The sequence below is a fragment of the Thiocystis violascens DSM 198 genome, assembly GCF_000227745.2.
GTDB lineage: Bacteria > Pseudomonadota > Gammaproteobacteria > Chromatiales > Chromatiaceae > Chromatium > Chromatium violascens.
In genome coordinates this window covers 2,907,501-2,965,171 of the sequence record NC_018012.1, presented here as the reverse complement: position 1 = coordinate 2,965,171, position 57,671 = coordinate 2,907,501, and the positions used below count along the sequence as shown (strand labels likewise).

Here is a 57,671-nt window from a genome sequence, read left to right as displayed (position 1 = left end):
TCCGCCATGACTGATGAAGGGCAGCGTGATGCCGGTCAGCGGGATGAATTTGGTCACGCCGCCGAGGTTCAGGAAGGTCTGGGTAGCGAGCACGCTGACCAGTCCGACACACACCAGTTTCCCGAAGGACGATCGCGTCTGGTCCGCGATCCCCAGTCCGCGGCTGAAGAAGATCAGGAAGAAGACGATCACCAGCGCGCAGCCGACGAAACCAAGCTCCTCGCCGATCACCGAATAGATGAAGTCCGACTGCGCGATGGGCGTGTATTCCGGGTTGCCCCGACCGAAACCCTCGCCCCAGAGTCCGCCCGAATACATCCCGGACAGCCCCTGCAGGATCTGCCAACTGTTACCGGTCGGGTCGTCGAAAGGCGACCGCCAGGCCGCGATGCGGCTTTGTCCGTGCGAGAAAAACGCGAGGACCAGAGCGCCCAGCCCGGCGGCGCCCAAGGCGCCGAGGACCAGATAACCGATTCGTCCAGTACCGGCGAACAGCATGACGAGCAGGGTCACGCCGAGGATGATGAGCATCCCCAGGTCGCGCTGGAACAGGAGCAGTCCGGCGAGCACCGCCAGAAAGCCCGCGAGCGGCAGCAGATCGCGTAGCGGCGGGCGGGGAAAGCCCTTGCCCCAGTTGCTCAGCGGCTTGGCATGGCGATCGATGAAGCTCGCCAGAAAGAGCACTACGGTTACCTTGAGCAGTTCGGTTGGCGTGATGAGTCCGGCCCCATAGACGGCGCCCCGATAACGCTGTCCGATCAGCAGGAGCACCGCGACCAGGGCCAGCGAGAGTCCGCCCCAGATCCAGAGACCGGCGGCAAGCCGTTCATAGCGCCCGTGCATCAGGGCGACACAGGCGGTCAGCATCAGGAGAACGCCAAGCGGGAACAGCAAAAGCCCCGGCCCCGCGGGATCGGCGGTATCGAAGGCGCCCAGGCGGTATTGGGCCAGTAGGCCGAAGCCCGCAAGAAAGGCGAGGGTGGCGAGCAGGATCTGATCGCCCTGAAACCGGGCCGCCACCAGACTCAGATGCATGACGAGCAGACAGAGGGCGTAGACGAACAGCGGCAGGAGATCCAGCGGGTGGAGCGCACGCCCGGCGGCCAGGCCGGAACCCAGCACCATCAGAAATCCCAGCGTCATGCAGAGCAGACACAGCAGCAGCAGACGCCGCTCCGGCCAGCGGAGATCCCAGGCGTCCAACAGGGTCGAATCAGGGGCGAGAGGCTTCGGTTTCAACGTCATCCGCGGTCCGGGCAGTCATCGCCAAGCATCCCCCGCGACGGCGGGCGGGAAGACGTCGGCGTCATCTTGAGGTGGCGACGAACGTACCCGAAGAGTCGCCGTCTGTCGACGATCAGGGGCCAGCAATCGCCCTGAAGATTCTTTGTACTCTCGATCTGGCGACTCTTGGTTGATCGTACCCTCTCTTGCCAACAATCGCTCCTGTACGGTCAGCTAAGTCACCTTGATGCGCAGTTGTTCGCCGGTCTCCGGATCGCTGAGATGCACCGCGCAGGCGATGCAGGGGTCGAAGGAGTGGATGGTGCGCAGGATCTCGATCGGCTGCTTGACGTCGACCAACTGGTGGTTGTCCTGTAACGCGGCCTCGTAGGCGCCGGCCTGATCGCTCGGGTCGCGCGGCCCGGCGTTCCAGGTCGAGGGTACCACGGCCTGATAGTTGTCGATCTTGCCGTCCTTGATGACGATCCAGTGTCCCAGCGCGCCGCGCGGGGCCTCCATGTAGCCGGCGCCGCGTGCCTCGGCAGGCCAGGTGGAGGGATCCCAGAGGGTGTCGTTGAAGGTCCGGGTGTCGCCGGCCTTGATATTGGCGATCAGCGCGTCATACCAGCCCTGCATGGCGTCGACCATCACCTTGGTCTCCAGCGTGCGCGCGGCGGTGCGGCCCAAGGTCGAGAACAGTGCTTCCACCGGCAGATCGAGCGTCGACAGGGTCATCTCGACCAGTTCATTGGTCTGCGCGTGGCCGTTGGCGTAGAGCAGCAGAACGCGCGCCAGTGGGCCGACCTCGACCGCCTGACCCTTCCAGCGCGGCGCCTTGATCCAGGAATAGCCGTCGTTGATATCCAGTTGGGTATAGGGCGGTTTGACGCCGCCGCGGGCGTCGTATTCCAGCTTGGTCTCGCCGTCGTAGGGATGCAGTCCCCGCGCCTTGCCATCGGCATAGTCGTACCAGGAATGGGCGACGAACTCCTGGATCTGGCTCGCGTCGTGCAGATCGACCTCGTGGATCGTCGACAGATCCCGGTTCAGGATGACACCGCGCGGGAAGAGGAAGGTCGCGGGATCCATGAAGCCGCTGCCGGGCAGATCGCCATAACAGAGGAAATTGCCCAGCCCTTCGCCGCGAGTTCCCCAGTCCTTGTAGAAACCGGCGATCGCCAGGGTGTCCGGGACATAGACCTGATCCACGAAGGTCTGCATGGATTGGATGATGTTCTGGACCTCGGCGAAGCGCTTGGCATTGAGCGCCGAGTCCGACTCCAGGTCGATCGGGCAGGCGACGCCGCCGACGACGAAGTTCGGATGCGGATTCTTGCCGCCGAAGATGGCGTGCAACTTGGCGACGTCGCGCTGCCAGGCGAGCGCCTCCAGATAATGGGCAACCGCCATCAAATTGGCCTCGGGCGGCAGTTTGTAGGCCGGATGGCCCCAATAGCCGTTGGCGAAGATGCCGAGCTGGCCGGATTCGACGAAGGTCTTGATCCGTTTCTGGGTGTCGGCGAAATAGCCGGGCGAGGATTTGGGCCAGGAACTGATGGATTGCGCGAGCGCGGAGGTCGCCTTGGGATCGGCGCTCAGTGCGCTGACCACGTCCACCCAATCCAGCGCATGTAGATGATAGAAGTGCATCACATGATCGTGCACGTACTGGGCGCCGATCATCAGATTGCGGATCAACTGCGCGTTGGCCGGCAGCTCGATCTTGAGCGCGTCCTCGACGGAACGCACCGAGGCCATGCCATGGACCAGGGTGCAGACGCCGCAGATGCGCTGGGCGAAGGCCCAGGCATCGCGCGGGTCGCGACCCTTGAGGATGGTCTCGACCCCGCGCACCGAGGTGCCCGAGCTATAGGCTTGGGCGATGTTGGCGCCGTCCATCTGGGCCTCGATGCGCAGATGGCCCTCGATGCGGGTGATGGGGTCGACGACGAGTCGTTCACTCATGTTCGCGTGCCTCTTTCTCGACCAGATGGTCGGCAATCATTTCGGTCAGACCGACCACCGGTATCTCCATGTTGAATTCTTCCAGGCCCTCTTCGAGCTGGGTGCGACAGGTGGCGCACATGGTCACCATGCGCTCCGGCGCGACCTCCTCGATCTGCGCCTTCTTGCGCCGGAAGGCGGCCAGCTTGAGCGGCTCGGCGCGTTCGTTGGAGCTGACGCCGCCGCCCGCGCCGCAGCACCACTGGAATTTGCCGTGCTCCTTCAGCTCGACGAAGTTGTCGGCGACCAGATTCATGAGATTGCGCTGCTGCTGAATGACGCCGCTCTTGCGTGCCAGGTTGCAGGGATCGTGCATCGACAACCGATCGCTCTCCATGCCCTCGGTCTGGATGCGCCCGGCGGCGCGCAGTTCGTCCAGCACCTCGATGATGTGGAAAACCCGGAAGGGGTAGGGACGCCCGATCAGGTTCGGACCTTCCCAGCGGATCGCGGTGTAGGCGTGTCCGCACTCGGGACTGATGACATTCGCCACCTTGAGCGCGACGGCGGCGGCGACGACCCGCTCGACCAATTGGGCGGCGATGTCCTTGTTGCCGATCTGGATGCCGGCGTTGGTGGCCTCGAAGCACTGCGTCGACAGGGTCCAGGTTACCCCGGCATGGTCGAAGATCTTGGTGATGGCTTCCAGATATTCGGGGAAGTTGATGATCTCCATCGACGACAGCAGGACCAGATAGTCGACGCCGGGCTTGTCGACCGGAACTTCCAGACCCGTGCTGTCCTCGACATGCTTGATCTGGACCGCCAGCGTCTTCCATTGCAGGCCCATGGGGCTGCCGGTTTGAATGGCGCGCACCGAGGCGGCGATCAGTCCTTCCGGCGCATGCCCCGACTGGACCATGCCCTCGCGCGACTTGCGGATCATGTAGGCCAGGTCGTTACCGACCGGACACACCATGGAGCAGCGTCCGCACATGGAGCAGGAGTCGTAGAGCAACTCTTCCCACTCGGCGAGCATCTCGTCGGTCACTTTACGCTGGAGTCCGAGCAGGCCCTTGATCCTGCCCCAAAGCGTGAATTCGTTTTCCCAGACCAGACGCAGCGGTTCGAGTTTCAGGATCGGCGTGTACTTGGGGTCGCCGGTCTCCAGGTAGAACGGGCAGGACTGGGCGCAGATCCCGCAGTGCACGCAGCTTGAAAAGAAGGCCGCGACCGGCGCGTCGATCTCGGCGCGAAAGGCCGCGAGGCCCCGTTCGAGTGTCAGCTCGCTCATGACTGAACCCCTTTGCGGCCGAACGCGGCCCCGTTGTACCAGCGTGCGACGAACGTGGTGAAGATGTGCGTGAGTTTGGTGAAAGGCAGGATAATCAGGAAGATCTCCGCCATCAGGATGTGCATCCCAAGCGCCATCGGGTAGGGGTTGACGAGGCGGTGATAGGCCAGATAGCCGGTCAGCACGACCAGGAAAACGACCGTCCAGACCAGATAATCCTCGATGGTGCTGATGCGCTGTTTTACCGGATGGGTCAAGCGGTGCACCAAAGTCGCGACCAACGCGATCAGGGTGATGGCGGTGACCAGGTCGACGACCGGATTCGGCAGCGCCGGCCAGGCGATGCCGAACAGTCCCTTGATCAGCTCGGCATGGGGCACGAACAGCAGGAGCGCGATCAGGAAGCCGATGTGCCAGACCCAGCCCACGACCACGTTGAAAGAGGCGCGCTGAAAGGTGCCGGGGTCGGCGATGGTGCGGGTGAAGACCGTCCTCAAACCCGGCAGCCATTCGCCGGCACGGGGCTCGGCATAATTGGGTTTGCGTCCGAGCAGCAGGATCTCGGCGAGACGCGCGAACAGACCGATGGCGAAGATCGCCAGCGCGATGTCGAACATCGGCCCCTTGGTCCACAGCAGAAATTCCATCGAGCCGCTCATAGCTTCTCCTCCAACTCCTCGACCGTGACGGGTTGGCGATGCGCGACGACAGTCTTGGTCTCTTTTTTCGCCAGGAGAGTGGCCGCGCCACCGACGACCGCGCCGAGGGCGCCAGCCGCCAGAATGGCACCGGACGTGGCGGTGATCGGGACGGACAAAGGTTCATAGAAGCCGCCGGCATCCCAGAAACTCGGCTCGGAGCAGCCCAGGCAGGGATGGCCGGATTCGATCGGCCAACTGGTGCCCTCATTCCACTTCATCGTGGCGCAGGCGTTATAGGTACTCGGTCCCTTGCAGCCCAACCGATACAGACACCAACCCAACTTAGCGCCCTCGTCGTCGAAGCTCTCGGCGAACAGGCCCCGATCATAGAAGGGGCGGCGATAGCAGCGGTCGTGGATCGACTGGCCGAAGAAGGCCAGTGGTCGGCGATAGGCGTCCAGTTCGGGCAGACGCCCGAAGGTCAGATAATGGGCCAGCACGCCGGTGATCGCCATGGGAATGGGTGGGCAGCCGGAGACATTGATGATCGGCTTGTCCTTGACCAGATCCATCACCGACCTGGCGCCGGTCGGATTGGGATTGGCCTGCGGCAGCCCACCGAAAGCGGCACAGGTGCCGACCGCGATCACGGCGGCGGCATGCTCCACCGTCTCTATCAGGATGTCGTAATTGCTGTGTCCGGCGACGGTCGAGAAGCCAGGATTCGAGTCCGGCCCCGGAATGGAGCCGTCCACGATCACCAGATACTCGCCCTTGTTGGCCGCCATCGCCTGGAAACGGGCCTCCTCGGCGGCCTCGCCGGCGGCGGCCTGGAGCGTATGGTGATAGTCCAACGAGATGATGTTGAGGATCAGATCCTCCAGCGTCGGCGCATGACTGCGGGTCAGCGATTCGGTACAGCCGGTGCATTCCTGGAACGACAGCCAGATCACCGAGGGGCGTCGGGCGGCTTCGAGCGCGGCGGCGATCACCGGCACCATGCTCGGCGGCAGGGCCATCATGGAAGCGGTCGCCGCGCAGAATTTGAGAAAGCCACGGCGCGAAAGGCCATGGTCGCGCAGGCTTTCGCCCAGGGTTTTGTCGGGGGTCTTGCGGACGGGCATGGTCCCTCCTTCAGGGTCAGGACGATCAAGGCGGGTTGCTCTGGCCTTCGTCCATGCGGGCATCGAGCGTGGCGATCGCCTCCGCGAGGTCTTGCGGTTGCGGGCGCAGGATCTCCGGCACGGGAGCGATCTCGAGATGCAGCGTCAGGCGCTGCGAGTCGGCATTCTGGTAGTCCACCAGCCAGACGCCGGGGATCGCGGTTTCCTGGATCAGCGTCAGTCCCATCGCCGAGACGCTGGCCTGAACCTCGCCCGTTCCCAGCCAGGCCCGCAGTCGCTCCAGATCTCCCGGGCCGAACGGCATGGCATTGAGGTCGATGCGGGTTTCCTCGCCGGTCGCGAGCAGGCGTTCGAGGGCGTGGCGGATTTCGTGCAGGATGGGCAGGGTATGACCGTGATCTTGAGGCTTGCCAGCGCAAGACGCCTTCGATCCAAGGGTGACTGAAAACCGATCCACGCTTGACCTACACCGAATCACAGGAATAAGTCAAAGAACTTTAGCCTCTTTGCACCACCGTGAAGTTGACGTGGCGCAGGCTTTGTTTAGTAAGTTAAAAAATTAGCAAGCTCCAATGTCTCTCTAGCTTGCCACCTGTCGAGTTTGAGTTACCCTAATGGTTGAGATCGCTATTGCTGTGAACGTTATCGAGTATCGGGCGAGATAGACAGATAATCCGACGCGGGACATCGAAATCATGTCGTCGCGTGGTTCCGACTTCGAGGATCCCACCTGAATGGCTAAAATCACCAATGACCAGGAACTCCGTGCCGCACTCAATCGGCTGACGGGGGAGCAACAGCGCCTGCTCGGTTCCCGGTTTGCCGAGAATATCCTGCGCCTTAGCCGTGACGAGCGGATCCACCGCGCCATCGCAACGGGTCTACGGGACGATGTCACGCCGGGCGAACTGCAAGACGCCTTCAAGGCCGCGCGCGCCTATACCGTCAAAACCTACACCGATTGCGGCAAGGATACCGACTGGCTGGCTCAGGCCGATCACTTCGTTGCCGCCGCCGCCGCTGCCGCGCTGACCCCGGATGAGCTTATGACGGAGCGACAGAACCGCGCCTGGAAGGCGGCCGTCCAGGCGCGGATGGCGGTCAATTGCGCCATGATGGAAGATGACACGGCATCCGAGTCCGCCGAGGCGCATCGTCAGTACGCCCTCGCCAACGCCTTTCTGGACTAAGCGCGTCGATTGCCGGCGGAACAGCCAGCCACTCGCACCATTGCCGAGAGTTAAGAATCAGCAGGAATGACAGTAATATCTCGGCAGTCCGGCGATGCGGCAGGCTTGTTTGCAGCCTCCATTTGGAAAAAGACCTTCCAGGTGCTTGCGGGTGCAGGGGACATGCGCGGACAGTTCCGTGCCGATCGCCTTGACGATCACTCGCGGCGATGGAGGCATCTCATGAGCGTCGTAGTATTCTCGTAGGAAGTGAATGATTTTCCAGTGGCATTCGGAAAGGACGAGACCTTCGTCTTCCGCCAGTGCCTCGGCAACGCTCATGCTCCAGTCATCGAAATTGGCTAGCAGGCGTTGTTTATTGAACGCCAGATCCCGCCCCGCGATCTGCATGGTAGACATGGTTGGCTCCTCCACCCGAGGGTGGTTTACGATTGCTGGTGGTTTCATCGCCTTCCGGTGGCGGGTTTTCCCTGTTGGAAATTGGTTTCGATTCCGGTTGACGATTGATAATTATCAATCGTCCGCGATCCAAAGCATGCACGAAAATTTTCAGGATGCAACTCGGGAGTTGGCTTCGCGGATCAAGGCGGACTGATCCGAAAGGCACGCCTGCCGAAAATCGTCTACTCGCGAATCAATCCCAACGCCTGCTCGCGCAGCGGCAGGATCCCGCGCGATAGGGGCCGCGACTGCGGAGCCAAACCCATAAGCGCCAACTTAGCAAATGCCGATGACTGCTGTACACTCAACTCCGAGGTGTCGGGCGGTCGCAGCCGTATCGGCCGGCCGATTCACTCGAATACAGGCACAACCAAAGCTTTAAGCACACACTTCGCGCGTCCCGCATTTTTACTGGAGAATGAATCGATGCCATTGATGACTCGTTCCCTCGCCGAACTGATCGGAACCTTCTGGCTTGTCCTTGGAGGCTGCGGCAGCGCCGTTCTCGCCGCGGCATTTCCCGATGTCGGAATCGGCTTGCTTGGCGTCTCCTTTGCGTTCGGCCTCACGGTGCTGACCATGGCCTACGCGATCGGGCATATCTCGGGCTGCCACCTCAATCCCGCGGTCTCGCTGGGCCTGGCGGTTGGGGGACGTTTCAGTTTTGCGGATCTGCCTGTCTATATCATCGCGCAAGTACTCGGCGCCATCGCGGCGGCGGCCCTGATCTATTTCATCGCCAGCGACGTGGGCGCCTTCAACGACCAGATGGCGGCCTTCACGCTCGGCGCGAACAGTCTCGCCGTGAACGGTTACGCCGAATTATCGCCTGGCGGATATGGCATGGGGGCGGCCCTAGCGACTGAAGCGGTCTTGACCGCCATGTTCCTCTTCATCATCCTTGGCGCCACGGATAAGCGCGGCCATGGGGTGTCCGCCGGTCTGGCCATCGGACTGACCCTGACGCTGATCCATCTGATCTCGATTCCGGTCACCAACACCTCGGTGAATCCCGCGCGCAGCACCGGCCCCGCGCTGATCCTGGCCTTCCTGGGCGAGGGCAAGGCGATGGGGCAACTCTGGCTGTTCTGGGTCGCGCCGCTTGCCGGCGCGGCGCTTGGCGGTCTGATCTATCGTTTGTTCGAGCAAAAGGAAGGTTAAAGCGTGTCCAGCATGGCCCGTGCCGGCGCGGGCTCTGGCTCGCCACCGATCGCTTGTGCGTCGCCAGGGCTTCCATTCGCCCTGGAAAACCAGGCCAGGATGACTCGGCGACGCAGACTCCCGTTATCCCGACACCCCGACCTGCAATGCTCCGAGGCTAAGAATTGCCGCCCATGCGTCATGGGCGAAAACGCGCGATCCTCGCGCTGTTTCGCCGCCATCCGACGGTGTACCGAGGCGATTTCCGAGAAAGCCCTACCGAGTTGCGTTGTTTTCGATCCCTTCGATGGGTCTGTCAAAGCGTGGGCGGAAAATCTTCCGTCGCCGAAATTTAATCCGTTCATGGTTCGACAAGCTCACCACGAACGGATTAAATTTGGCATGGAGTTTCCTGCAAATCAACCATCCGTCCGACCACCGACCACCGACCACCGACCACCGACCACTTCTCGCGACCTGCGATTGACGACCCACGGAGAAAACCCCATGGACCAAGCGGTCCAACGCTGCAAAAACATCTATGCCATCGACCGTTGGGGCGAGGGGTATTTCGGCATCAATGCCGCCGGCCATCTGTGCGTCCGCCCCGATCCGCAAGGCTCGACCGAGATTGACCTTTCGGCGCTGGCCGGTCAGATCGCGTCGGAGGGGCTATCGCTACCGATTCTCGTGCGCTTCAGCGACATCCTGCGCCATCGCGTGCAGGCGCTCCAGCGGGCGTTCGTCGACGCCAGCGCGGCCTGCGGTTATAGCGGACGCTATCAGCCGGTCTATCCAATCAAGGTCAACCAGCAGGCGGGCGTGGTGCGCGAGATCCTGCACTCGGGTCACGCGGGACTGGAGGCCGGCAGCAAGCCCGAGCTGATGGCGGTGCTGGCGCTCTCGCCGCCAGGTGGACTGGTGGTCTGCAACGGCTATAAGGATCGCGAATATATCCGCCTCGCCCTGATCGGGCGGCGGCTCGGGCTGCGGGTCTACATCGTCATCGAGAAGCCTTCCGAGGTGCCGCTGATTCTGGAAGAGGCCGCGCGGCTCGATGTCGAACCGCTGCTGGGGGTGCGGATCCGGCTCGCGGCGGCGGCGGTCGGCAACTGGCAGAGCAGCGGCGGGGAAAAAGCTAAGTTCGGTCTGACGGCCAATCAGATCCTGGAACTGGTGCGCACGCTGGAGCACGCCGGTCGGCTGAACTGGCTTCAGCTCATGCACGCCCATCTAGGCTCGCAAATCCCGAGTCTCCAGGACATCCGCGCCGGCGTCGCCGAACTGGTCCGGTTCTATGCCGAGTTGCACCGTCTGGGCGCGCCCATCCGCGTGATCGACGTGGGCGGCGGGCTCGGGGTGGATTACGAGGGTACCCGTACCCGCCACTATTGTTCGGTGAACTACGGGTTCGATGGCTACGCGAGCGCCATCGTCAACACCATCGCCGCCGAATGCCGGCGCTGCGAACTGCCCGAGCCTGATCTGTTCAGCGAATCGGGGCGGGCGATGACGGCTCATCATGCGGTGCTGATCGCCAACGTCATCGATCGCGAAGAGGCAGGCGGGCGGGACGTCACGCCGCAAGATGCGGAAGGCGACCCGACCCTGGACGCTCTGGTCCGGCAACTGCAATCCGCGACCGGATCATCGCCCGAGGAGGTCTATGCCGAGGCGCGCGAACTGCTCGCGACCGCCCGCGAACGTTTCGCTCAGGACCAGCTCGATCTGACGGGCCGTGCGCGGGCGGAGGAGCTGTTCTTCGCCATCTGTCGGGCGCTGGCCGGGCGGTTGGATCCCGGCATCCGTCGTCATCGCGAACTGGCCGACGAGTTGAACGCCTTGCTGGCGGACAAGCTCTTCTGCAATTTTTCGCTCTTTCAGTCGCTGCCGGACATTTGGGCACTCGATCAGATCTTCCCGATCGTCCCGATCCAGCGACTCGACGAGATCCCCGAGGCGCGCGCGGTCGTGCATGATCTGACCTGCGACTCCGACGGCTGCATCGACCAGTACGTCGACGAGGGCGGGGTGGAGGCGAGCCTTCCGGTCCACGCCGGCGCGGGTCTGGACGGGCCTTATCTGCTCGGCTTTTTCATGGTCGGCGCCTATCAGGAAATCCTCGGCGACATCCACAACCTGTTCGGCGACACCGATGCCGTCAACGTGGAACTGGACGCCAGCGCCCCCGGCGGCTACCGTTTGCGGGAACCCGAACGCGGCGACTCGACCGACGAACTCCTGAGCTATGTCCATTTCGAGCCCCGCGCCCTGCTCGCGCACTATCGGCGCAAGCTCGACGCGGCAGGACTGGATCGACCGACCCGCGAGCAGCTTTTTGTCGAGCTGAAGGCGGGGTTGTATGGGTATACCTATCTGGAAGGCTGAAAAGGCAGGAGCTTTGCGATGTGTGTAGCGATCCCGATGGGAAAACGCGACGGCCAGCACGGGACGCGCTTCGGTCGCTTTCTGCGCGCGCGTCCGTCCCGGATCACCTTCCTGGCGGCGCTTGGGGTGTTGTCGGCCGGTCTGCTGTTCCTGGCGAGACAGCCGGAGGCCTGGCCGTTCGGCATCGTTCTGCTGTTCAATGCCGCCGCGCTGCCGATGTTCGGTGTCCTGCTGGAGCGGCTCCCGACCCGTTGTCGTGGCTCCGAGATCGGTTATCCGCGTTATGGGATGATCGGTCTGACGGCGCTTCTGGCCGCCCTGGCGTTCCTGACGGGAGATCCTGGCGCGGTCCTGGGCACGCTGCTCTTGGCCTTGACCTGGCAATTGGCGGCGCGTCCTTTGAACTGGCAGCTCGCCTGGTGTCGCGAGCCGCCGCCATCCGGTCTGCGCCACCTCCCGCGAATCCTGACCGCCGGCGCCCTTCTCCTACTCCTCCTCGCCGCTTCGACGCTCGCCGAGACGCCGCTCCTGCCGGCCCTGTCCGTCCTGCTGTTTGGCGTCCCGGTCGCACTCCTGGCCGCCCTACTCCTACGCTACCGCGCGGACTTTGCCGATGCATGAACTCTCGCTCTGCCAGTCGCTGCTCGATCAGGTCGAACAGATTGCCCGCGAGCATGGTGCAACCCGCGTCGATCGCATCCTGCTCAAGATCGGTCCCTTGTCCGGGGTCGAGGGGGCGTTACTCCAGCATGCCTATCCGCTGGCCGCGGCGGGCACCATCGCCGCACAGGCGGAACTCGTCATCGAGCCCTCCCAAATCCGCGTCCGCTGCCGCCAGTGCGAGGCCGAAACTGACGCCACGCCGAACCGGCTCCTCTGCGGCGCATGCGGCAGTTTCGAGACCCGACTGATCAGTGGGGATGAATTGCTGCTGGCCAATCTGGAGCTGACCATCCCCGATTCGGATGACTGATCCAGAGGAGACTTTCGAGCAGACTCCACCCTAGGTGGCACGACAAGTCGAACATCGTCAGCAACTCCGGACACGGTATCGCCCATGAAAACCTTTCTCCACGTCGGCTGCGGTCCCAAGCGGAAAGACCAGACCACGCGCGGCTTCAACAATGACGATTGGCTTGAACAGCGATTGGATATCGACGAACGGGTGTCGCCGGACATCGTCGGCACCATGACCGATCTCTCCGCGGTCGTCGATGCCTCGGTGGATGCGGTTTTCTCGTCGCATAACATCGAGCATCTCTATCCGCACGAGGTGCCGAGCGCGCTGTCCGAGTTCCGACGGGTGCTGAAGCAAGACGGCTTCGTCGTCATCACCTGCCCTGATCTGCAATCGGTCTGTGCCCTGATCGCGAACGACAAACTCACGGACGCCGCCTATGTGAGTCCGGCCGGCCCGATCGCGCCGCTCGATATCCTCTACGGTCATCGCCCCTCGCTGGCCCAGGGGAATTTGTATATGGCCCACCGTTGCGGCTTCACTCAGAAGGTGCTGACCGGCACGCTGCAAGCCGCCGGTTTTGTCTCGGTGGCCGCCATGCGGCGGGGCCATCCGGCCTATGATTTGTGGTCCGTGGCGACGTTGCGACCGATGGCCGAGGATGAACTGCGCGGCTTGGCGCTCGGGCATTTTCCGCAGTGACCGGGGACCGCATGAACCTCCTTTTCATCCATCAGAATTTCCCCGGCCAGTTCAAATTTCTTGCACCGGCGCTGGCGAGTCGCGGGCATCGCGTGGTCGCTATGACCATGCAAACGGTCGATGCCACTGTCTGGCAGGGGGTGACGCTGGTGCCCTATGCGGCCAACCGGGGTACCACGCCAAACGTCCACCCCTGGGTGAGCGATTTCGAGACCAAGACCATCCGGGGCGAGGCGTGCTTTCGGGCGGCGCTGCAATTGCGCGAGCAGGGCTTTACCCCCGATGCGATCGTTGCCCATCCGGGCTGGGGCGAGAGTCTGTTTCTGAAAGAGATCTGGCCACGGGCGAGGCTGGGGATCTACTGCGAGTTTTATTATCGCCCGGAAGGCGCCGATGTCGGCTTCGATCCCGAGTTTCCGCCTCGGGACGTGGGCGATGTCTGCCGGCTGCGGCTGAAGAACCTCAACAATCTGCTGCATTTCGAGGTGGCGGATGCCGGTCTGTCGCCGACGCACTGGCAGGCCAGCACCTTTCCGACACCCTTCCGCGACCGGATCGCGGTTGTGCATGACGGCATCGATACCGGGACGGTGGCGCCCAACCCGCAGGTCAGCCTGACCCTGAACGGCTCGCTGGTCTTGACGAGGGCTGACGAGGTCATCACCTTCGTCAACCGCAATCTGGAACCCTATCGGGGCTATCACATCTTCATGCGCGCGCTGCCGGAGATTCTGCGGCGTCGCCCCTTGGCGCGGGTGCTGATCGTCGGCGGCGACGCGGTGAGTTATGGCGCGCGACCCGAGGGCGGGGGCACCTGGAAAGACCGCTTCGTCCAAGAGGTCCGGCCGCGCATCCGCGACGACGATTGGGCGCGGGTTCATTTTCTCGGCCATGTGCCCTACCAACATTTCATTCCGCTGCTGCAACTCTCCCGGGTGCATGTTTATCTCACCTATCCGTTCGTGCTGAGCTGGAGTCTGCTGGAAGCCATGAGCGCGGGTTGCGCCATCGTCGCCAGCGACACCCAGCCCCTACGCGAGGCAATCGCGCATGACGAGACCGGTCGGCTGGTGGATTTTTTCGACGTATCGGGGCTGGCCGCTGCGGTGTGCGCGCTGCTGGACGATCCGCCCGCCCGTGTCCGGCTGGGAGAGAATGCCCGAAGGTTTGCCCAGCGTCACTACGATCTGAAGAGGGTTTGCCTGCCGGGGCAACTGGAATGGGTCGAGATGCTGATGGCTTGAGTACGGCGTTGAGGATGGTCGAATTCGCGCACCGGATGCGCGATCCGGGATACCATACACTGATAATTTCGCTGGGAGATTCCATCATGTGCAATACCTGCGGCTGCAACGTCACACCGGGAAACGAACATCTCGTGCGCGCCGACGGGAAGCACGCGCTCACCGAGGATGGCCGCGCGGCCGTCACCGTTCTCCAGGGTCTGCTGTCCGAGAACGATCATCAGGCCGCCCATAATCGGGAACACTTCGACCATCATGGGGTGCTGGCGCTCAATCTCATGTCCTCGCCCGGCGCGGGCAAGACCAGCCTGCTGGAGGCGACCATCGAGGCGCTCGGCGGCGAGTTTCGCATCGCCGTGATCGAGGGCGATCTGGAGACCGAGAACGACGCCGAACGCATCCGCGCCAAGGGCGTGCCGGCGATTCAGATCGCGACCGGCAGCGCCTGTCATCTGGACGCCCATCTGGTGCATACGGCGCTGCATCACCTGGATCTCGACGGCATCGACCTGCTGTTCATCGAGAACGTTGGCAATCTGGTTTGCCCCGCCAGTTTCGACCTGGGCCAGCATCGCAATATCGCCCTGCTGTCGGTGCCCGAGGGCGACGACAAGCCCGCCAAGTATCCGGTGATGTTTCGCACCGCCGATCTGGTGCTCTGCACCAAGGCCGATCTGCTATCGGTACTCCCCGAGTTCCAGCCCGAGCGGGCCGAGGGTTATCTGCGCCAATTGGCCAGCGCGGCACCGTTCGAGATCGTCTCCACCCGTCCCGGCGGCAACCTGGAGCCCTGGCTGCAATGGCTGCGCGACGAGCGGCAGGCCCAGCGCGCCCGGCTGACGCTGGATCACGCCGCTGGCGCCCAGGGCGGCGGGCATCATCACCATGACCATCATCAGGGTCATCAGCACGCGCACGATCACCAGCACGGCTGATCGCTGCACATCGCGCAACCCGGTTGCGCGCGATCCGCCAGGCCAGGCCAGGCAATGAAGAAAAGCAAGAGTCTTGAGATTTGAAGGTCGCGCCATCAAACCAGGAGCGCATCTGGGTGATCGTCCGACCGAACGAGAATAAAAAACCAACATTTGGAGGAAATCATGGCCGTGTCTACCAAGCCCCACCAAACCCTTTCCGTCCTGTCCTTGAGCGCCTTGCTCGCCTTGACGGCCCATGCGCCGGTGAGCCAGGCATTCGACTTCGGCAATATGATGAATCCCAGTCGCTGGATGAACGGCGATGACCGCGACGACGAGCCTTACGCGGATGGTCCCTATCCCTATGGCCCGCCTGGCGGCTATGGCTATGGACCGGGTGTCTATGGCGCCCCTTACGGCGCTCCGGGTTATTACGGCGGCGCTCCCGCCGTAGCGCCCGTGGCGCCCGCCGCCCCGATGGCGGGCAACGCCGATCAAGCCGAGATCGAGACGCTCAAGCGGCGCATCGAGGAACTGGAAGCGCGGCAGCCGCCCGGCCCGCCGCCGACCCAACAGACTCCAGCGACCGACTGGCCATCGGCGCCCGCCTTTCGCCCGATGAATCAGTATTAGGCTGCGTTTGCTCCGACGCTCTTGGTTTCACCGCCCGCCGGATCGTGCTCAACGGCACGATCCGCCGGACGCTGTTTAGAAACCGTCCAGCAATGATTGCCCGAATCGCTGAAACCGACAGCCAAGTCGCCCGCAAGCGGGCTCCTTCGGGGCGCGTAGGAGCCCGCTTGCGGGCGACGCCGATTCAGGGGGAAATTGTTGATGGACGGCTTCTTAGCCGACTCGCCGAGCGGCGAGAGACTCGCTGACCATCCGGGGGATGTCCTGCTCCAGGTCGTGTTCCGGAATGAATTCCAGCTCGCGCCGAAGCTTCTCCGAGGAGTACCAGGCATCGCCGGTGAGCTTGGATAAACCATTTAGATTCAATGGCATGGATCGGCCGCTGACGCGCTCGATCCGGCTGCCCAGTTCCGCCGCGAAGCGTAGCGCCCACAGCGGCACGGCCCAGGCGGGGATTGGGCGCCCCAGCGCCAGACAGATCCGCTCGTAGAGCCAGCGAGTCGAATACTGCCGACCATCGGTGACCAGATAGACCTGTCCATTGACGCGCGGATCGCGGGCCAGTACGAGCAGCGCCCGCACCGCATCCGCGACATGCACGGCGGAACGGCGATTGTCCACGCGCGGCCAGGGCGGAAAGCGGCGACGGGCGATGGCGTCGATCAAGCGCGCCACGTTGCCCTGACCCTTCAGCCCATAGACCATCGGCAGGCGTAGCACGCTGACCTGAATCGGTTGCGCTAACCCCAGAGCCAGAATGCTGCGCTCGGCGTCGAGTTTGGCGCGGCCGTAGAGCGTTTCCGGTTGTGGTTCGTCGTCCTCGTCGGCCGGACGCCCCCGCGCCCCTGCGGCATCGCCCATCGCCTTAACGCTGCTCGCATAGACCAGATGGCGCACTTGGGAGACCGCAACAACCCGTGTCAGATTGCGCGTACCGATGGCCGTGATCGGCCAGTGCGAGGGCGCTTCGTAGATGTCTGGCTCGCCGGGGGCTGGCGAGTAGCTTGCCAGATGAAAGACGGTGTCGATCCCGTCGAGCACCGCATTCAGCGACGCGGCATCGGTCAGATCGGCGCGGCGACAGTCGATCGGCGCGCCGGGCCAAAGCGCGCCGGCGCGACGGCAATCCCGCGTCAGGATCGCGACTCGCGCGCCTTCCCCGAGCAAGGCCGTCACGAGATGACGACCGAGCTTGCCGGTCGCGCCGGTCACCAGCACCGGAACGCCCCGAAGCGACTCTGCGTGCCCGCCAGTCATCGCGCCGTACCTCCTCCGCCCATCAGGATGCGTCCCATGCGGCGTGCCCCGAGCAGCGTCGCCACCGCCGCGAAATGCCCCCAGATCCCGATCAGCACCAGCAGACCGAAGAGACGCGGGTAGTCGTCGCGCTGGAATTTGCGAAAGAAACGGGCCATCCCGCGATGCTTGTGCCACTCGACCCGCAAGGGTCGCGCATGACTACAGGCGCCCTTGTGGTGAATCGCCTCCGCGTCGGGCACCAGATAGATCCCCCAGCCGGCGCGGGCGAAACGCACGAACCAGTCCAGATCCTCGCAGTGCAGAAAATAGCCGGTATCGAGCGGACCCACCGCCTTCAGCGCCGCTCGGCGCACCAGCATGAAGGAACCGGAGATGGCCGCCACGCGCGTCGGCTGGTCCGGCAGCGGCTGATCGGTCAGGTTCAGGCGTTTTCCGCGCGTCAGGGTCGGCCAGAGACGATCAAGCCGCAACACACGCACCAGACCGATCCAGGGGTCGGGAATCGCGCGCCGGCTGGCCACCTGCTCGGTGCCGTCGGGATCGCGGATGACACACCCGGCCATCCCCGCGTCCGGCGTCGCGTCCATGAAGTGGAGCATCCGCTCCAGGGTGTGAGGCTGGACGATGCAGTCCGGATTCAGGAACAGCAGATAGGGCGCCTGGGCCAGATGAAGCAGCCGGTTGTTGCCCGCCGCGAACCCGAGATTGGCTCCATGCTCGACCAGGGTCAGTCGCGGATCGTCGCCGAACCGGGCGCGCACTGCGCGAAGGCTGTCGTCGCTGGAGCCGTTGTCGCCGATCAGCACCTGAAGCCCGAGCGACGACTCCAGAACCGCCGCGACACAATCCGCGAGCAACGCGCCGGCGTTGTAGTTGACGATCAGGACGCTGACTGCCGGCTCGGCGGGGGCGAGCGCGTTGCTTGTGTCAGATTTGGGCATCGATCGCCTCCGCAATGGCCCGCCTCGCGGCGGCGAAACTGAAATGACGTTCCATGACCGATAGACCGCCAGTCGACAGTCGCTCCCAGAGCGCCTCGTCGGTGTAAAGACGCACGATGGCCGCGGCGAAGTCGGCGGGAGTCTCGGCGAGCAACACCGATTCGCCATCGACCAGAAACATGCCTTCCGCCGCCATGCCGGTTGCGACCACGGGAAGCCCGTGGGCCAGACTCTGGTTGATCTTACCCTTGACGCCGGCGCCATAGCGTAGCGGCGCGACCGAGAGCCGACATTGATCGAACCAGGGCTTCACGTCTGGCACATAACCATGGAGCGTGACCCCGGCGCCGGCTTGCGCGGCCAGTGCGCGGATCGCGGCTGGAGGATCGGCCCCGATGAGATGACAGTGCAGGCCGGGAAGACGCGCGCGTGCCAGCGGCAGGATGTCCCGAATCAGCCAGCGCACGGCATCCGCGTTCGGCGGATGGGCGAAGGCACCGATGAACAGTAGATCCTGGCGCTCCCGACAGGGGGTGGCGCTGCCATGGATACGATGGACATTGGAGACGCAATAGAGTCGCGCCCGCGGTCGCTCGGTTCGCAGAAGCTCAAGTTCCACCGGGCTGACCACGAGCGTCGCGTCCGCGGCATCGATCAGCCCGAGTTCCTGACGCTTGCGCCAGTCGGCCAGGGTTCGGGTGGAGCGGTGTCCGGCGAGTTCGGCGAGACGGGCCTCGCGCAGGTAATGCAGGTCGACGGTATCGAACAGGAGCCGCGCGTTCGGGCAATGGCGTCGGGCGATGGGAAGTACGGCCGCCGCCGTGTCCGCGCGGCTCGCGATGACCAGATCGTAGAGGTGCCCCTGGGTCTCCAGGTGATGGGCGAGCGAACGGACATAGGGGCGATAGAGACATTCGACACCGCGCGCCTGAAGCTGCGAGACATAGGGCTCGGGCGCCTCCAGATTGGCCGCCGCGAAGGTTATCTTGAATCCCAGTTCCTGGAGGACGACGAACAGATTGGACATCCGTAGCGAGCCGGACTCCCGGTCCGGAGTCAGCATGTAATTGTCCGCCACGAAGGCGCGTCGCCGGATCTGGCGCTCCTTGATGCGCGCGATGTCCGTGTCCGGCGATCCGGGGGCGAGCGGTTCCGGTTGCCGGCGTTGACGCCAGGTTCCGGCCAGGAAACGCCGTGCGATCTTAAACCCCGAGCCGCTCCGGTCGTGGCGGGCGGTGGCGGCGTCGTCTCCCTGAACGACCGTCGAGGTCGGCTGATAGTAGACCTGGAAGCCCGCGGCCCTGACGCGGATGGCGAGATCGAGATCCTCCCTGCCGTCGGGCGCGAGGCTGACGTCGAAGCCGCCGAGTTGGCGGAAGAGACCGGCCCTGATGGCAAGCGCCGCGCCGGAGCAATAATCGACGGCGCGCCGGTAGCTGTATTCAGGCTTGTCAGGGTCATCCCGATCGCCGTAGCTCCCGGCGGTCCCATCGTCGAAGAGGATCCCGCCGGCCTCCCGCTGGCGACCGTCCGGATAGAGCAGGCGGCTCCCGACCATGCCCGCGTCCGGGACATCCTGGAAGGTCTGGAGCAGGGCGTCGAGCCAGCCCGATTGGACCTGGGTGTCTGGATTCAGAAAGACGACGGTCGCGCCGCGCGCCAGTTCCGCGCCCCGGTTACGGGCGTTGGCGATTCCCGGAGCGGGCGGGTTTGGGTTCATGATCAGGCGCAGGCCCGGATACCGGGCGAGCCGCTCGGCGGCTTCGTCATCCGGGCGCGCGGTGACGACGATGACCTCGAAGGCGGCCCGCGCGCCCGCGCGCGCCAGGGCGGCGAGACAATGATGCGTGTGCGCGAAACAGGCGTGTGCCGGAATGACGATCGAGGCCAGGGGCGACTCGGTCACGGGTAGGGAGAGCGGCTGCAAGGGCGTCTGGCAGGTCAGGACGACGGGCGGATCCTTGACCGCCAGGGGCGTTGCGCGAACGCGCCGGGCCAGCTTGCGCAAAAGCACGCCAGCCCCCTCGGTGCGCAGGACATGGAGCATCCTCGCGGCAATCCGCATGATCATGGCGTGAACGCGGGATCGCCGTCTGGCAGGGGTGGGCACGAACTATCGGAGCGTGTCGGCATGGCGGCAGCTTATGGATTGGCCGAGCGCGCGTCGAGATGCGCCTTGAAATCGGGATACAGCAGCGCGTTGCCATAGGCGCTCGGGTGGTCGCCGTCGAAAAAGAGCGGGCGGCCATCCTTGCTCGTGGAGCAGACCTCGCCGGGGCACAGGAACGGAAAGGGATCCCAGACCGAGATGCTGGGGAAGATCCGGGCAAGCTCGCGCATGCTCGCCACGATGGGTGCGCGCAGACGTTCCAGTTCTTCGCGCGGTTGACGGTTGTTGCCGACGCAAATCGGGTTGTGACGGTTGAACCAGTCCGAGCAACGAAACGCGGGTGCCCTGAAAATCGGTTTAGGCGCCTCGAAAACGATCCGCAGTTGTTGGTCGACGAAGGGTCGCAGCCATTCTTTCGCATCCTCAAGGGCATCCTCGCGCGGTTTCAGCGCGGCGGGACTGTACATCGTCTGGAACACGTCATGATCGAAGGATGTCCATTGGTCGCCGAAACGGTCGATGCGCAGACTGGGCAGGAACAGGATATCGCCAGCGTTTGCCGTCTCGCGCACCCGTTGCACGATGGCGCGATTGAAGTCGTTGCAGCCGGCCGGGCGATCGACGGACAGCGGGCGACGGAAGTCGATGAATGCGCAGCCGGCAAATGTATAGACGCTGACGGTACGGCCGGTCTCGGCGCTGAATTGCTCGAACATGGGTAAATAGGCGACGGCATGCGAATCGCCAAGCACATGCGCCATGCCGGATGGCGACCGATCGCGACACTGGTGCGGCACGTAGCGAAATTCCAGGCCCCCGCCAATGGGGTGATGTTCCAGTTTGACCGCGCAGACGCGCTCGGCTGGATTCGTATTGGACATATGGTCGCCCGAGTACCAGTCGCCCGGATGGCGGCTCACCGTGCTCAGGCTGTAGCGGCTGGGATGTGCGAAGAGGTGCTGCACCGCCCACCAGCCGAGCACGGTGAGTACGACGAAGAACGCAATCCGCGCCAGTGGAGGCCATTGTTCCATGCGTCGATGGTGCCGTAACGGCGTTTCCACATAGCGATAGCTTAAGGTCGCGAGCGCAAAGGTTCCCGCGACGGCGGCGAACTGCAGGGGCAGGGTGTGCAGACCCAGGGTCCAGCGCAGGAGCACGTAGAGCGGCCAATGCCAAAGATAGAGCGAATAGGAACGCTTGCCGATCCACAACAGCGGCGCGACGGCAAGCCAACGGCGAACCGGCGTCTTGAGGTCTGCCCGCACGCCGCCGATCACGAGCAGACTGCCGAGCACCGCAGGCAAGGCCCAGGGCCAGGGGAAACGGTCGGCCTGGGCGAACAGACAGGCAAGGCCGATCAGGAGCGCGCCAAGCCAGGGCAGCGGACCTTGCAGCGCGCGCGCGAGGGCCGGGGCGAGCGTCGCGCGCTCCAGCGTGACGAGATAGAGCAGCGCGCCAAGGCCGAGTTCCCAGAAACGAAACCCCAGAAAATAAAAGGCGGCCGTGGGGTTGGTCTCGGTTGCATAGAGACAGCCCAGGAAGGACGCGGTGCAGAGCAGAAAGAGCAGACCGATAAACCACCAGTGCCGACGCTCCGCGTGCGCCGCGCGGCGTCCCAGCAGCCAGAGAAAAATAATCAGCGGCACAATCAGATAAAACTGCTCCTCGACGCCGAGCGACCAGGTATGCGTATAGGGATTGAATTCCGCGCGGGGAGCGAAATAGGTGTCGTCGTTCTGCTGCATCGTCCAGTTGCTCAGGCCGGCGAAGGCGAACAGGGCGGTGCGCTCGCTGAGTCCGCTCAGCCAGGCCTGCGGAATGAACACGGTGGCGAGCAGGGCGGTCGTGCAGAGCATCAACACCAGGGCGGGCATGATGCGCGCCAGACGGCGGGCATAAAACTCGCCGATGAAGGCGAGCGCATGCGTTGCCTGCGAGGCGGCGAGCGCGCCGGTGACCACAAAACCCGAGATGACGAAAAAAATGTCGACCCCGACGAAGCCGCCAGGGAGCCACTGCGCGTTCAGGTGATAGATCATGACCGATAACACGGCGATGGCACGCAAACCATCGATATCGGCACGGTAGAGATTGCGGATTTCCCGCGTGTTCCCGGTCATCGTCACCACTCTATTTGGTGGCGAAAATCTGGAGTTGCTCGCCCCCCAGATAGCCCAACTCGCGCGACCAGTAGAGCAGTACCCGCGCCTCGCCGAATCCCGACGCCCGGAGTTGCTCCAGAAGATCCCAGCCGAAATGATAAAAGCACAGGCAGCCATCCGAACTCAGCGGGTCGCCATGGTATTCGGGCGGCAGCAGATGTTCCACTTCGCCGTTCGCGCTCACGCGGGCGCGTACCAGGGTGTGCTCGGCAGAGACGACGAAGGGGACGCTGAGCAGCAGATGGCCGCCCGGCTTGAGACAGCGGTGACATTCGCGCAACGCCTTGGCGACATCGGGAATGTGTTCCAGCACGTCGAACGAGATCATCCGGTCGAAGGTCGCGTCGGGAAAGCTCAATTGGGTCAAGCTCTCGTTGCGCACCCCTTGGGCGTTGACCGCGCCAAAGGGAATCCGGTCGCCAAGATACTCGCTGCCGGTCACCTGCGCGTAGCGATCGACCAGCCAGCGGTACATCGGGGTGGTCTGTTCCGTGATGTAAATCCGGTCGGTCCGTTGCGCCCGGCAAAAGCGGTCGAACAACTCGACCGAGGCACGGAGCCGATTGTTGAGTCCGCAGCATTCGCAAATGAGAGTCTCGCGCCAGTTCGGGATGCGAACTCCCTCGCTTTCGCTGCCGTAGCGGTAATCGACCTCGAAAGCGCTGGGCGCGCCGCAGGGATAGCAAAAACCGTCGACGCGAAAACTGTCCCGTGCGTCCAGCAGGGCGCGTTCGGCCGCGTCCCGTGCCCGAGCGCGGGATTGGGTCCGCTCGCGGTGGCGGAGGTACTCCGCATGGGATGCGAGGATCGTGACGTTGAGCGGGGGCGGGGCGGTCGTTCCCTGGGCGTGCGTTAGGCCGTGGCGCAGACGGGCAGGGAGTGACCGGAGTTGTCCGAGCGCCGCGCGCGCGCGAAAGACCAGGGACGTATGGGCCATGCGGAGACTCCTGAGCGAATCTTGATGGCGACTCGGGAACGCCCGAGTCGCGGTTGAGGTTAGGGGGCGCAGCGGCTCGGCGGTGTTCCGCTCCCGAACTCGCGATTGAGCCGCACCAGCGACGCATGCAGTGGGCCGGGTTTTCCGTCCACATCGTAGAGCCCGCCGAACTGCGTGTGATCGAAGAGCCAGACGCCGTGCAGTCGCAGCGAGGTGTCCGCCTCGGCCAGCAGCCGCAGCGTCAGACGCTCATCGGCGGGGAGCGCGACAATGTCGGCGCACTGCATCCTGTCCGTGCCGGGCGCGAAGGGCAGACGGGAGGGCTGGGTCGGATCGCCCGCGGAGATCGTCAGCGCACCAACGCCCGCCGCGTCGACCTCGACGCAGACGCGATCCGGCCGCGCATCCGGAGCGGGCAAACGTCCATAGGCCGTCGTCACGGTCTGCTCTAGCGCATCCCCCGAGGACAATTCCAGTTCGAGATCGCCATTGGGCAGGTTGTGCAGCTCGCTGGATGGCGGGTGAGAGTGCGCGGGAGTCAGGATCCAACCCTCCAGTCCGTAGCCGAAGGAGGGATTATGCAGTGGGCTTTCCCGATAGTCGCGGGTCGTCCAGTAGCCGTAGCCGATGACTCCATGTTGCTGCATGACGCAGATCGCCTCGTTCAGGAACCCGTCGATTTCCTCGGGTGCGAGGATCGCGTTGTTCTCGTGTCCTGGCGTATTGTCCACCACATTGAATTGATCGATAAAAATCTCGCGCTGACCGGAGAACTCGCGGGTCTCGCGCAGCAGGGCGGTCAGGAGTTCGGCGCTACGGTGCGCGCTCAAGTGCTCGCCCGTGTTTTCGGCGCCCCAGTAGGGCGCCCAGTAGATCGTCACCGGAGCGCTCCCTCGCTGGCGATACAGGGCGCGATGATCGAGCCAGCCGACCAGTTGTTGGGTGCCGTCCTCTCCGGTGGCGTAAGAGGGATCCTTATCGACGCGAATTTCATAGCTCAGGTTCGGCAGGAGCGGGCGCGCCGGATCGTGCAGGCGGTCCATCGCCAGCCAGTCCCAGTACGCATTGAAAAGCGCCGCGCCGGCACCCGCCGGAGTCGGCAAGGGAGCGCCTGGCGACGGCCGAGCGGTCGCGGGCAGCAGGCTCAGATAATCGTCGAAGGTCGGAATCGCCTCGGGGGCGATCCGCCGGAGCCACTGATCCTCCCAGCTCATGAAGGTCATGATGACCTGCGGGTGCGCGCGCACCTCGCGTCCCAAGCGGTCGGCAAAGGCGAGATAGGCCGCCCTGGCGGAGTCGTCGTTGACCAGGCGATCGATCCGGGCATGCGAGGGTTCGGCGAGAGGATGGAAGCTCCAGGCATAGCCCACCCGTAGAATGACCTTCAGGCCCGCCCGAGCGGCCTCCTCCAGTAAAAAATCAAGCCTTGCGAAGGCGCGTTCGTCCCATGCGCAGCAGGGGTCAATCACCGGTTGGAAGTCGCCCCAACTCACCAGAAAAATCACGGTATTGAAACCATCTGCGCGCAGACGCTTCAGATCCTCCAGAACATGCTCGCGGCGAAAGGCCGAGAGAAAATTTTTGGGCCAATGACGGCCAAAATAATGTGCCGCGACAATCGGAGTCGGTTGCTCCGCTCGCTGGATCTCCGGCGTCTCCCGATCTCCGGCAAACGTCGGTCGCATTGTCAAACAGAACAGAATCAGTGCAAGTCGCGCGATGATGTTCATGGCAATTCCAGATCCTTCGTTGAAGTGGACAGGCAACGGCGGCGGAGACTGACGGATCGAGTTCAGTGTGTCGTCTGGGTGTGGTCCTGTCCATTAACAGCCTCTCCGTGGGTCGATTGTTTTCAGGAAACCACCTAACCCGTCAAGGTCCGAATCGTCTCGGCGGCAGCCCGTCCAGGTTGGGGCGGATGCGAGGGGTACGGAAATCGAGGATGTCGCGCATCCTCACCCGGCGCGACGGTTTAGTCCGGCGGGCGCTGGGATCTTTGTACAGGACGGCCAACACACCGCGATAGGGTGCCCCCGGTCGCGCCGCGAGGCGTGGATCGCGTTCGAGCAGAGAACCCGTCAGCCGCTTGCCGAACAGCGCTCGGGCGAGGCCAGGATGCCTGCCGAGGGTACGCACGATGCGGCTGCCGCTTGACGCGACCACCTCGGGCACGCACTCCATCAATTGGCCGGGTAGCGCGGTCCAGTTCGAGGTGGCGAGGATCTTTTCGCAGACGACCTCGATCCCGCGCTCACGCCAGGCGTCGAAACTTTCGGTGTCGAAATAGTGAATATGGCCATGGATCTCGTTCGCTTTGACGGTCATTGCCACATGCTCGGGAGACTCATGCGGCACGGTGATGACCACGGCACTGCGCGCCACCCGTAGCAACTCGTCGATCACGCGCCGATGGTCGAACACATGCTCGAGCGTCTCGCTGGCGAGGACCACGTCCCAGCTCTCGTCATCGTGCGGTAAGGCGTGTAGATCTACACGCTGCGAATCGATGCCGTAGAGTTCCCGTGCGCGGAGACAGGCCTGGTGCGACAGATCGCCGCTGGTTACCGCGCATCCGAAGAGCGCTCTGGCCAAGGCCGCCTTGTAACCTTCGGCGCCACCGGCATCGAGCAGGCTTGAGAACTCGATACCCGCCAAGCACCGCATGATGCTGTAGGTGATCAAATAGCGCTCGTACCAATTCGCCTCGGAGGGGCCGACCCGGAAACCGTAAACCGGCTGATGGGCGAAATAAATGCCATCCTCCGTCACGCCGCCGGTGCTGAAGCGTTCATCGAGCCAAGCCTCCAGTTCGGCCAGGTGTTCCGCCACGGGACGCTCCGACAGGGGCTGGAGAACCGCCTCGCCATCGGTGAGCGCGGGGCCGCCGCCCGCCAATGCCACACGCACCGAGACCGGTGACGGTCCCAGGGAGAAACCGGGTTGAGCCATAAAGCCCGCCAGACCGTCGCGCTGACCGAACGCGTGCGCTTCGGCATCGAAACGATTGGCCACCAGCTGAGCGATGGGTCTGCCGTCGGCGAAGATTTCGACTTCGGCCGGGCGCGCGGGGTCTTCCGCGACAGCCCAACCCCGCACGACATCGTGGCTGAAGAAGGTAACCCGACCGCTGGAGGGTTGCATGTAGGATTCAGGGATACGAAGGATGAATGAACGGATTTAAGGATATGGAAAGTCAGAGGAAAACCACTCGCTCCACCCTTCCAGGGGACACATTTCGCGCAGTATCGGTGTCGATGGGGGGCAAGTCAAGGTAGATGCTCGCCAGCACAGCTCTCAGCGTCATACCCCCGTAGGAGCCCGCTTGCGGGCGAACGTGATCCACCAAGAAGCCAAGTGCCAAGATGCCTTCCGCTCGCCCGCAAGCGGGCTCCTACGGTTAAACGGCTGGCAGATCGAGTTCGGCCAGCAGAGCCGCGAGCGTTGCGCGATTGGCCGCGACCGAAAATTCGCGCTCGACCCGCGCGAGACCGCCATCGGACAGACGCTGCCATAATCCGGCATCCCGATAGAGTCGGATCACGGCCTCCGCGAAGTCGGCGGGTTCGTCGGCCAGCAGGGCGCCTTCCTCTTCGCCGAGTCCCAGACCCTCGGCCGCCACCCTGGTCAACACGCCGGGCACGCCATAGCCCAGGCTGGTCACGACCTTGCCCTTTTGTCCCGCCCCGTAGCGCAGGGGGGCGACGGAGAGCCGGGCGCGGGCAAAGATCGGTCCGATATCCTCCACGAAACCCAGGACATGGATGCCGTTGCCTTCCAAAGCCTTGACTTCCGGCACCATGTGACTGCCGACGATCGACAGTTCCAGATCCGGGAGCCGGGCGCGAAGCAGCGGCCAGATCTCGGCCTGGAACCACAGCATGGCATCGATATTGGGCGGGTGGCGGAAACCGCCCACGAAGATCAGTCCGGAGCGCTCGTCAAACCCGGCGTCGCGGCCGGGAATCTCGCGCAGGATGGGAATGACCCGCACCCGCACCCCCGGCGCCTCGCGGGCCAGCAGCGCCTGCTCGACCGGGCTGATCACGATGGTGGTGTCCGCGCGCGCCATCACGGCCAATTCCTTCTGCTTCATTTCGGCGGCGCTCGGGCTCGATGGAGTCCCCGTTTCCAATTCCGCAAGCCGCTGCTCGCGCAGAAAATGCAGATCCACCGTATTGAAGATGATCCGTGCGCGCGGGCAGTAGGCGCGAACCTTGTCGATCAGTCCGTGGGCCACGGTGACGCGCATCAGCATGACCGCGTCGAACTCCGTCCCGCGGGATTCGAGCACCTGCTCGACGGAGGCGACATGGGGATAATAGAGACACTCGACGCCCAGCGCCTGCAAGGCGGCGGTGTAGCGGCCGAAATGCAGGAGATCGGAGGCCGGGATAAAGGTTACCCGGTATCCGAAGCCGGTCAGCAGGCGCAGATAATTCAGCATGTCGAGCGAGCCGGAGTCCTGATCCGGGGTCGGCGTGCAGGCGTCGATGACCAGCATCCGCGCCCGGACGCGACGATCGGCCGAGAGTCGCGGTGGGCGGCTCTCGGCATCGCCATGGGTGGCGAGTTCGGCCGCCCATTTTTCCCGGAAGCGTTCGAGATTGCGCACCTGATACGCTTTCATGCCGCTGGTCAGGTCGGTGCCGGCGGTGACGCCTTCATAGTGAATCACCTGCGACAGCGGCTGGTAGAGCACGCGCAGACCGCGCGCGCGCACCGCGAATGCCAGGTCTGTATCCTCGTAATACGCGGGGGCATAGCGCGCATCGAATCCGCCCAACTCCTCGAAGAGCGCGCGGCGAACGAGGAGCGCCGCGCCGGAGCAATAGTCCGCGTCGCGCAGGAAATTGAATTCGGGCGCGGCCGGATCGGCGAGACGCCCCCAGTTCCAGCCGCTGGCGTCGGCCCAGATAATGCCCCCGGCTTCCTGCAAGCGTCCGTCCGGATAGATCAGCTTGCCGCCGACCAGTCCAGCGTCGGGGATGTCGATCAAGGTTTGCACCAGGGTGTCGAGCCAGCCTTCCAGGACCACCGTATCGTTATTCAGAAAGAACAGAAATTCGCCGCGCGCCGCTTGCGCGCCGCGGTTACAGGATCCGACAAACCCCAGATTGTCCGGATTGCGCAGATAGCGAAGGTCTTCCCGAACCTCAAGTTGGGCCTGGGTCGCGTCGCTCGATCCGTCATCGACCACCAGCACCTCGATGGGTACCTTGGGAATCTGCCGGGCGATGGAGTCGAGACAGGCGAGGGTATAGTCCAGCTTGTTATAGACCGGGATGATTACCGAGACCCGCGGCTCTTGTGCGATGCCGCCGGGAATCCGCAGATTCTCGACCGCCGGTTCGGTGGGATAGACCGTCTTGAGCGCGGCGGTTGCGCTCAACCCCTGCGCGACCCAGCGTGACTGCTCGACCCAGGCGGCATAGGCCGGGGTGCCACGAAACAGCGGCCCGGTGGCGCGGAAGACCGCGCTCTTGGCTCGAAAGCGCGCTTGGGGCGGAATCGGCAGTCGCTGCCAGAGGGCGCGCATGGCAGGCGCCAGTCTCGACCGCGTTGCCCGCAGCGCGCGGCCCGCGCCGCGCACCGGTCGCGTCAGCTTCCAGGACAGGGAGCGGTAGATGACCTCGATCTCGGCGTCGCGGTGCCGCAGGGCTTCCGTGATGCGTTCGATCCGCGCCACCAACTCGGCGCGCTCGGCACGATGCAGTGCCAGCAGTTCGGCGCGCTCGGTGCGATGCTGTGCTAGCAGTTCGGCACGCTCGGCACGTTGCTGCGTCAGGAGTTCGGAGAGTTGAGCACGGTGATTCGCCAGCTCGCTCCAGGTACGATCCGCGTCCGAAAGTTGTTGGGCGATCACGGCGTCGCGCTCGGCCACGCCGCCTCTCAGGGCTTCGTTCTCCTCGCGCAGACGCACGATCTGGTCGATCAACGGTTGGCCGGTCTGTTGCCGAAGCGCGAAGGGACGGGGTCTGGCCGCGCGCCCGGCGAAAAAGTCCTCCGCGAGACGGGCGTTTGCCACCGGTTTGATTCCTGGATCGCTCGGTGCGGGAGGGACCAGATATTCCGTTCGGTAGTCCAACGCCTCTTCGTCGGGCGCGGTGGCGGGCGGGACGGGAGGCGGCGGGGTCTCCAGAGTCGCCAGCGTCCGGGAGGCAAAGGCCAGCAGGCGTTCGTTGGTGGTTGTCGCGTCCAGCCCGATCGGCAGCAGGCAGGACCAGGGGCGGCTTGCCAGACGTTCCGGGAAGGCGCCGAGCAGCGGCGCGGCGACCGGCAGTCCGGCTTGCAGGCAGGCGCCGAGGGTATAGCTCCAGGTCTCCGGCCAGAGCGCCGGAAACCAGGCCAGATGGGGCGACAGAAAATGCAGGCGTGCCGGCAGCTCGGTCTCCTGGTAGGGGCCGTGAACGATCAAGGGCGCTTCCGTCGGGGCGGGAAGCGGTCCCAGCGGATACCCGACCAGATGAAATTCCAGCGGCAGATTCCGCGACGCGGCGTCCCGGGCGCAGGCCGCCAGCAGATCCAGACCCTTGACCGGGGATAACTGTCCGAGCACCACAATTCGCAGGGGCGTCTCGGGAGACCAGCGTCGCGGTCGCGGCGGCGGGTTCTCGCTGGGATGAGGAAGCTGATCATGGGCCGCCGTCCGCACCTCCAGTCGGGGCCAGACGCGCCGCAGACGCGCCGCGGTATCGCGGCTGGGCGCCAGCACCCGCGCCGCGCCAAGCAGCCAGGCGCCATGCAGCGCGCGCCAGGCCGCGATATCGCGGGAACGCGCGTGCGGATCGGCCGCCAGGCAACGCGCGCAGTCGGCTTCCGGGGGTTGATCGCAGAAATGTCCGCTGCTGTCGACCAGGTTGATGCGCGGACACAGCGGCAGGAAATCGTGCACGGTCAGATCGTAAGGTACCGCCAGGGCATCCAGAATCCGGCGCGCAGCCTCTTCCAGACCCAGCAGGTGATGCACGTGGAGACGCTCGATCCGCAGCGCGCGCAGGAACGCCAGCAGCCGGTCGAAATCCACACTACGCTGGAAGGTCAGCGTCGCCGTCTCGCCCCCGCGCTGCCAGGAGAGCGCCAGTCCATCCGCGCCCGCGGGCCGCAGCACCAGCACCTCGGCCCAGGGTTCCAGCCACTGCGCCAGCTCGCGCAGATGCCGTTCCACCCCGCCGCCCAGATCATGGCTGACGAACAGCAGGCGTCGTCGCGGCGAGCGCGCCAGACGCTGCCAGTCGACACGCTCGCGCAGATCGCGCGCCGGATCTTCGCGGACATGCTCGGCCACCAGCAGATCATAGGCGGGGTGGCGTTCGCGGATCGTCAACTGGGCCTTGGCGACCAAGGCGGCCTTTGCGTCGCCGAAGCTGACGCCGCCGCGATGGACGACGAAGACATCCGCGGCCAGACGATGGCGCCAGCCGCGATAGCGGGCGCGCATGCTGAAATCGTTTTCCTCGCCGTAGCCGCGTCCGAAGGCTTCCGCGTCGAAGGGGCCGACCGCGCGCAGGCAGTCGCGGCGCAGATAGGTGCAGTAGCCTACCGAGGTCGGCAGATCCACCCCCGCGCCGGGGTTGGTCGCGCGCATCAGCGCGTCGAGCGCGGCGACATCCCAGCCCTCCGGGAGCGGATTGTCCACGCAGAACAGCGGGTAGCTGCAAATGGTCGCGCCGCTGTTGGCGAATGGCGTGACGGTGCCCACGTCCGGCGCCTGGTAGGCGGCGGCGCGCAGCCGGTCGAGCCAGTCGTTCGCCACCTCCGTATCGCTGTTCAGCAGGACGACATCCCGCTCCGGATGCAGGGCCATGCCGCGGTTGACCGAGACCACGTAACCCTGATTCTCCGCATTCTCCAAGAGGGTCAGGCGCCCCTGCCCGGCCAGTCCGCGCAGCCAGTCGCGCAGGGCTGGCTCGGGACTCAGGTCGTCGATGACCACCAGTTCAAAGGGGGTCACGACGGGCGCGCCCAGCACGCTCTCGATGCATGCCTGAGTCTCGGTCAGTCCGGCATGGACCGGGATGACGATGTCCACTGGCGCCGGATTCTGGAGCGGTTGCGGCACCGGACTCGACGCGGAGCTGTCCAGCGATCCGGGGTGCGTTACGCCAGCCTCCCGAGGCACGCAACTGACGATGAACTGGTAGGTCTCGGCGTCTTCTCCGGCAAGCAGACACTCGCGGACCGGTTCGGCCAGGTCGGTCAAGGCCGCAGGCGAGAATTCGCTTTGCTCGATCGGTACCTTCACCTGATCGAACGTCAAGGCGCGCAAACCGCCGTCGTCGAGCAGGCGCCGCAACGAGGCGCGGGTAAAAAAGCGCAGGTGGGTCCGGTCCAGCAGGCCCTCCTGACGGTAGCGCAATTCCCCGCCGATCAACTCGGCGATCAGCCCGGCGTGTGCCACGTTGGGCACCGAGAGGAGCAATTGACCGTCCGGTTTGAGTAAGCCGGCGAGTCGGGGCAGCAGTGCCTCCGGGGCGACGAGGTGTTCCAGGATGTCGGCGCAGACGATAAAGTCGTAGCGCGCCTTTCCCACCAGCCGCGCGGGATCCTCCAGATTCAGGTCCGCCACCCACAACGCGCGAAAGAACCGCTGTCCCTGCTCGGCGGACGTCGGGTCATACTCGATGCCATCGACATAACAGGCCCGCTCCTCCATGAGATAGGACGCCAACACCCCCGGACCGGCGCCGACATCCAGCACCTCGGAGCCCGGACGCACCATGCGGGCGAGTTTCGCCAGCGAGTCCTGGGCATTGGGGTCGAAGTGGCGATGGTACTGATGAGCCATGGAGTGTTCTCTGGGTCGCGATTCAAAAATAACGGAAACAGCTTCGCCTAAGACGCTGACGGACGATCCCGGCCAATCCGCTCAAGCGCGATCGAGGTCATCGGGATACCGACCAACCCCGTCGTCACGCTGCTCGTATGGGCGCGAAACAAGAGTGCGTCGTGTGCCCAGCAATGATGGACATGCTCCGCCTGAGTGCCCTCGGCCACCCCGATATCGACCGAATATTCGCCTGGGGGCAGAATCGGCAGATTGAAGCCGAAGCGTGCCTCGAAACGCTCCCCGGCGCCAACCGCCAGCGGGTTCTCCGTTCGGGTCAGGAAGGTATTGTCGCCGAACAGCAGTTGGCCCAGGCGATCCTTGACGAAGAAGCCGACGATCACGCGCGCCATGTCGATCAGTGCCTCGACCTGGATCGCCAACTGCACGGCGTGGCCGCCCACCGCCCAGGAGAGCGGGGCGCCCCGCGCGTCCTGCAACTCCACGTCCAGCACCCGCGCCCCGCCCGACCCATGCGACGCGGCATCCGGCTGGAAGCTGAAAATCTCGATATCGTTGCGAAAGCGGCTCTGATCGAGAGTGGCCAGCCGCTGATCCACGACCGGCAGGCGGGGCGGTTCCGCCACGTTTGGCTCGGGGGTTGGTGCCGTGATGCTGCTGACCCCGAGTTCCCGCCGCTGCTGATCGGAAATGTCGGCGAGATAGGCCTCGCAGACGGCCTTGGCCGGGCCTTCCAGGCGCAGCGCGCCGCGCTCCAGCCAGATCGCCCGGTCGCAGAGATTGAGCACCGCGCTGGTATCGTGACTGACGAACAGCAGGGTGCCGGTCTCCCGAAACTGTCTCAGGAAGCGCATGCATTTCTGGGTGAAGAACCCGTCGCCGACCGCCAGCGCCTCGTCCACGATGAGGATGTCCGCATCCACATGGGCGATCACGGCGAAGGCCAGACGCACGAACATCCCGCTGGAATAGGTCTTGACCGGCTGATCGACGAATTCGCCGATGTCCGCGAAGGCCAGGATCGAGGGGATGCGCGCATCGATTTCGGCCGGGGTCAGGCCCAGCAGCGCGGCATTCATGCGCGCGTTCTCGCGGCCCGTGAATTCGGGATTGAAGCCGGCGCCCAGTTCCAGCAGGGCGGCGACACGCCCAGTGATCGCAATCTCGCCTGCGGTTGGCGTCAGGGTTGCGCAAATCATCTGCAGGAGCGTGGACTTGCCCGACCCGTTGCGTCCGATGATCCCCACTGTCTCGCCACGCGCAACCTGGAAGGACACGTCGTGCATCGCCCAGAATTCATGGAAGAATTGCCGCCGCCCGCGCCACAGCGACTGCTTGAGCCGATCCTGCGGACGGTCGTAGATTTGGTAGCACTTGCTCAGACGATCGACCCGGATCGCCAGTTCAGAGGACATCGGCGAACCCCCGGCGCGACTTCTCGAACCAAGCGAAACCAAGCATCGCGACCAGCAGCGAAAGCCCTAGGGCGAACGCCAGTTGCCACCAGTTCGGCGGCGTTCCGGCAATCATGACGAAGCGCGTCTGCTCGATGAAAAAGGTCAGCGGATTGAGATAGAGGAGCGCGCGAAACGACTCGGGCAAGGCAGTGGCCGGATAGAAGACCGGACTCAGGAACAGCAGGATGGTGGTGACCGAACCCATGATTTGGGAGATATCGCGCAGAAAAACCCCGAGCGAGGCGAGCAACCAGGACAACCCCAGGGTCAGCAGCAGCAGCGGTAGCCAGACCAGCACCACCAGCGGGGCGGTCAGCGGCACATAGCCGTTGGAAAGCAGAAAGAACGCCATTAACACCACAAGTCCAATCAGTGCATGAAACAGGGCCGAGCCCAGACTCACCCAGCACAGCAGTTCCAGCGGGAACACCACGCGCTTGACATAGTTGACGTTCTGTAGCACCAGCACGGGTGCCCGATTCAGGCACTCGGCCAACAGACCATGCACGATCATGCCCGCGAACAGGTTGATCGCGAAAAATACGCGACTGTCGTCCGTCCCGCCCCAGCGCGCCTTGAACACCACGCTGAAGACAAAGGTGTAGATGGCCAGCATCAACATCGGGGTGATCAGCGACCAGAGCAGTCCCATGGCCGAGCCACGGTAGCGCCCCATGATGTCGCGTCGCACCAGATCGCTCAAGAGCGTGCGCTGACGCCAGGCGGAGCCAAGAAAATCGAATGGTCGGATCGGTCGGTGCGGTCCGGTCGCGGGGTTCGCCATGAACAGTCATCCCGTTGCCCGGCTCGCGGCAAAACACCCCTTTGTCTGACGGAGTCTCTCGCCGAGCGACGGAGCAGAAATTAGCAACAGGCGGCATTATGAGCCAAGAGCCCGATACGGCGCCAGACAGGCGATCCGTCGTTACCAATCGAAACGCAACGAATCTTCCTCGCCAAACGAAAGTCCCAGATCCTGTAGGCTGGGCGCGCGCGGTTGCTGCGGCGGCGGGCGCATCCGCGCCTGGGCGGCGCCGGCCTGCTCGAACAGGGCGAGCTGGTTCATGGAAAAGAGTTGCGCGTAGACGAGCGCCAGCGCGCCGGAGCGGCGCAGGGCGAGCCAGGCAGCGTCGTCGAGTGCGTTTAGCGCGGCTTCGTCGACCCGGTGGATGCCTTCGACCGGCACGGCGGCCCCATCCCGATTGACCGTGATCGGCCAGGGCTGAATCAGGCTCGCCGCCTGGAGCGCGTCGACCATTGTCTGGGTGACCGCGCGGTCATGCTCGACCCGCGCCAGGAAGTTCAGCACCTCCTTGACGGTCTTCGCGGGCTGTCCATCCGCGTCGAAGAAGGGTTCGCCCGCGCCCGCCGCGACGATCAGACCGCTCGCCTCGTCGATGCAGAGCACCGACTCGGGAGCGCCCTCGGGACGCGCCAGCGCGAAGGGATAACCGCGCAGCGCGGCCGGCACATAGCCCGCGAGCCAGCGCCCGTCGGGCGCGACGAACAGATTGCTGTCCGGCTGGAGCGAGGTGAGCGCCGCCAGTTGAAAGCGCTCCGCGCGCGGGATGAACCCCATCGGCAGCGCCGGCACCAGCTTCGCCAGTTCCGTCGCCAGGGCGGGGATGAGGTTCATGCGCGACGCAAAGGCGTAGTTGGCATAGCGCTGCCAGTTGCGGTCGGCGAAGGCGGTTGAGGTGATCGCGGTGAGTTGGGTCATATTGACGATGAAGCGTTGTAAGTGGAGTGGGGCGCGCCGCGCTGTGAGCGCCGCTGGGGGCGCCAATGTGGCGTCGGATTTGGCCGTGCCGAGAGCGAAAGGTGTGCTGTTCCAAATTGGCGACGTATCGGCGCCATTCGCCAAGGCATGCTCGGCGTCACGCGGCTCACGCATCGAGACGAAGGCGTCGGCGAATACGCCTTTTAAGCAGAATGTGCGGTGAGGCGAGAGGTTTGTTCGGCGAATTTTAGCATTGCTCTGAGCGCAGCCCTAGGCGGCTTGCTTTGCAAGTTGCAACAACCTTGCTTGCACCGATTCCAGTATTGAGTCTCGTAAAAAAAGACTCGCCCCGATGAGGTCATTGTTTGCGTTGCGTTCAGAGGGTGTAGACAAAATCAAACCGTTGTGGTCAACCGCCGCAGCAGGATGCGCGCCTCCGCCAGCCAAACCCAGGTTTCGGAGACCGCTGGCAGACGGTCATGATGCATGATCAATCGACGGGCACGCTCATTCCACGCATGGGTGCGCTCGACAACCCAGCGCTTCGGCAGCGGAACGAAGCCGTCGGCGTTGGCGATCACCACTCGGTCAGGCGCCCCGTCCACGTGCCAGGAGCCAACGCTTTTGTTGGCTGGATGGCGCACGACTTCCACGCGGATCGCGTGGGTCTGCTCGGTGGTTTGGGCAAATTGACCGGCGTAGGCGCTATCGACAAACAGCGTGTTGATCTGGGGGTACTTGGCGGCCGCGTCAGCGACGGCGCCCGAGGCGGCATCGCGGTCCTGAAGATTGGCCGCGACCACGCTCACCGCCAACACGAACCCCAAGGTATCGACCACCAGGCTGCGCTTGCGCCCCTTGACCTGCTTGCCCGCATCAAAGCCGCTCGGTCCACCCTGCGGCGAGCCGCGGGTCGATTGCGCATCCAGCACCGCCGCCGTCGGCGCGATCTCACGCCCCTCGCGTTCGCGCCATTGCCCCCGCAGTCGATCATGCATCTGCTCAAACTTCCCAGCCGCACTCCAACGGCGAAACGTCTTGTAGACATTCTGCCAAGGCGCGAAATCGTGCGGCAGCATCCGCCACGCGCACCCCGTGCGCACCACGTAGCAACACGCCTCCAGGATGCTCCGGCGCGACACGCGGGGCGGTTGACCCCGCCCGCCCGGCATCTCAAAGAGAGCGGCGACCAAGTCCCACTCCGCATCGGTCAGACAACTTGGGTAGCTTTGGTCGGGGTCGTGGCGACGATGCGCATCCGTATACCCATACCGACGCGGCGTTGCGCGCGCTTGCGCCTCGAGACCACTCTCGCCCCGGAGGCGCGTGACGCCCGCCTCCCGCAAGGACTTGCGAATCGTTGCTTCATGAGCCTCGATTCCCGTCCGTGCCGCGAGTTCCCGGGCAATCTCTGACAGCGTGGAGGTCGGGCGATCCGTGACAATTTGACGCAATACCGCTTGCTCCGCCTCGTGAATCTTGGGGGGACGACCAGCTTTCGACATCAGCGCACACCAGCTCAGTTGTAGACTGGTATACAAATAGCAGCTCAATTATTTTTGTCTACACCCTCTCAGCGGTGATATTTTGGCTAATCTCGACGCTGTTGACTTCCTGTTCATCGGATAGTCTTAAATGCAAAATATCTTCTTTTTCAAAATACGCGAGCTGTGGATTATTCATTTGCATGACGAGCGACTTTGGGGAAAGCCTAATTTTCCGTCCGTCGCGGCACTGCCATGTCAGGTAAGCCGTTCATGGTTCGAGTGCCTCACCACGAACGGCTTACCTGACATGGCAGTGTTCCGTTGCGGGGTGAGCGGTTGCGCCAACAGGCTGTCGGCGCTCCCGGGAGACTTGACGCAATCTCACTTGTAGGGGTTGGACCGGTTCAGGAAGTCCTGATAGGCATCTGTGTCGATGGTGTTCGGCGGCAGTTGGGTGCTGAACCAAGTGAAGTTGTACTGCGAGGTGATGGCGCCCGCAGGAATCTCGACGACGCCGCCAAAGGCCGTGCAGACGCAGCCGATGGAACATGTGGCCTCGGCACCGCCGCCGCTGCCGTCGGGACAAAGTGGATATTGAGTGGTCTCGACGGGGACCGGTGCCCCGGGGTTGGGGATGGTAATTTCGCATTCGGCTAAATTGAACGGACATTGACATTGGATCGGGTCGGAACCTGAGGTGATGCAGCCGATGGGAGCCCCGGCTGCATCCGTTTGGGTACAGTCACAGGAGACGAGACAGGTCTGCGTGCCGCTTCCGGACGATCCGGGGCAACTCGGGTATTGATTCGTTATCGTGACGATCGGCTGTCCTGGATTCAGGATGTCGTTGTCGCAGGAGTAGTCGCCGCCGTCGCAGCCGCAAGCCTGCGGGTCGGGACCGGGCGCGCCGTCGTTGTTGGTATCTGTCTGGTAACCGACACAGGGCGCCGAGAACAACCGCTTGTGGTCGACCCGCATGAAATATAGCCCAGGATTTCTCAGTCCAAACCGGTAACTGGCCGGTCCCTCGTCGCCGGTATCCGTGTTGAGGGCGAGCAGCGGCAAGAGTTCTTCGCGCGGTACGCCACTCTCCAATTGAGTTGCGGTGGCTTGATCGTAGACCTCCACGAACCAGCTTCCGGGGCCGCAGACTTCCTTGGCGCAGAAGGTCAGGGTCACCATTTCATTGCCCGGCGAATTGAAGACATACCAGTCATCCTCGCCTTGCCCCCAAACGAAATCGCTGCCTTCCGGCACGACGCCGTTGAACATCAAGTTAATCAAGCCATACATGCTGACGCTCGGCGCCAATGGATTCGCCTTGCTGGGAAGATCGTTCGGTTCGATCTCCGCGTCGACGAAGCCAATGATGGGCTGCGTACCGTCGAGGCCGCTATCCTGCAGCGCGACCGCGATGGAGTAGGGCGCGAAATTCTCGGTGCCAGGCGTGGGCTGAACCATGACGTAATAGGTACCGATCAGGCCCAGGGTCACGCGATAGGTAGTGGCCTCGTCGTCGGCGGTCGCGGGCACTTCGCCGGGGATGGCGGTATCGAAGGTGGCGAAGACACTGCCGGCGGCATCGCGGATGGTGATTTGCCAACCGCCAAGATTCCCGCCCGGCACCTTGAAGGTCAGCAGCAGATTCTGGTTGGCCGCGGTGGTTTCGGTATAAAACCAATCCTGGTCGTTAGCGGATGAATTCTGGCCCCAGAAATGCGCGCCCAGTGACAGTGGGTCGGCGGCGATCATGTTGTCGTTGGGTTCGGTTTCGCCATAGACCGGATCGGGGATGCAGGAGGCGAGGGTGACGCCGCAGCTTTGCGGATCCGCGACGCACTGGGCGAGCTGCTGCGAGGTGCCCGCGCCGAAACCGTGGCTGACGCCCAGGTTATAGCCATCCTGCTGTCCCGCGACAAAACCCGCGGCAAAACTGGCCTGCTGACTCGCCAGGCAGGGGTCTGTTTGCCCAGGATAATCGCCAAGCGTGGCGGCATGCGTCACCGCGAAGGACATCAGCAAAATCAGGCCAAGCGTGGCATGGGCGAGAGTCTTCATGGTTCGTTCCTGTTCGGCGGACGGGCGAGCCGCGCTCATGGAATCCATTGCTGGTTTCAGGGGCAAGGCTGACAACACAGCCGAAGTGTAGCCGAACGGCCATTTCGATCAAGCGCATTACCGCGCACTTCGCGCTGATCGGTCGGCACGCCCGTTGCCCGCGCCAGCCCATCTTGAACAGGCGCCATTTGAGATGGAAGCGAGTGCGTGTCAAGCCGTCATTCTTTCCGTGTGCGTTCTTCCGATTGTGCCGCGATGCCGGACTGGGGTTTCAGCCCGGCTAGGATTCGACGAAACCGCATTTGGCATGACGTGTGTCGTTTAGAATGATCGACTGTGCGGGCACGTCCGAGACGACGCGATTTGGGCGATTTCCGGGAAAGACTTGGCCGATGTTCTGTTTTTCCTGAGCCCTGAGCGGTGCCGAAGGGTCGAATGGGATGAACGGGACATCGCGCTCCGAGGCCGACATTGCAGCCGTTCATGGTTCGACAAGCTCACCACGAACGGCTGCAATGTCGCCCACGAACGGCTGCCATCTGGGTGTGAGATTTCCCGGAAATCGCCTTGACGCAGCATCTCGAAGACGAATCGACGGCCAAACCGAAGGCTCAACGGGCGTCATTCCCACGGAAGACATGGGCAAACGCATGATAAAACTCTACGAATTCTATAAAAAATTGGTCAGACGTCTGATTGGCGACAAAACAGGCCAACCGCTCGCGCCGACCGAGGCCGTCGAGGCCGAGGTCGAGCCGGTTGCGCCAGAAGACGGCGAACGCCCCGCCGAACGTCCGTGGGAGGCGAGCGATGTCGACCGCTGCTTCCATCAATGGCTGGTCGATCTCGATGCCTTCGTCGAGCAGCCGTTGAGCGGATCCGAGGCGCGCGCGCTCGACACCCTGGACCAGATGGTCACGGGGAAAACCTCCAGCACGCACCTGGTGCCGAGATTGCCAACGGTGATTCCACAGCTCATGCGCGATCTGAAAGACGAAAAGATGACAGGCGCGCAGTTGGCCCGGCAAATTTCAAGAGACCCGGCGCTGGTCGGCGAAGTGATTCGGCTGGCGAATAGCCCGTATTATCGAAGAAGTCAGAAAATCGCCAATATCGAGCAGGCGGTAGTGCTGATCGGTCAAGACGGGCTGCGTCAGTTGATCTCCAGGGTGGTGTTCTACCCGATCCTGAATCTGCGGTCAGGGCCGCTGACCAGGCTTGCGGGCGCGCGTATCTGGAGTCAGTCGGAGAAGTGCGCGATCGTCTGTCGTTGTCTTGCCAATCGCAATCAGGCGGATGCGTTTGCCGCCTATCTTGCCGGTCTGGTCTCTAAGGTTGGCATGATTGTGGGATTGCACCTGATGGATCAGTTGCTGAACACGAAACAGGAGGGTATTCCCCGTTCCGAGGAGTTTTATCGGGTCTTCCTCGATCTGGCGTCCCGCTTTTCTCATCGAATCGTGGAAGACTGGGGATTTCCGGAGAGCGTGGTTCTGGCGATCGGCGAGCAGGCGGAGCGCTGCGTCGAGGAGTCGTTCTCTCCGCTGGGCAGGATCCTGTACCTGAGCGATCAATACAGTAAGATCGGCGTGCTGGAAGAACATTGCCGCCTGCCGGGCGATGTCGGTCTGGCGGCGGTCCCAAGCGATCCGTGTTATGTCGAAGTATCCTTATCGAACACCTGATCCGACGTCGATCGACACCGCATGGCGTTCACCGGCGAACGCGGCCGCTCCCGAGCGGCTGTCGAATCGCGAACAAACATGCCGCCGGAGGCATCGAGCCATCCATTCTACAATTCGCTGGAATCGCTAAATTTGACACCCAGTCGGCAGTGACCATTGGTGGGATGCGGATCGATCCACATCACCGACGCCAGAAACGAGGTCAGGTGTCCCCATCCGAGTTCCTTGCACTCGAAGTCCAGTAAAACTTGCGAATGCACGGGATATGGCCGGTCTGCAAGAATTTGCATGCCGCCCGCGCTAATATCCTGTACCTGGCCTTCCTGGATCAGCGATGTGTCGGCGAGCGGCTGTAGTTTGACCTCGCAACGTACTGGTACGCGGAGGTCGCTGCGGCGGTTGAAGTTCATGGGAAAAGGCCATTAACGACTCTGAGGTATCGAGATAGTAATCATAAAAATGGGTCGATGTCAGCTCATACTACGAAAATCGTTATTTTTAGCGAACCCTTCCACGAGCGGCGCTCCAGGCCGGTTTGTCTCCGTCGCTCGACCAGCGGACGGGGAACAAGCCATGTCTCAGCCATCGGGCGAATTCATGAATTGACGGAGACGTTTATGCGCGGCCAACCGACCCAGCCAACGACGATTCGCGCGAGCAAAGCCAACTCGGGCGTCAGCGGGAAACCTCCAGCGGTGGACATTGCCTATCTTCCATAGACCGTCGCCGACACGCTGACGTGAGCGACGAAGAGCGTCCCCAACGCAGCATATGAGCGACAGGCCATGAGCGAGCGACGAAAAGACCTGGACACTCCAGCCACGGCTGGCGCGGTGAGCGACTTTCTTCGCCAGGTCGCCGCCACGCCGCGCGCCGCTCCGGGCGGTGCGCGCGGGCGTCTGATCTTCGCGCTCGACGCCACGGCCAGCCGCGAGCCGACCTGGGATCAGGCGACGCACATCCAGTCGAATATGTTCCTGGAGACCCGGGATCTCGGCGGACTGGAGATTCAGCTCTGTTTCTATCGCGGTTTCCAGGAGTTCGAGTCATCCGACTGGTACCGGGATTCCGATGCCCTGCTGAAACGCATGAACCGGGTTTTCTGCGCGGCCGGGCTGACTCAGATCGCGCGGGTGCTCGAACACGCCATCGACGAGGCCACGAAGGGTAAGGTGAACGCACTGGTGTTCGTCGGCGATTGCATGGAAGAGAACCGGGAGCGGCTGGCCGATCTGGCCGGACAACTCGGGTTGCTCGGGGTGCCGGTCTTCGTCTTCCAGGAGGGGCGCGATCCGACGGCGGAACCCTGTCTGCGCGACATCGCCCGCTTGAGCGGCGGTGCTTGGTGTCCGTTCGACGCCAACAGCCCGCACCTGCTGCGCGGTCTGCTGAGCGCGGTGGCCGTTTATGCCGCCGGCGGGCGCAAGGCGCTCGAACGCTACGGAAAAACGCGAGGCGGCGCGATCCTGAAGCTGACTCATCAAATTGCTCGTAAAGGAGATTGAGAACCGCATGGGCCGTTTACTGATTCTGATCGGCATCGTCCTTGCCGTGCTCTGGTTTCTCCACTGGTTTCGCGTGACGCCGCCGGAACAGGTCAGCCGGGTTCTGCGCAAGGTCGCGCTCTGGGGCGTCATCGGGCTGGTGCTGCTGGCAGTGCTGACCGGACGTCTGAATCCGCTGTTCGCCGCCCTGGGCGCCTTGATTCCGGTCGTCCTGCGCGTCGCGCATCTGTTGCGTCTGGCGCCGGCGCTCCAGCAACTCATCCGCGCGCTGGGTCTCGGCGGACTCGCCGGGGCCGCGCACGCCGGTCAACAGGCATCGGCGATTCGCACCCGCTATCTGTCGATGCGTCTGGATCATGCCACCGGAGCGCTCGATGGCAGCGTGCTCGACGGCCCCTTCAAGGGTCGTCAACTGGGTGAACTCGACCTCGACGATCTGCTGCGAATGCTGGAACTGTATCGCGACAGCGACGCGCAATCCGCCGCCGTGCTGGAGTCCTATCTGGACCGCGAGCATGGCGACGACTGGCGCGACCGGGTCGAGGGCCAGTCCGGGGTCGGGAAGGCGCCGCCGAGCAGTGGCCGGTTGAGCGACGCCGAGGCCCGCTCGATCCTGGGGGTCGACGCGAACGCGAACGCCGAGGCCATTCGCGCCGCGCACCGTCGGTTGATGCAACGTCTGCATCCGGATCGTGGCGGCTCCGACTATCTGGCCGCCCAGATCAACGCCGCGAAACGAACATTGCTTGGGGAGTGAACGACGCATGATCAAGACGGAATCGGAGGCGCTGATCGAGTGCCCGAGGGAGGAGGTATTCAGGTTCGTGGCCGAGGATTTCGTCCTGAACTATCCACGCTGGTCGCCCGAGGTGCGCGCCCTGGAGGCGGTAACCGATGGCCCCTTTCAAGTTGACTGGATCGGTCGGCAGGTGCGCTTCGACCATGGTCGATGGAGCGACAGCCAGTTTTGCGTGACGGTCTTCGAGCCAAGTCGCCAACTGACCCTGGATGGGATCACCGACACCTATCGGATCGACTACCGGTTCGAGCCTGTCGAGACCTGTACTCGGGTTTTCTTCGCTCTGGAGCTTGAGATCGCGCCCACCCTGCGCCTCTTTGCAAACAGTGTGCGAAAGGCCGTCCAGAACACCGGGAACCGGACGATGAGCAACCTGAAATGGCTCATCGAGGAGGAATTTGCCCCGCGCGCCCGCGGAATCTCCGATGGCCGTTAGCAAGCCCCGCACCGCCTATGTCTGCAACGCCTGTGGCGCGCGTCATCCCAAATGGTCTGGCCAGTGCTCCGACTGCGGGGCCTGGAACAGCCTGGCCGAAGTGGCTGAACTCCGCAAACCCGTGGTGCGCGGCGGCTATACCGGCGCGGCGGACGCGGCCCGCATCGAGACGCTGGCGGATGTCAGCCCCGAGGAGCGTTCGCGTATCCAGAGCGGCATCGGCGAGTTGGATCGGGTGCTTGGCGGCGGTCTGGTGTTCGGCTCGGTGGTTCTGATCGGCGGCGATCCCGGCATCGGTAAATCGACCCTGCTGCTGCAAGCCAGCGCCGCGCTCGCGACCGCGCTGCCGGTGCTCTATGTCAGCGGCGAGGAATCGCCCCAGCAGATCGGTCTGCGCGCGCGCCGTCTCGGTCTGGCCGGCGACGGTATCCGGCTGCTCGCCGAGACCTGCGTGGAACGTATCCTGGAGCATGCCGCCGCGGAGCGTCCGCGCATCATGGTGGTGGATTCGATCCAGACCCTCTTTACCGAAACCCTGCAGTCGGCGCCGGGCTCGGTCTCCCAGGTGCGTGACGCGGCGGCGCAACTGGTGCGCTTCGCCAAGCAGCAGGACACGGTGGTCTTTCTCGTCGGCCACGTCACCAAGGACGGCTCGCTCGCCGGTCCGCGCGTGCTGGAGCACATGGTCGACACCGTGCTCTATTTCGAGGGCGAGCATGGCGGCCCCTTCCGCATCGTGCGCTCGATCAAGAACCGCTTCGGCGCCGTCAACGAATTGGGCGTCTTCGCCATGGGCGATCACGGACTGCGCGAGGTCAAGAACCCCTCGGCCATCTTTCTCTCGCGCCACGATCAGCCCGTCTCCGGCAGTCTGGTGATGGTGACTCGCGAGGGCACTCGCCCGTTGCTGGTCGAGGTTCAGGCGCTGGTCGACGAAAGCCCGCTGGCCAATCCGCGCCGGGTCGCGCTGGGGCTGGATCAGAACCGTCTGTCGATGTTGCTCGCTGTGCTGCACCGTCACGGCGGGGTAGGGCTGTTCAATCAGGATGTCTATGTCAACGTGGTGGGCGGCGTGCGCATCGCCGAGACCGCCGCCGACCTACCGGTCATCATGGCGGTGCTGTCAAGTTACCGCGACCGCCCGCTGCCGCTGGACCTGGCGGCGTTCGGCGAGGTCGGGCTGTCGGGCGAAATCCGCCCCGTGCCGAATGGCCCGGATCGTCTGCGCGAGGCGGTCAAGCACGGCATCCGACGCGCCATCGTGCCCAAGGGCAACGCGCCCAAGGAGGGCGTGGAAGGGTTGGAGATCGTGGCGGTGCGGACGCTGGGCGAGGCACTGGAGGCGGGAGCATGACGGTTGAGCGAGATCGAAATGCACCGCCAATAATTTGATTTCCATAAAAATTCACACAGAAATCGCATCCATCGGCCATCGTAGGAACCCGCTTGCGGGCGACAAGACCTGCCAGTCGCCTTTGGGTCTGCCAAAACCCGTCGCCCGGAAGCCAACCCGCAGGCCCGCAAGTCGCCCGCAAGCGGGCTCCTTACCTCAAAATGAGCATTGTTGGGCGCGGTTTAGCCGCGCTTGCGCCCAGCCACCCGCAGCCGCAGCGCATTCAGGCGAATAAACCCGGTCGCGTCCTTCTGATCGTAAGCCCCCGCATCCTCCTCGAAGGTCGCGATGGAGGCATCGAACAGACTGTCGGTCTCGGACTTGCGCCCGACCACCATCACGTTGCCCTTGTAGAGCTTCAATCGCACCACGCCGTTGACGACCGACTGGGTCTGATCGATGGCGGCCTGGAGCATCAGGCGCTCGGGCGCGAACCAGTAGCCGTTGTAGACCAGACTTGCATAGCGCGGCATCAGATCGTCCTTCAGATGCGCGGCCTCGCGGTCGAGGGTCAGCGACTCGATGGCGCGATGGGCCTTGAGCATGATGGTGCCGCCGGGCGTCTCGTAGCAGCCGCGCGATTTCATGCCGACATAGCGGTTCTCGACGATGTCGGCGCGGCCGATGCCATGCGCGCCGCCGATGCGGTTGAGTTCGGCCAGCATCCCGGCGGGACTCAGCGTCTTGCCGTCGATGGCCGTGATATCGCCCCGTTCGAAGGTCAGCTCGATGGTGGCGGGTTGGTCGGGCGCCTGTTCCGGTGCGACCGTCCAGCGCCACATCGCCGCGCCCGGCTCGACCCAGGGGTCTTCCAGATCATAGCCTTCGTAGGAAATATGCAGCAGGTTGGCGTCCATCGAGTAGGGTGACTTGGCGCCGTCGCGTTTCATCTCGACCGGGATACCGCGGCTGGCGGCATAGTCCATCAGCTTTTCGCGCGAGAGCAGATCCCATTCGCGCCAAGGGGCGATGATGCGGATGTCCGGGTTCAGCGCATAGGATGTCAGCTCGAAGCGCACCTGATCGTTGCCCTTGCCGGTCGCGCCGTGAGAGATGGCGTCGGCGCCGGTCTCGGCGGCGATCTCGATCAGACGTTTGGCGATCAGCGGGCGGGCGATCGAGGTGCCGAGCAGATACTCGCCCTCATAGATGGCGTTGGCGCGGAACATTGGATAGATGAAATCGCGCACGAACTCCTCGCGCAGATCGTCGATATAGATCTCCTTGACGCCCGCCGCCGTCGCCTTGGCGCGGGCCGGCTCCAGTTCCTCGCCCTGACCGATATCGGCGGTGAAGGTCACCACCTCGCAACCGTATTCCTCTTGCAGCCACTTCAGGATGACCGAGGTATCGAGTCCGCCGGAATAGGCCAGGACGACTTTCTTGATTGCGCTCTGCGCCATCGATTTCACTCCAGATCACGAAAAAAAGCCCCTGCGGGCAAACGCGAAGTATAGGTTTGTCAGGCGACAGCGACCAGTGCGCGCTGACGTTGGCGGCAATGCTCGGTTTGAAGTTTATTGTATGATCAGTGGAGTACCTGAAGCCGTTCATGGTTCGACCCCTCATCACCTATCACATTCTGGCAAACTGCCGCTCAGTCGATGTTGAGGTGATTGAGGATCATGGGAAGCGTCAAACGATTGGCTGATGAAGTGGCGTGCGGGCTGCGCGAGGTGCACCCGCGTCTGCGCAAGACGGTGGTGAGCAAGCTGGCGTTGGCGGTCGGGGCGATGATCGAAGGCCAAACCCCGAACACGGTGGAGTTGGCCAATCTGCTGCCCTTGGACACCGAGCGGCAGGACATGCGCGAGCAATGGCTGAGGCGTTTGCTGAAGAATCCGCGGTTGGGTCCGGGAATGGTGATTGAGCCCTTTGCACGAGCGGAGTTGGCGAAGGCGGCCAGCCATGGTCAGACGGTGTTGTTGAGCCTGGACCAAACCGATTTGGGTGATCGGATGGCGCTGCTGATGGTGGCGTTGCGGGTGGGTGATCGCGCGATACCGCTGGCGTGGCGGGCTGAGGAAGGGGCGGCCAATCTCGGCTTCGCGGGCCAGCAGGTGGTGTTGGAGCCGCTCCTGGCCTGGCTGCCGTCCGGGGCGCGCGTGCTGCTATCGGCGGACCGGTTCTATCCGTCGGCGGGCCTGTTCGGGTGGCTCCAAGCCCGGGGCTGGAGCGACCGGCTGCGCCTGAAGAGCAACGTGCTAACGGATACCGGGCAGGGCGATGAGACGACGACGGGCGCGTTGGCACACGGGGTGACGGAACGTTACTTCACCGGTGTGCGCCTGTTTGCGCAGGGGGTGATCACGAACCTCGGGATCCTGCACGAGGATGGCCACCCCGAGCCGTGGATCATTGCCATGGACGCCGCCCCGACACGGGCAAGCGTGCTTGACGACGCTGCTCGCTGGGCCATCGAACCGATGTTCTCCGACGTCAAGGGCCGGGGCTTCGACTTGGAGGATTCGCAACTCCAGCATGCCGAGCGTTTGGAGCGACTGGTGCTCATCATGGCCTTGGCCATGTACTGGTGTGTTCGCGCCGGCCGAGACGAGGGGCTGAACGATCCGACGCCACTCGAAAAAAAGTCCAGGCGCAGAACGACCCCGCGCATTGGAGCTTCAGGAAACTCTATCGTAGCCTGGTCTCGTGGTTCACGCGCGGCCTGCGCCGTCTGAAGCGGTGCCTTCAAAACGACCTCCCGTTGCCCGCTTTTCATGCCCGTGAGTAACTGATAGGTGATGAGGGTTCGACCCTTCGACAGGCTCAGGATTCACCATGAACGGCTTCACGCGCCAAGGCCCGACTTTCCCGTCCGTCCCCCACGCGACTCGGCCCATGACAGGCTTCGATCAAACTCGGGACGCACGGAAAAACCTTCACGGTTCGCATATTTCGTCTGGGTTTTTCGCGTCATCAAGGCCGTACTGAAAATTGCAGCCCGATTGGCGGGTGCGACCAGAAGTGATGCGGGCTGCTCCGCTGTCATGCGGCTTGCTTGATCACGTCTTGCCAGTATCCCTCCCAGTGGCCATTGAGCCGGTTCAGGCGGAGAGCCAGCATGGCCTCGGCCTGTGCGACGCACCACCAAGCACCGGGACGCTTCAGTCGTTGTTGAACCACGTACCGATGCGCACTCTCGATCTCGCCGGAGCCAATGGGTAATCCGTGTTCCTGCGCGCCCGGGTAGTCGAATTGCTCACGGCGGTTGCTGAAGTAGCGCTGTGCGGCCCGCACCGGGGCGTCGGGATCGGCCACAGTCTCTGGCTCCAGATGGTGCGCCAGCTCCGCCAAGACCGCGTCGAGTTGATGGGTCTTGAGCCGCTGTTGTTGGCGGTCCAGCCAGACCGTTGGGTCGGGGGAGCAGGTCTTGGCGGCGGCGCCCAAATACTCACAGGCATGGTCGAAATCGACCAAAAACTGGCCTTGCTGACCGAATTGCTGGTCGATTTGATCGGCGATCCACAGCGCGCCGTCGCCCACGGCGTGCACGCGCGTGTGGGTGCCGAAACCGGCCTCTCGGGCACAGTTAAAGAGTTCGCGTCCCACCTCCTCGACACCCCCTTGAAGGGTTCCACCATAACAAGGCGTCGCACTGCCCAAGGCATGCACCAGGCACAATTTGGCTTCTTTCCACGCCAAGCTCTTCCCGCGGCGCTGGTCGGGCTGCGCGGGATCCGGGGTCATGATCGGGACCATCCCGCCATCGAGTTCCGCAACCAGCCATGGGGTTCCCGGTTCGGTTGGCCAATCTTCTTCCGTTTCGTGTGCGTCAAAGATCGCCTGCGCATGACCCTCCACGATTTGACGGATCGTCTCCACCGGCAAAGCCACCGCATAGTGTTCGAATAATTTGCCAGCGGCTTGCTGAAACGAGACATCGGCACCGACATCCGTCACCACCCGTTGCAGCGGTTGTGAGCAACACCGATGCGTCACCTGCGCACGCGCCGAAAAAGGTCGCTGCACCTGCGTCCCCTGACGAAGCAGCGGTTCCTCGACCTCAATCAATCCGAACGTACTATGCCAGCACAGTTTTTTTACCCCCGCAACGCACCTCACCGCGCTCCAACACCGACCGCGCGGTCTGTTCCACCTGCCGCTGCGCCCAGGCTTGAAGGCGCTCCTGGCCAAGGCGGCGGATTTCCTCGATCACCCGCCGTTCCGCTGCATCGGCGCGTGCCAAGTCACCTGCTGCGTCTTCCACCACCGCCACGAGCTGCTCAATTCGCTGCTTCAGTGGCGGGTGACGGTTCAGGGCGTGGATCAACTCCTCATCGCGCTCAGCAAGCGTTGGCATGGCTGGAGCCTCAAGCAAGTCAAATGGGATCGACAGTTTAGCCGACGCATCACTTCTGGTCGCACCCCCGATTGGCTAATGCTTGACACAAGCAAGGAATGTTGTTTTAATTTCCGTCTTAATTTGATTGCGCTTATTTTAAGTGAGCCTAGGTAGCTCAGTTGGTAGAGCAGAGGACTGAAAATCCTCGTGTCGGTGGTTCGATTCCGCCCCTGGGCACCAAACAAAACAAAGGCTTGTCACCATTCGGCGACAAGCCTTTTTTTTCGGTGCTACCTGGGTGATACCTTGGACCAGAAAAACCGTCTTTTCGGGGAGGTTCCATCTCCCCCCAGTGCCGAATCCTTGCGCCCTGGATCGCTCCGAGCGCCAAGCGGTGAAGGTGGCGATGGATGCCAGCGCCAGACGGCGGGGCACCTCGGAGCAGGTGGTGGTGAGCGCCAGCGACAAGACAGCAATCCGCCGGATGTCCCCGTTTCGGCTTAATCGCTCAAGTCATCTCGCGATCCCGTGCCAATCCGCACTGATCGACGATCAGCGTGCCCCATCGAATCCCGCTCTGGCGTTCCCCGCGCGGGCGCTGGTTGCCCTGCCAGCCGCGCGGGGCGTGGCCTCTCGTATGGTGGCGCTCTCTGGAATGGGTACAACCCCACACGGGGTTTCGTGGGCGCGGTGGGCGGCGAGGATCTCCCACAGGCGCCGTTCGCTCAATCGGTACTTTTCCGCCAGCGCGCCGCACGACATTCCCGCCAAGCGGTCTTTCAGAATCGCTTGATCGCGCGCGTACCGGTCCACTGACTCGCCACGCGGAAAGGTGGTTTCCCCGGCTCCGTAATACCAGGACAGGGCGCGGGCGGCGTCCGGCCCTACGCAGTCTTCCAGGGCGCTGCCCTCGGGATTGGTGCCGATGTAGCAGCGGCGTCCGCCGAACCGCTGGGACAGTCGCACGGCGGCGGCCACGCCGATCAGATCGGCGACCTCTCGCAGCGTCTCGGGCATGTGGTCGCGAACGCGCGCTTCCGGTAACGCGACCCCGTTAATCGTGACCGTTTCCGATCCGCCTCTAACGCGCGAAACAGGGGTTCCCATCATTCCGACACCTTTGGTTAAACCGTTGGTCAGTCGGTCGATTTTACAACTCCATTCAACCTGTTGTCGCGTTTTCGGATGGCTGGTTTTTCGTCGAGAAAGGCGGTTCAACGGGGAACGTCTCCGGGCCTGATCGCCCCCACGGTTGGCTTCAATGCGCTTTTCGTTCGTCGCACTGAACGAAACGCGTTGGTCCGCTGAAGCGGCCTCGATTATCCGCCGATCCGCTGCCCCAACATGCGCCGGGCGGCGGTTTCGGTCTCGTCATCGGCAAACGACAGGGCGGGCGCGTCCAGTCCGGCCATGATGCGCGCGGCGGTTTCGATGGGGTCGCACCCTGAAAAGTCGATCAGGCTCTCGGCAAAGGCGACCGGTGCCAGCCCATTGACCGCTGGCGGGTGCGCGCCAAGGAACCCAACGTGACGCAGGCTCAACGATCCAGGGGCGGGGTTGCCGGGTGAATGGGGGCGCCAGAAGGACGCCGACAGGAACTTGAAGCGCCCCGCCTGGACCAGATCCCTCAGTGCTGGCGACGGCTCCACCTCGGCAAACAGATCGCCCTCGGTCGCGTCCAGCTTGACGACATGACCATACGCCGGGCCGTTGCTGTCCGGGTGTCCCAAGACCAGCGGGGCCGGGTAGCGGTGCGGATCATAGGCGCGGGCACACTCTGCCAGGTCTGACGCTGAAAAGCAGGCGGCTTCCCCGCTCATGGCGACGTGGCATCCCTGCCGGAAGATGTGCAGCCGGGCCACGGTCAAACCTCCACGCCAGCCTGACGCAACCGATTCAGTTCCGCCTCATGGGCCGCCTCGCGAAAGCGGCGGTTATCCTGCAAGGAATCCATTCCCGCCAGCGCGGGCAAGCTGGCGTCTGGCACAACCAGACAGGCACCGAGCGCGGAATCGTAGGTGGGTCTTTCGATCCCGAGCCGTCTCCCTGCATCGTGGTCCACGCGATATTGCAGGACGCGACCCATGCCGATCAGCCGTCCGCGAAGATCGAACAGGCGTTCAGCCGTCTCCCGGTATGCGTTCGCGGTGCGGTTCAACTCGGCTTCCAGATGCCACGCGAGCGCCAGCTTGTGCCCGGCTTTCAGGCGTTCGGCCTCAGCCGTCGCGGCATTCAGGCGGGAAGCCAGCCCTTGACGCAGCAGCTCGGCGCGGGCCTGTTCCGCTTTCGCCAGGTCGTGCGCCTGGATGGCGGTTTCCCGTTGCCGTTCCAGGGCGGGAAGGATGCCCGGCTCCGCTTCGCCAAGTTCCACCTTGGCCAGCGCCGCAGCCAGCGCCGCGTCGGTCGCGGTCAGATCCGGTAAGGCCGCAACGGGAACCGCGTTCAGCGTGTCCAGACGCTCCGTGAGACTGGACACCTCGGCACGCGCCGCGGCGAGGCGGTTTTGCAGGGCTATGAGTTCGTCCAGCGTTGCGCCCTCGCAGGCATCCTTGAGCGCGTACCGTTCCCGGTCAACGGCCTCGTGCTCGTCGGCAATCGCCTTCAGCCGGACCTCGCTTTCGTCAACGCGGGATTGGGCGCGACGCAGGGACAGCCGGGCTTCCTGCAGCTCGGGGACCTCAGCAACCCGCCGGGCGCATTCGCTTTCGGCGTCCGGGGTCAGATGGCCGTCGTCATTCTTTTCAAGTGCGCCACAGCGCCGGGCGCGGGCGGTCTCGGTCGTCTGGATCTCGACAGCGCGGGCCGTTCGCAAATCGGCTTGCGCCTGTCGCAACGCTTCGGATTCGGCGGCATGCCGACGCTGAAGATCGTCGAGACGCGCGGTCAGTTCGTCTTGCCGTTCGAGAAGGATCGGCAATGGTTTCGGTACGGCAAGTTTTTTGATGCGGGAGAGGATGGCGGGCAGTGCTTTCTTGTTCATGTGCAAGTGATCCTGAGTGAAACTGAGGTTAAAGCGCGCGTCGTTTCAGTACCGCGCGGACAGTGGATTCTGCGATGCCAAGCTGGCGGGCGATGGCGCGCTTGGTTTCGCCTGACTGAAACCGCCACAGGATGCCGGCGTCACGATCGCCCGCGATCATTGGCGGGCGCTCTGGCATGATCGGCAAGCGTTCCCGTTCCAAGGCAAGCAAGCGGGCTTCCAGGGCATCCAGACGCGCCGCCAAGCGGTCAAGACTGACCGGGGGCGGCGATCCTTCCAGGGCGATCAGCGCCCGCTGAAAGACGGATGCCATGCTTTCGCCGGATTGGGTCAGGGCGCGCAGTCGCTCCAGGGCGTCGGCAGGTAAACGAAAGGACGTGGGCTTCATGGTCGGTATCGGGTTGACGGTGTAGCGCCAAGGTAGCGCGACCCGTCAACACGGGGCAGGGCGAGGTCGTGCAGGGGTAGCGCGGCGATTGGCGAGGATGTGGTGGCGCTGCATCTCTTCCAGCGACGGTAACCGCGCGGGGGGGCTGTCTGCGCGGTTGCTGGGTCTTGGTCTCCTTCTCGCTGTCGCTCTCGGGATTTTTTTCGGTATCTCCGTTTTTTGCCGGGACAGCCGGGACAGCCGGGACGCGGCCGCGTGGTTGCTGGTCTTTAGGCTGTCCCGGTTGGCAAAAAGCAACCGGGACAGCCGGGACAGGGTTATCCGTGGCGGTCGCTGACCGGGCTTGCTGTCCCGGATGTCCCTCTTGCTGTCGCCGATTTCGTCGCTGTCGATCTCGGGATTTTTTTCAGAACCTTGGTTTTTCTGGTGGACGAGGTGGACATGGTGGACGCGGCCAGCAACCACACGGGTTTATTGCTGTCCACCTCGTTATCTGGCAGGTGGACGAGGTGGACGGCGGTTATTTTTCACGATTTTTGCTTTGTCCACCTCGTCCACCTCGTCCACCTTGCTTTCTTCCATGGTGGACAGGCTCTAGGCCGCGTGGTTGCTGGGGTTGTCCACCTCGTCCACCTCGTCCACCTATTTTTTAGGGTTCCAAGCTTTTTCCGCCAAGGATGGATGACTTGACCGAATACATCCTTGGGCGATCCGTCCCGATTGCGATACGCTCTTGTAGCTTTCCCTCGCTGGTAAACAAATACCCCTCCTTCCTCAGAGGGTGTAGACAAAATCAAACCGTTGTGGTCAACCGCCGCAGCAGGATGCGCGCCTCCGCCAGCCAAACCCAGGTTTCGGAGACCGCTGGCAGACGGTCATGATGCATGATCAATCGACGGGCACGCTCATTCCACGCATGGGTGCGCTCGACAACCCAGCGCTTCGGCAGCGGAACGAAGCCGTCGGCGTTGGCGATCACCACTCGGTCAGGCGCCCCGTCCACGTGCCAGGAGCCAACGCTTTTGTTGGCTGGATGGCGCACGACTTCCACGCGGATCGCGTGGGTCTGCTCGGTGGTTTGGGCAAATTGACCGGCGTAGGCGCTATCGACAAACAGCGTGTTGATCTGGGGGTACTTGGCGGCCGCGTCAGCGACGGCGCCCGAGGCGGCATCGCGGTCCTGAAGATTGGCCGCGACCACGCTCACCGCCAACACGAACCCCAAGGTATCGACCACCAGGCTGCGCTTGCGCCCCTTGACCTGCTTGCCCGCATCAAAGCCGCTCGGTCCACCCTGCGGCGAGCCGCGGGTCGATTGCGCATCCAGCACCGCCGCCGTCGGCGCGATCTCACGCCCCTCGCGTTCGCGCCATTGCCCCCGCAGTCGATCATGCATCTGCTCAAACTTCCCAGCCGCACTCCAACGGCGAAACGTCTTGTAGACATTCTGCCAAGGCGCGAAATCGTGCGGCAGCATCCGCCACGCGCACCCCGTGCGCACCACGTAGCAACACGCCTCCAGGATGCTCCGGCGCGACACGCGGGGCGGTTGACCCCGCCCGCCCGGCATCTCAAAGAGAGCGGCGACCAAGTCCCACTCCGCATCGGTCAGACAACTTGGGTAGCTTTGGTCGGGGTCGTGGCGACGATGCGCATCCGTATACCCATACCGACGCGGCGTTGCGCGCGCTTGCGCCTCGAGACCACTCTCGCCCCGGAGGCGCGTGACGCCCGCCTCCCGCAAGGACTTGCGAATCGTTGCTTCATGAGCCTCGATTCCCGTCCGTGCCGCGAGTTCCCGGGCAATCTCTGACAGCGTGGAGGTCGGGCGATCCGTGACAATTTGACGCAATACCGCTTGCTCCGCCTCGTGAATCTTGGGGGGACGACCAGCTTTCGACATCAGCGCACACCAGCTCAGTTGTAGACTGGTATACAAATAGCAGCTCAATTATTTTTGTCTACACCCTCTCAGGACAGGCTTCGCGAGGGATGCGCTGTTCAGTCTGCCTGGATTGACGCGCAACGCCCGACGTTCGATCTGACCGCGATGTGTGCGGTGCTGGCGGTCAGCATCGGCGGCTACCGGGCCTGGAAACACGGTGGCAAGCCTGATCGCAAAGGACTCACCGATGCCCAGATGCTGGTCCTGATGCAATCCATCCACGCCGAGATCAAGGGCGCCGACGGCAGCCCGCGCATGGCGCGAGAGCTACGGGCACGGGGTTTCTCGGCGAGCAAGGAACGGGTGGAACGATTGATGCGCACGCACGGGATTCGTGGGCGTCACAAGCGGCGCTACAAGGTTACGACCGACTCCCAACAGACGCGGCCGGTGGCCGACAACCTGCTAAAACGCGACTTCACCCCTGGCGCTCCGAATCAGGTGTGGACGGCCGACATCACCTACCTGTGGACCGATGAAGGCTGGCTGTATCTGGCCATCGTGCTGGATCGATTCAATCGCGAGGTGGTGGGGTGGTCGCTGAAACCGCGCATGACGGCCGACATCGTCACGGATGCGCTGACCATGGCCTGGTTCCGACGCAAGCCGGCGCCGGGCCTGATTCACCATTCCGACCGCGGCAGCCAGTATGAGGTTCCCTCGGTTTTTCGTCTTCCAAGAGAGTGTGTTCATGCGACCTGTTTTTCTCTCTGCTGAGTGCTGATCCAGTCTTTCAGAAACTGAACCGGTGAGGTGTACCCGAGGGTGGAATGCAGACGCTTGCGGTTGTAGAACACCTCGATGTACTCAAAGGCTGTGGCCTTCATGGCGTCCCGGGTGGCGAAGCGCTCCCCGAAAGACGCGCGCGTGCTTGAAGCTGTTGAACCAGCTCTCGGTCGGGGCGTTGTCCCAGCAGTTCCCCTTGCGGCTCATCGAGCAGACCATGCCGTCCTGCGCCAGCTTGGCCTGGAAGGCATGACTGGCGTACTGGCTCCCCCGATCGGAATGGTGGATCAGCCCGGGGGCCGTCTGGCGTCGAAACCCACCCATGGTCAGCGCGTCGGTCACGCGGTCGGCCGTCATGCGCGGCTTCAGCGACCCGCCCACGACCTCGCGGTTGAACAGGTCCAGCACGATGGCCAAGTACAGCCAGCCTTCATCCGTCCACAGGTCGGTGATGTCGGCGCTCCAGACCTGATTCGGGCCGCTCGGGGTGAAGTCGCGCGCGAGCCGGTTGTCGGCCACCGGCAGGCTGTGTTTGGAGTCGGTCGTGGCCTTATCGCGGCGCTTGTGGCGCCCCCGGATGCCGTGCTCGCGCATCAGCCGTTCCCCCCGCGCCTTGCTCGCCGAGAAGCCCCGGGCGCGCCGTTCATGCACCATCCGCGGGCTGCCGTAGACTCCCTTGAGTTCAGCATGGATGGACTGAATCAAGGCCAGCCGTTGGGCATTCGTCAGGCCCTAACGATCTGCGGTGCCGCCACGCTTCCAGGCGCGGTAGCCGCTGACGCTGACCGCCAGCACCTCGCAGAGCTCGCTCAAGGCGAATGCCTGGCGGTGCGCATCAATCCAGGCGTACTTCACAACGCCTCTCGCGCGAAGCCTGTCCTGAGCGAAGCCGAAGGGTACGCCGTCGCTTTCCTAAGAAACACCTTGCGGGGCGGCCCTCCTGCAGGGTGAAACCGAATGCGGCGGCGCGTCGGTGTCATTGCTTGATGACGCGGTCACGGTCTTGGCGTTCGTACTGGTCCGCCCCAGGATCGCGGTCATCCATGCCGAAGCGCATGGCGTTGTAGAACAGCACCGCGATCTTGCGGGCCGTCGCAGTCACCGCCTTGGACTGACCAACCCGCGCCGACAGCCTTCGGTCAAAGGCGCCCAACGCGGTGTCCGTCCGCCCAAGCGTGACGGCGGCCAGCCGCCGGTGTGCGGCAACGCGGTTGGTCGTTTGACGCGTGTGGGCCGACAGGACCTTGCCCCCGCTGCTTTTGCTCCCCGGCGCCAGCGTCAGCCACGCAGTGAAATGCTTGGCGCTGGGCCAGCGACTCAGGTCGGTACCGCATTCGGTCATCAGGCGGAGAGCCAGAGAGGAGCCGACGCCATGGATCTGCGTCAAATCGACGCCGACCAATTGGTCCAAAGCCTCCCGAACATTAAAGTTGACCGCATTAGGTTGAGTGGTGCGATGGCGGGGCTTGGGCAACGGCTCGTCGGGCATGTCCTTCCCGGCGTTGAGCCCTGCCAAGACCTGCTGGATCCGGGCGTCACATGTTTCAACGCGCGTCTGGTCAACATCATACAAGGCCAAGGCTTGGGTCAGCGCGAAGACAGGCTCGGGCTGGTCGTTGCCCACCAAGGCGGCGCAGACGGTCTGCGTGTCCGCTTTGCAACGAACGTCGCGTCGGGTCGCCAGTCCTTGCGGGTCACGCTCGCCGCCGACCATGGCGCGGATGCTCTTCATGCCGGTCGTGCCGGTCACGTCAGTGACGACAGGCTGCAACTGCAGGTTCATCAAGGTGAGTGCCTTCTGCAGGTGCTGGATGTGCGCCGCCGCATCATCGATAGGCCGCTCCCGTCGCCGCACATCGGCGCGCAACGCGGCAATGTCTGATCCGGGGCGAAAGCGGGCCCGCAGCAGCCCGCAGGCATGAAGGCGTTGCCGCCACTGGGCATCGTTGACATCACTCTTGCGTCCCGGCACCGCGCGCGCCTCGCGCGCATTGGCCACGATGACCTCCAGGCCACGATCCTCGAAGATTTCGTCCGCCGCCACCCAAGAAACGCCCGTCGATTCCATCGCGACCGTCTCGATTCCCAGCGACTGGAGCCAGTCCGCTAGCCGGACGCGGTCGCCCGTGAACGCTTGAAAGGTTTTGACGGGTTCGTCGCAACGGTCAGCCCCCACCGCGACAACATGGAACCGCGAACCCATGTCGATGCCGGCGGCGCGTTCATGGATGACGGGAAGTCTTGCGGGCTTCGTGGTGCGGCGTTGGTCAGACAGGGTCGCCTCCATCGGCATGACGATGGACTGTCCATGCAACGGACGGGGACTCGGATCAGATCACTTTCCTAAACGGGGTCACGCAATGTGCCACCACAATTGGGTCCGCAGCTTCCCCTGGGCCAGGTTTTTTGACGGGGTCAATGCCTCCAAAAAGCAGGCGGCCAATGTCCGTGCCGACCATGAGTGTAGGCGACTGCCTGTTTCTATCCATCGGGCGCAGGAAAACCCGCGAGGGCGGTTTTGTAAGATCTCGACCTCGCGTTTGAGCCGCGCGTTCTCCGCGCGCAGACGCGACAGATCCATCGCCTCCGGCGTGACCTTCCTGATGCCCGCGCCGTTGAGCGTGCCGGCATCGAACGCCTTCACCCAGTGGCGCAGGGTCTGCTCGACCAGACCCATCTCCTTGGCCACCGCGCTCACGCGTTTGCCGTCCTTGACCCGCTTCACCGCCTGTTCCTTGAACGCGGCGGTGAACTCTTGCTTCGGAATCT

At 63.7% G+C, this 57,671-nt stretch carries 45 protein-coding genes, 1 tRNA gene and 3 pseudogenes (2 of these 49 cut by a window edge); 18 read left to right on the top strand and 31 right to left on the bottom strand.

Features of this window, described 5'->3' with window-relative positions; translation table 11 throughout:
* From THIVI_RS13130 to THIVI_RS13105, 6 genes are all read right to left on the bottom strand, one after another.
* Window positions 1–1,245, bottom strand: partial view of an FtsW/RodA/SpoVE family cell cycle protein gene (locus THIVI_RS13130; protein WP_014779055.1) — the 5' portion only. Its footprint begins 288 nt before the window's first position; 1,245 of the gene's 1,533 nt are visible here — the first part of the coding sequence; it begins with the start codon at window positions 1,243–1,245; its stop codon lies off the left edge, out of view.
* 213 nt (window positions 1,246–1,458) lie between these two features.
* Window positions 1,459–3,189 carry a nickel-dependent hydrogenase large subunit gene (locus THIVI_RS13125; protein ID WP_014779054.1) on the bottom strand — a complete coding sequence of 577 codons (1,731 nt, stop codon included), beginning with the start codon at window positions 3,187–3,189 and terminating at the stop codon, window positions 1,459–1,461.
* Entirely contained in the window at window positions 3,182–4,462 is a 1,281-nt protein-coding gene (locus tag THIVI_RS13120) for a (Fe-S)-binding protein (RefSeq protein ID WP_014779053.1), read from the bottom strand. The genes THIVI_RS13125 and THIVI_RS13120 overlap by 8 nt, the downstream gene beginning before the upstream one ends.
* On the bottom strand, window positions 4,459–5,121 hold the full coding sequence (locus THIVI_RS13115) for a hypothetical protein (RefSeq protein ID WP_014779052.1): 663 nt from the start codon (window positions 5,119–5,121) through the stop codon (window positions 4,459–4,461). Before THIVI_RS13115 ends, THIVI_RS13120 begins: the two co-directional genes overlap by 4 nt.
* Entirely contained in the window at window positions 5,118–6,227 is a 1,110-nt protein-coding gene (locus THIVI_RS13110; RefSeq protein WP_014779051.1) for a hydrogenase small subunit, read from the bottom strand. The genes THIVI_RS13115 and THIVI_RS13110 overlap by 4 nt, the downstream gene beginning before the upstream one ends.
* Before the next feature lie 25 nt (window positions 6,228–6,252).
* Entirely contained in the window at window positions 6,253–6,684 is a 432-nt protein-coding gene (locus THIVI_RS13105; protein WP_014779050.1) for a hydrogenase expression/formation protein, read from the bottom strand.
* A gap of 277 nt (window positions 6,685–6,961) precedes the next feature.
* Between THIVI_RS13105 and THIVI_RS13100 the strand changes: the two genes are divergently transcribed.
* Window positions 6,962–7,417, top strand: coding sequence for a hypothetical protein (locus THIVI_RS13100; protein ID WP_014779049.1), 456 nt, complete (start codon window positions 6,962–6,964; stop codon window positions 7,415–7,417).
* A 57-nt stretch (window positions 7,418–7,474) separates the two neighbouring features.
* On the opposite strand, the gene THIVI_RS13095 is transcribed toward THIVI_RS13100, so the two are convergent.
* Window positions 7,475–7,816, bottom strand: a complete 342-nt coding sequence (locus THIVI_RS13095) for a TusE/DsrC/DsvC family sulfur relay protein (protein WP_014779048.1) — start codon at window positions 7,814–7,816, stop codon at window positions 7,475–7,477.
* Window positions 7,817–8,293: 477 nt separating this feature from the next.
* On the opposite strand from THIVI_RS13095, the gene aqpZ reads away from it, so the two are divergent.
* The 8 genes from aqpZ to THIVI_RS13055 all read left to right on the top strand — a co-directional run bounded on the left by aqpZ (window position 8,294) and on the right by THIVI_RS13055 (window position 15,840).
* Window positions 8,294–9,019, top strand: a complete 726-nt coding sequence (gene aqpZ / locus THIVI_RS13090; RefSeq protein WP_245537269.1) for an aquaporin Z — start codon at window positions 8,294–8,296, stop codon at window positions 9,017–9,019.
* A gap of 486 nt (window positions 9,020–9,505) precedes the next feature.
* Window positions 9,506–11,386: a biosynthetic arginine decarboxylase gene (gene speA, locus THIVI_RS13085; RefSeq protein WP_014779046.1), complete on the top strand. Its 1,881-nt coding sequence runs from the start codon at window positions 9,506–9,508 to the stop codon at window positions 11,384–11,386.
* Window positions 11,387–11,422: 36 nt separating this feature from the next.
* Window positions 11,423–12,007: a hypothetical protein gene (locus tag THIVI_RS13080; RefSeq protein WP_041446990.1), complete on the top strand. Its 585-nt coding sequence runs from the start codon at window positions 11,423–11,425 to the stop codon at window positions 12,005–12,007.
* A complete protein-coding gene (locus THIVI_RS13075; RefSeq protein ID WP_014779044.1) occupies window positions 12,000–12,359 on the top strand; it encodes a hydrogenase maturation nickel metallochaperone HypA/HybF in 360 nt (119 codons plus the stop codon). The genes THIVI_RS13080 and THIVI_RS13075 overlap by 8 nt, the downstream gene beginning before the upstream one ends.
* A gap of 84 nt (window positions 12,360–12,443) precedes the next feature.
* Window positions 12,444–13,046, top strand: coding sequence for a class I SAM-dependent methyltransferase (locus THIVI_RS13070; protein WP_014779043.1), 603 nt, complete (start codon window positions 12,444–12,446; stop codon window positions 13,044–13,046).
* An 11-nt stretch (window positions 13,047–13,057) separates the two neighbouring features.
* Complete coding sequence (locus tag THIVI_RS13065) at window positions 13,058–14,290, top strand: glycosyltransferase (protein WP_014779042.1); 1,233 nt, start codon at window positions 13,058–13,060, stop codon at window positions 14,288–14,290.
* 86 nt (window positions 14,291–14,376) lie between these two features.
* The gene (hypB, locus tag THIVI_RS13060) at window positions 14,377–15,225 is read left to right on the top strand and encodes a hydrogenase nickel incorporation protein HypB (protein WP_014779041.1); all 849 of its coding nucleotides are present in this window, start codon (window positions 14,377–14,379) and stop codon (window positions 15,223–15,225) included.
* 165 nt (window positions 15,226–15,390) lie between these two features.
* Entirely contained in the window at window positions 15,391–15,840 is a 450-nt protein-coding gene (locus tag THIVI_RS13055; protein WP_014779040.1) for a hypothetical protein, read from the top strand.
* 213 nt (window positions 15,841–16,053) lie between these two features.
* Here the strand turns inward: THIVI_RS13055 and THIVI_RS13050 are convergent, their stop codons facing one another.
* From THIVI_RS13050 to THIVI_RS13020, 7 genes are all read right to left on the bottom strand, one after another.
* Window positions 16,054–17,097, bottom strand: a complete 1,044-nt coding sequence (locus THIVI_RS13050; protein WP_014779039.1) for an NAD-dependent epimerase/dehydratase family protein — start codon at window positions 17,095–17,097, stop codon at window positions 16,054–16,056.
* Window positions 17,094–18,041 (bottom strand): glycosyltransferase family 2 protein, encoded by a 948-nt coding sequence (locus tag THIVI_RS13045; RefSeq protein ID WP_014779038.1) that lies wholly within the window; start codon window positions 18,039–18,041, stop codon window positions 17,094–17,096. The genes THIVI_RS13050 and THIVI_RS13045 overlap by 4 nt, the downstream gene beginning before the upstream one ends.
* On the bottom strand, window positions 18,028–20,088 hold the full coding sequence (locus tag THIVI_RS13040; protein ID WP_014779037.1) for a glycosyltransferase: 2,061 nt from the start codon (window positions 20,086–20,088) through the stop codon (window positions 18,028–18,030). Before THIVI_RS13040 ends, THIVI_RS13045 begins: the two co-directional genes overlap by 14 nt.
* Before the next feature lie 95 nt (window positions 20,089–20,183).
* Entirely contained in the window at window positions 20,184–22,274 is a 2,091-nt protein-coding gene (locus tag THIVI_RS13035; protein ID WP_014779036.1) for an acyltransferase family protein, read from the bottom strand.
* A gap of 10 nt (window positions 22,275–22,284) precedes the next feature.
* Complete coding sequence (locus tag THIVI_RS13030; RefSeq protein ID WP_014779035.1) at window positions 22,285–23,253, bottom strand: class I SAM-dependent methyltransferase; 969 nt, start codon at window positions 23,251–23,253, stop codon at window positions 22,285–22,287.
* A 59-nt stretch (window positions 23,254–23,312) separates the two neighbouring features.
* Window positions 23,313–24,983: a glycoside hydrolase family 5 protein gene (locus tag THIVI_RS13025; protein WP_014779034.1), complete on the bottom strand. Its 1,671-nt coding sequence runs from the start codon at window positions 24,981–24,983 to the stop codon at window positions 23,313–23,315.
* Window positions 24,984–25,125: 142 nt separating this feature from the next.
* Window positions 25,126–26,082, bottom strand: coding sequence for a class I SAM-dependent methyltransferase (locus tag THIVI_RS13020; RefSeq protein ID WP_157174447.1), 957 nt, complete (start codon window positions 26,080–26,082; stop codon window positions 25,126–25,128).
* A 111-nt stretch (window positions 26,083–26,193) separates the two neighbouring features.
* Between THIVI_RS13020 and THIVI_RS24735 the strand changes: the two genes are divergently transcribed.
* Window positions 26,194–26,424 (top strand): hypothetical protein, encoded by a 231-nt coding sequence (locus tag THIVI_RS24735; protein ID WP_157174446.1) that lies wholly within the window; start codon window positions 26,194–26,196, stop codon window positions 26,422–26,424.
* Window positions 26,425–26,650: 226 nt separating this feature from the next.
* Here THIVI_RS24735 and THIVI_RS22845 read toward each other — a convergent pair whose 3' ends face one another.
* The 6 genes from THIVI_RS22845 to THIVI_RS12990 form a co-directional block, all read right to left on the bottom strand.
* Entirely contained in the window at window positions 26,651–32,038 is a 5,388-nt protein-coding gene (locus THIVI_RS22845) for a glycosyltransferase (RefSeq protein WP_014779032.1), read from the bottom strand.
* Window positions 32,039–32,085: 47 nt separating this feature from the next.
* Window positions 32,086–33,453, bottom strand: a complete 1,368-nt coding sequence (locus tag THIVI_RS13010; protein WP_014779031.1) for an ABC transporter ATP-binding protein — start codon at window positions 33,451–33,453, stop codon at window positions 32,086–32,088.
* Entirely contained in the window at window positions 33,443–34,279 is an 837-nt protein-coding gene (locus THIVI_RS13005; protein ID WP_014779030.1) for an ABC transporter permease, read from the bottom strand. The genes THIVI_RS13010 and THIVI_RS13005 overlap by 11 nt, the downstream gene beginning before the upstream one ends.
* A 141-nt stretch (window positions 34,280–34,420) precedes the next feature.
* Window positions 34,421–35,215 (bottom strand): SapC family protein, encoded by a 795-nt coding sequence (locus THIVI_RS13000; protein WP_041447581.1) that lies wholly within the window; start codon window positions 35,213–35,215, stop codon window positions 34,421–34,423.
* Between the two features lie 395 nt (window positions 35,216–35,610).
* Entirely contained in the window at window positions 35,611–36,720 is a 1,110-nt protein-coding gene (locus THIVI_RS12995; RefSeq protein WP_041447215.1) for an IS5 family transposase, read from the bottom strand.
* Window positions 36,721–37,083: 363 nt separating this feature from the next.
* Entirely contained in the window at window positions 37,084–38,760 is a 1,677-nt protein-coding gene (locus THIVI_RS12990) for a hypothetical protein (RefSeq protein WP_014779028.1), read from the bottom strand.
* A gap of 440 nt (window positions 38,761–39,200) precedes the next feature.
* Here THIVI_RS12990 and THIVI_RS12980 point away from each other — a divergent pair, with 440 nt between their 5' ends.
* Window positions 39,201–40,445 (top strand): HDOD domain-containing protein, encoded by a 1,245-nt coding sequence (locus THIVI_RS12980; RefSeq protein WP_245537268.1) that lies wholly within the window; start codon window positions 39,201–39,203, stop codon window positions 40,443–40,445.
* Between the two features lie 107 nt (window positions 40,446–40,552).
* Here the strand turns inward: THIVI_RS12980 and THIVI_RS12975 are convergent, their stop codons facing one another.
* Entirely contained in the window at window positions 40,553–40,855 is a 303-nt protein-coding gene (locus tag THIVI_RS12975) for a PilZ domain-containing protein (protein ID WP_014779026.1), read from the bottom strand.
* 375 nt (window positions 40,856–41,230) lie between these two features.
* On the opposite strand from THIVI_RS12975, the gene THIVI_RS12970 reads away from it, so the two are divergent.
* Genes THIVI_RS12970 through radA form a run of 4 tightly spaced genes read left to right on the top strand, consistent with a single transcriptional unit; the run spans window position 41,231 to window position 44,539 of the window.
* A complete protein-coding gene (locus THIVI_RS12970; RefSeq protein WP_014779025.1) occupies window positions 41,231–41,950 on the top strand; it encodes a vWA domain-containing protein in 720 nt (239 codons plus the stop codon).
* A gap of 7 nt (window positions 41,951–41,957) precedes the next feature.
* Window positions 41,958–42,707 carry a J domain-containing protein gene (locus tag THIVI_RS12965; protein WP_014779024.1) on the top strand — a complete coding sequence of 250 codons (750 nt, stop codon included), beginning with the start codon at window positions 41,958–41,960 and terminating at the stop codon, window positions 42,705–42,707.
* 7 nt (window positions 42,708–42,714) lie between these two features.
* Window positions 42,715–43,185: an SRPBCC family protein gene (locus THIVI_RS12960; protein ID WP_014779023.1), complete on the top strand. Its 471-nt coding sequence runs from the start codon at window positions 42,715–42,717 to the stop codon at window positions 43,183–43,185.
* Window positions 43,175–44,539: a DNA repair protein RadA gene (radA, locus tag THIVI_RS12955; protein ID WP_014779022.1), complete on the top strand. Its 1,365-nt coding sequence runs from the start codon at window positions 43,175–43,177 to the stop codon at window positions 44,537–44,539. The genes THIVI_RS12960 and radA overlap by 11 nt, the downstream gene beginning before the upstream one ends.
* Window positions 44,540–44,760: 221 nt before the next feature.
* Here the strand turns inward: radA and THIVI_RS12950 are convergent, their stop codons facing one another.
* Complete coding sequence (locus THIVI_RS12950) at window positions 44,761–45,981, bottom strand: argininosuccinate synthase (RefSeq protein WP_014779021.1); 1,221 nt, start codon at window positions 45,979–45,981, stop codon at window positions 44,761–44,763.
* A gap of 222 nt (window positions 45,982–46,203) precedes the next feature.
* On the opposite strand from THIVI_RS12950, the gene THIVI_RS12945 reads away from it, so the two are divergent.
* The gene (locus THIVI_RS12945; protein WP_014777014.1) at window positions 46,204–47,259 is read left to right on the top strand and encodes a transposase; all 1,056 of its coding nucleotides are present in this window, start codon (window positions 46,204–46,206) and stop codon (window positions 47,257–47,259) included.
* Window positions 47,260–47,566: 307 nt separating this feature from the next.
* Here the strand turns inward: THIVI_RS12945 and THIVI_RS12940 are convergent.
* Window positions 47,567–48,881, bottom strand: a protein-coding gene (locus THIVI_RS12940) for an ISKra4-like element ISTvi1 family transposase (protein WP_076611785.1) whose coding sequence is annotated in 2 segments (ribosomal slippage) — window positions 47,567–48,622 and window positions 48,624–48,881 — 1,314 coding nt in all. Because the reading frame shifts where the segments join, the coding sequence is not laid out codon by codon here.
* Between the two features lie 146 nt (window positions 48,882–49,027).
* Here THIVI_RS12940 and THIVI_RS12930 point away from each other — a divergent pair.
* Window positions 49,028–49,103: transfer RNA gene (locus THIVI_RS12930), tRNA-Phe, on the top strand.
* Between the two features lie 312 nt (window positions 49,104–49,415).
* On the opposite strand, the gene THIVI_RS12925 is transcribed toward THIVI_RS12930, so the two are convergent.
* The 5 genes from THIVI_RS12925 to THIVI_RS12895 all read right to left on the bottom strand — a co-directional run bounded on the left by THIVI_RS12925 (window position 49,416) and on the right by THIVI_RS12895 (window position 54,134).
* On the bottom strand, window positions 49,416–49,880 hold the full coding sequence (locus tag THIVI_RS12925) for a Mor transcription activator family protein (RefSeq protein ID WP_245537267.1): 465 nt from the start codon (window positions 49,878–49,880) through the stop codon (window positions 49,416–49,418).
* A gap of 302 nt (window positions 49,881–50,182) precedes the next feature.
* Window positions 50,183–50,683, bottom strand: a complete 501-nt coding sequence (locus tag THIVI_RS12920) for a hypothetical protein (RefSeq protein ID WP_157174445.1) — start codon at window positions 50,681–50,683, stop codon at window positions 50,183–50,185.
* A 44-nt stretch (window positions 50,684–50,727) separates the two neighbouring features.
* The gene (locus THIVI_RS12915; protein ID WP_014779016.1) at window positions 50,728–51,843 is read right to left on the bottom strand and encodes a coiled-coil domain-containing protein; all 1,116 of its coding nucleotides are present in this window, start codon (window positions 51,841–51,843) and stop codon (window positions 50,728–50,730) included.
* 28 nt (window positions 51,844–51,871) lie between these two features.
* Window positions 51,872–52,231, bottom strand: coding sequence for a helix-turn-helix domain-containing protein (locus THIVI_RS12910; protein ID WP_014779015.1), 360 nt, complete (start codon window positions 52,229–52,231; stop codon window positions 51,872–51,874).
* A 793-nt stretch (window positions 52,232–53,024) separates the two neighbouring features.
* On the bottom strand, window positions 53,025–54,134 hold the full coding sequence (locus THIVI_RS12895) for an IS5 family transposase (protein ID WP_041447215.1): 1,110 nt from the start codon (window positions 54,132–54,134) through the stop codon (window positions 53,025–53,027).
* Between the two features lie 72 nt (window positions 54,135–54,206).
* Here THIVI_RS12895 and THIVI_RS12890 point away from each other — a divergent pair.
* Window positions 54,207–54,827, top strand: a pseudogene (locus THIVI_RS12890) (IS3 family transposase); the annotation flags it as partial.
* 38 nt (window positions 54,828–54,865) lie between these two features.
* On the opposite strand, the pseudogene THIVI_RS12885 reads toward THIVI_RS12890, so the two are convergent.
* From THIVI_RS12885 to THIVI_RS25790, 3 genes and pseudogenes are all read right to left on the bottom strand, one after another.
* Window positions 54,866–55,775, bottom strand: a pseudogene (locus THIVI_RS12885) (IS3 family transposase); the annotation flags it as partial.
* A 103-nt stretch (window positions 55,776–55,878) separates the two neighbouring features.
* A complete protein-coding gene (locus tag THIVI_RS12880) occupies window positions 55,879–57,195 on the bottom strand; it encodes an IS110 family RNA-guided transposase (protein ID WP_014777798.1) in 1,317 nt (438 codons plus the stop codon).
* Between the two features lie 231 nt (window positions 57,196–57,426).
* Window positions 57,427–57,671, bottom strand: a pseudogene (locus THIVI_RS25790) (transposase) (its annotated part continues 7 nt past the right edge of the window); the annotation flags it as partial.

Bases quoted from the DNA above. Each gene is read 5' to 3' on its own strand.
- THIVI_RS13005 (WP_014779030.1), bottom strand. From the start codon at position 34,279: ATGGCGAACCCCGCGACCGGACCGCACCGACCGATCCGACCATTCGAT.
- THIVI_RS12975 (WP_014779026.1), bottom strand. From the start codon at position 40,855: ATGAACTTCAACCGCCGCAGCGACCTCCGCGTACCAGTACGTTGCGAG.
- THIVI_RS13070 (WP_014779043.1), top strand. From the start codon at position 12,444: ATGAAAACCTTTCTCCACGTCGGCTGCGGTCCCAAGCGGAAAGACCAG.
- THIVI_RS12945 (WP_014777014.1), top strand. From the start codon at position 46,204: ATGGGAAGCGTCAAACGATTGGCTGATGAAGTGGCGTGCGGGCTGCGC.
- THIVI_RS13095 (WP_014779048.1), bottom strand. From the start codon at position 7,816: ATGTCTACCATGCAGATCGCGGGGCGGGATCTGGCGTTCAATAAACAA.
- THIVI_RS12980 (WP_245537268.1), top strand. From the start codon at position 39,201: ATGAACGGGACATCGCGCTCCGAGGCCGACATTGCAGCCGTTCATGGT.
- THIVI_RS13080 (WP_041446990.1), top strand. From the start codon at position 11,423: ATGGGAAAACGCGACGGCCAGCACGGGACGCGCTTCGGTCGCTTTCTG.
- THIVI_RS13000 (WP_041447581.1), bottom strand. From the start codon at position 35,215: ATGACCCAACTCACCGCGATCACCTCAACCGCCTTCGCCGACCGCAAC.
- THIVI_RS13025 (WP_014779034.1), bottom strand. From the start codon at position 24,983: ATGAACATCATCGCGCGACTTGCACTGATTCTGTTCTGTTTGACAATG.
- speA (WP_014779046.1), top strand. From the start codon at position 9,506: ATGGACCAAGCGGTCCAACGCTGCAAAAACATCTATGCCATCGACCGT.
- THIVI_RS13045 (WP_014779038.1), bottom strand. From the start codon at position 18,041: ATGCCCAAATCTGACACAAGCAACGCGCTCGCCCCCGCCGAGCCGGCA.
- THIVI_RS13035 (WP_014779036.1), bottom strand. From the start codon at position 22,274: ATGACCGGGAACACGCGGGAAATCCGCAATCTCTACCGTGCCGATATC.
- THIVI_RS13010 (WP_014779031.1), bottom strand. From the start codon at position 33,453: ATGTCCTCTGAACTGGCGATCCGGGTCGATCGTCTGAGCAAGTGCTAC.
- THIVI_RS13055 (WP_014779040.1), top strand. From the start codon at position 15,391: ATGGCCGTGTCTACCAAGCCCCACCAAACCCTTTCCGTCCTGTCCTTG.
- THIVI_RS22845 (WP_014779032.1), bottom strand. From the start codon at position 32,038: ATGGCTCATCAGTACCATCGCCACTTCGACCCCAATGCCCAGGACTCG.
- THIVI_RS12920 (WP_157174445.1), bottom strand. From the start codon at position 50,683: ATGAGCGGGGAAGCCGCCTGCTTTTCAGCGTCAGACCTGGCAGAGTGT.
- THIVI_RS13115 (WP_014779052.1), bottom strand. From the start codon at position 5,121: ATGAGCGGCTCGATGGAATTTCTGCTGTGGACCAAGGGGCCGATGTTC.
- THIVI_RS12965 (WP_014779024.1), top strand. From the start codon at position 41,958: ATGGGCCGTTTACTGATTCTGATCGGCATCGTCCTTGCCGTGCTCTGG.
- THIVI_RS13110 (WP_014779051.1), bottom strand. From the start codon at position 6,227: ATGCCCGTCCGCAAGACCCCCGACAAAACCCTGGGCGAAAGCCTGCGC.
- THIVI_RS12925 (WP_245537267.1), bottom strand. From the start codon at position 49,880: ATGCCCGAGACGCTGCGAGAGGTCGCCGATCTGATCGGCGTGGCCGCC.
- THIVI_RS12970 (WP_014779025.1), top strand. From the start codon at position 41,231: ATGAGCGAGCGACGAAAAGACCTGGACACTCCAGCCACGGCTGGCGCG.
- THIVI_RS12880 (WP_014777798.1), bottom strand. From the start codon at position 57,195: ATGCCGATGGAGGCGACCCTGTCTGACCAACGCCGCACCACGAAGCCC.
- THIVI_RS12915 (WP_014779016.1), bottom strand. From the start codon at position 51,843: ATGAACAAGAAAGCACTGCCCGCCATCCTCTCCCGCATCAAAAAACTT.
- THIVI_RS12910 (WP_014779015.1), bottom strand. From the start codon at position 52,231: ATGAAGCCCACGTCCTTTCGTTTACCTGCCGACGCCCTGGAGCGACTG.
- THIVI_RS12995 (WP_041447215.1), bottom strand. From the start codon at position 36,720: ATGTCGAAAGCTGGTCGTCCCCCCAAGATTCACGAGGCGGAGCAAGCG.
- THIVI_RS13120 (WP_014779053.1), bottom strand. From the start codon at position 4,462: ATGAGCGAGCTGACACTCGAACGGGGCCTCGCGGCCTTTCGCGCCGAG.
- THIVI_RS12895 (WP_041447215.1), bottom strand. From the start codon at position 54,134: ATGTCGAAAGCTGGTCGTCCCCCCAAGATTCACGAGGCGGAGCAAGCG.
- THIVI_RS12990 (WP_014779028.1), bottom strand. From the start codon at position 38,760: ATGAAGACTCTCGCCCATGCCACGCTTGGCCTGATTTTGCTGATGTCC.
- radA (WP_014779022.1), top strand. From the start codon at position 43,175: ATGGCCGTTAGCAAGCCCCGCACCGCCTATGTCTGCAACGCCTGTGGC.
- THIVI_RS12960 (WP_014779023.1), top strand. From the start codon at position 42,715: ATGATCAAGACGGAATCGGAGGCGCTGATCGAGTGCCCGAGGGAGGAG.
- THIVI_RS13050 (WP_014779039.1), bottom strand. From the start codon at position 17,097: ATGACTGGCGGGCACGCAGAGTCGCTTCGGGGCGTTCCGGTGCTGGTG.
- THIVI_RS13030 (WP_014779035.1), bottom strand. From the start codon at position 23,253: ATGGCCCATACGTCCCTGGTCTTTCGCGCGCGCGCGGCGCTCGGACAA.
- THIVI_RS13075 (WP_014779044.1), top strand. From the start codon at position 12,000: ATGCATGAACTCTCGCTCTGCCAGTCGCTGCTCGATCAGGTCGAACAG.
- THIVI_RS12950 (WP_014779021.1), bottom strand. From the start codon at position 45,981: ATGGCGCAGAGCGCAATCAAGAAAGTCGTCCTGGCCTATTCCGGCGGA.
- THIVI_RS13125 (WP_014779054.1), bottom strand. From the start codon at position 3,189: ATGAGTGAACGACTCGTCGTCGACCCCATCACCCGCATCGAGGGCCAT.
- THIVI_RS13065 (WP_014779042.1), top strand. From the start codon at position 13,058: ATGAACCTCCTTTTCATCCATCAGAATTTCCCCGGCCAGTTCAAATTT.
- THIVI_RS13100 (WP_014779049.1), top strand. From the start codon at position 6,962: ATGGCTAAAATCACCAATGACCAGGAACTCCGTGCCGCACTCAATCGG.
- hypB (WP_014779041.1), top strand. From the start codon at position 14,377: ATGTGCAATACCTGCGGCTGCAACGTCACACCGGGAAACGAACATCTC.
- THIVI_RS13040 (WP_014779037.1), bottom strand. From the start codon at position 20,088: ATGCTCCATGTCCTGCGCACCGAGGGGGCTGGCGTGCTTTTGCGCAAG.
- aqpZ (WP_245537269.1), top strand. From the start codon at position 8,294: ATGACTCGTTCCCTCGCCGAACTGATCGGAACCTTCTGGCTTGTCCTT.